The organism is Psychroserpens algicola (genome assembly GCF_014526325.1).
Classification (GTDB): domain Bacteria; phylum Bacteroidota; class Bacteroidia; order Flavobacteriales; family Flavobacteriaceae; genus Psychroserpens; species Psychroserpens algicola.
The window spans coordinates 1,326,125-1,383,795 of sequence record NZ_JACNMJ010000001.1; the positions used below are offsets into that span (position 1 = coordinate 1,326,125).

Below are 57,671 nucleotides of genomic sequence, written 5' to 3' on the forward strand. Positions count from 1 at the left end.
AAGAATTATTAGAAAAAGTATTGCTTGAAGCCGAATTATTAGAGCTTAAAGCCAATCCTAATAAAAATGCAACAGGAACAGTTGTTGAAGCATTCTTAGACAAAGGTCGAGGTTATGTGTCTACAATTTTAGTTCAGGCCGGAACATTACGTGTTGGTGATTATGTACTTGCAGGTAAAAACAGTGGAAAGGTTAAAGCGATGCATGACGAACGTGGAAACGAAGTTGAAGCAGCAGGTCCATCAACACCAGTCTCTATTTTAGGATTAGATGGTGCGCCACAAGCTGGTGATAAATTCAACGTTTTTGAAGATGAGCGTGAAGCGAAGCAAATCGCGGCTAAACGTACACAACTACAACGTGAACAGTCTGTTAGAACACAACGTCATATTACACTAGATGAAATCGGACGTCGAATTGCACTTGGTGACTTCCAGGAATTAAATATCATTCTTAAAGGTGATGTGGATGGTTCTGTGGAAGCTCTAACCGATTCGTTCCAGAAATTATCTACTGAAGAAATACAAGTAAACATCATACATAAAGGTGTTGGAGCGATTACTGAAAGTGATGTGCTTCTCGCTACAGCTTCAGATGCGATTATTATCGGATTTAATGTGCGACCAATGGGTAATGCACGTCAAATTGCTGATAAAGAAGAAATCGATATCAGAATGTACTCTATTATTTACGATGCAATTAATGATCTTAAAGATGCCATGGAAGGGATGTTGTCTCCAGAATTAAAAGAGGAGATTACTGGTACAGCCGAAATTAGAGAGACCTTCAAGATTTCTAAAATCGGAACCATTGCTGGTTGTATGGTAACTAACGGAAAAATATACAGAAACTCAGGCATTCGTTTAATTAGAGATGGTGTTGTTATCCATACAGGAGAATTAACATCTCTAAAGCGATTTAAGGATGATGTTAAGGAAGTCGCTAAAGGTTACGATTGTGGTATGCAACTTAAAAACTACAATGACATACAAGTCGATGATGTTTTAGAAGCATTCCAGGAAGTAGAAGTGAAAAAGAAACTGAAATAGTATTATATATACTTCATAAAAAAAGCGACTCATTGAGTCGCTTTTTTTTTTATAATAATCTTGAAGTTTTAATTATCCTTTTTAGGTTCAAAAACCATGGCTTTTGAAAATTTCTTCTTAATTTTTAAAAGTGCGATATCAGCTTCTAATCGCGTACTAAAATTGCCGACCCAAACTTTATAATTAGGGGTTTCATAAACCACATCAGTTGGCCATTGTGAAAATGTGTTTTTAAATTCACGTTCTAATGCCATAGCTTCAGAACGCGATCCAAAATCTAATTGAATTTTATATAAATCTAAAGTTTTTACATCTTTCTTGTATTCCAGAAGTTTTGAAATGTCACTATCCTGATCAATTGTAACAACACCTTCTTGCGCAAATGTTTGATTTGCAAATGCTAAGAACAGAAGGGTGAGTGCTAGTATTTTTAGAGTTTTAGCTTTCATAATATTTGAAATTTTGTACAAAGAAAACGATTTTTTTTGACTGTTGTTTCCTGAGTTAAAATTATTAACTAAATTAGGCCTTAAATTATTATTTAGAATCCTTATAAATTATCAATTAACAGTTCTGTAACATTTCTAAAATGGTCTATAAGTATTATTTTTGCATGAGATTTTATAAATGCTTTTTTCAATAGTAATAATGAAAAAACCATACCAAAGTTTAGAAGATAATTCAACTAACAATATGATACAGGTGATTTACCGACAACTAGCCTCAAAAATTCCTTATTTAGGATTGGTTATTTTACTTACGTTTTCTACTTCACTTACTGCTCAAGAAGGAGATCCTGTCAAAGGAAAAACTTTATTCAACACTAACTGTGCTGCATGTCACAACTTAGACAGACCAATGACTGGTCCTGCACTTCGTTATGTTCAAGCTAGACTTGAGGAAGAGCAAGGTTTAGGAAGAGACTGGTTAGATAAGTGGATTAGAAACAGTGCTGGAATGGTGAAATCTGGTGATGCTTATGCAGTTCAGATTTTTAATGAGTATAACGGGACTGCAATGACTGCGTTTCCGCAATTGTCAGATCAAGATATATCTGATATTTTAGCCTATACGGCAACAGATCCACCGAAAAAAGAAGAAGTAGTAAAAGAAGATGGCGGAGGCGATGATCAAGGTGGTGTGTCAAACAAACTTATTCTTGGTGCACTTGCAATTTTATTTGCGTTATTAGCGGTTGCTTTAGTTTTAGTGAGACAAACACTTAATCGTTTTGCTCAGGAAAAAGGAATAGAAGTTGCGGCAAAAGACAAGAGTCTTCCAATATGGAAAGCCTTTGTTCAAAATCAATTTTTAGTATTGGTAACTGTTATATTCTTTTTATTAGCCAGTGCTTACTTTGTGTATGGCTATTTATCTCAAATTGGAGTAGATCAAGGGTATCAGCCAGTTCAACCAATTCATTTTTCACATAAAATACATGCAGGTGATAATGGTATCGACTGTAAATATTGTCACTCATCTGCAAGAGTGAGTAAGCATTCAGGAATTCCTTCACTTAATATTTGTATGAACTGTCATAAGTCAGTTTATGAATATAACGGCGAAACTACAGATAAGTACAATAAGGCATTTTACGATGCAGAAATCCAAAAATTATATGCTGCAACGGGATGGGATGGACAAAATTACACAGGAGAGCCTAAGCCAGTGAAATGGGTGAGAATACATAATCTTCCAGACTTTGCTTACTTTAATCACTCGCAGCACGTTGAAGTTGCAGGAGTGCAATGTCAAACTTGTCATGGCCCAGTTGAAGAAATGGAAGTTATGTATCAACATGCGCCTTTAACTATGGGATGGTGTATTAACTGTCACAGAGAAACAAATGTAAAAGTTGAAGACAATGCGTATTACACAAAAATACACGAAGAATTGTCTAAAAAATATGGTGTAGATAAACTTACAGCTGCTCAAATGGGTGGATTAGAATGTGGTAAGTGTCACTATTAATAAAATTTAATAAGAAGTAATTCAATTATATAATATGTCATCAAACAAGAAATACTGGAAAAGTGTTGAAGAGCTAAACGAAAATAGCTCTATTGTTGAGACGCTAAAAGAAAATGAATTCGTAAACGAAATACCTACGGATGAATTTTTAGGAGATAAAGACACTTTAGGTGCTTCTTCTACTACGCGTCGTGACTTTTTGAAGTATGTTGGTTTCAGTACTGCTGCTGCATCATTAGCAGCTTGTGAAGGACCAGTGATTAAATCAATTCCTTACGTTGTACAGCCAGAGTCAATTGTGCCTGGTGTAGCTAATTATTATGCGACAACGATTGCTGATGGATTTGATTTTGCAAGTGTTTTAGTTAAAACACGTGAAGGTCGTCCTATCAAAATTGAGAACAACAACTTAGCAAAAACACATAATAGTGCCAATGCAAGAGTTAACGCTTCTGTATTAGGTTTATATGACAGTTTGAGAGTAAAAGGTCCAATGAAAGGCGAAGCTGCTATTTCATGGGATACTTTTGACGCTGAAACCAATCAGAAATTAACTGACCTGAAAAATGCTGGTAAAGAGATTGTGTTATTAACACAAACTTATGCGAGCCCTTCAACATCTAAGTTAATTGCTGAATTCAAAGAAAAATACGGAAATGTGCGTCACGTCATATATGATGCAATTTCAGAATCTGCAGCTTTAGATGCTTTTGAAGCTAAGTATGGTACTCGAGGAATGGCTAGCTATGATTTTTCTAAAGCTACGACTATTGTTTCTGTAGGTGCAGATTTCTTAGGAGATTGGCAAGGAGGTGGATTTGATTCTGGGTATGCTCAAGGACGTGTTCCAAAAAATGGAAAAATGTCACGCCACATCCAGTTTGAATCAAATATGTCATTATCTGGTGCTAACGCAGATAAGCGTGTACCATTAACGCCAAGCCAACAAAAACAAGTTTTAGCTAAACTTTATAGTTTAGTGGTAGGTGGATCTGCTGCAACAGATTTACCAGAACATATAAATACAGCAGTACAAAATGCTGCTTCAGAATTAAAAAGAGCCGGAAGTAATGGTGTTTTAGTAACTGGTATTCAGGATGTCAATGCTCAAACTGTAGCATTAGCTATCAACGAATCACTAACAAGTAAGGCATTTGATACAACGTCTCCTATATTAACGAGACAAGGTAACAACGAAGCTGTCGCAACGCTGGTAGCTGACATGAAGGCTGGACGTGTTGGAGGTATCATCATGAGTGGTGTTAACCCAATGTATACCTTACCTAATGCTGCCGATTTTGCTGAAGGTTTAGGAAAAACAGAATTGTCTATTGCTTTCTCAATGAAAGCAGATGAAACTTCTACTGTAGCACAATATATTGCAGCTGCTCCTCACTACTTAGAATCTTGGGGTGATGTAGAGTTTAAAAAAGGACATTACAGTTTAATGCAACCAACTATTCGTCCGTTGTTTGATACACGTCAATTCCAACAAGCATTATTATTATGGACTGGAAGTGATGCAAATTATCGTGACTATATTAAAGATACATGGGGAACTAGCATCTTAACTGGTTCATCATTCAACAAAGCATTACAAGATGGTGTTTATGTAGGACGTATTGCTACTGAAACAATTGATACTACTTCAAGTTCTGAAGGTTCTACAATTGATGATTTACTAGGAGCTAGTACAAGTACTGCAACAGCAGTATCTGGAGGAAGCGCTGCAAGAGCATTAGCATCTTCAGCTAAGTCTAATGGTATGGAATTGTCATTATATACTAAAGTAGGCATGGGAGATGGTCAGCAGGCTAACAATCCATGGTTACAAGAATTTCCAGATCCTATTACAAGAACATCTTGGGATAACTATTTAACAATTTCTGCAGCAGATGCAGCATCATTAAATTTAGTTAATGAGCATGTTGCTACTGGAGCATTAAACGGAAGTTATGCTGATTTAACTGTAAATGGTAATACACTTAAAAATGTGCCTGTTATCATTCAACCAGGACAAGCTAAAGGTTCTATTGGTTTATCTTTTGGTTATGGTAGAACAGCAGGTTTAAAGTCAGACATGATGACTGGTGTCAATGCATATGCGTTATATCAGGATTTTAATACAACACAAAATGTATCTATAAGTAAAGCATCAGGAATGCATGAGTTTGCATGTGTTCAGTTGCAAAATACGTTAATGGGTCGTGGTGATATTATTAAGGAAACTACTCTTGAGGTTTTCAATACGAAGAATAAAGAGTATTGGAATCCTATTCCAAAGGTGTCATTAAACCATGAAGAAACACCAGTAACGTCTCCTGATGTAGATTTATGGGATGAGTTTGATCGTTCAATTGGACATCACTTTAACTTATCTATAGATTTAAATGCCTGTACAGGTTGTGGTGCATGTGTTATTGCATGTCATGCTGAAAACAACGTACCAGTTGTTGGAAAAGAAGAAATTAGACGTAGCCGTGATATGCACTGGTTACGAATAGATAGGTATTATTCTTCAGAAGATACATTTGCTGAAGATGATACGAAAAAAGAAGAGTTTTCTGGACTTTCTGGAGATAAAGGATCTTTAGGTGGATTTGCGGAGTTAGAAAACCCAGCTGATAACCCTCAGGTTGCTTTCCAGCCAGTAATGTGTCAGCATTGTAACCATGCTCCTTGTGAAACTGTATGCCCAGTGGCAGCTACATCACATGGACGCCAAGGTCAAAACCATATGGCTTATAACCGTTGTGTAGGCACACGTTATTGCGCAAATAACTGTCCGTATAAAGTACGTCGTTTTAACTGGTTCTTATACGCACAAAATGATGAGTTTGATTATCATATGAATGATGATTTAGGTCGCATGGTATTAAATCCAGATGTAACTGTACGTTCTCGTGGTGTGATGGAAAAATGTTCTATGTGTATTCAAATGACACAAAAAACAATTCTTGATGCAAAACGTGATGGAAGAGAAGTTAAAGATGGTGAGTTCCAAACAGCATGTTCTGCAGCTTGTAGCAGTGGCGCGATGGTATTTGGAGATATCAATGACAAAGACAGTAAAGTTGCAAAACTTAAAGAAGATGATCGTATGTATCACTTATTAGAAAGTGTTGGTACTAAACCTAATGTTCAGTATCATACGAAAGTGAGAAATACAACAGAAGCATAAAAATTAATTAAGAAACAATTATAATAGATTATGGCGTCTCATTACGAAGCACCTATTAGAAGACCCTTAGTTACAGGAGAAAAATCATATCACGATGTATCGGTAGATGTGGCAGCACCTGTTGAAGGAAAAGCAAACAAAGCTTGGTGGATAGTTTTTGGAATTTCACTGGTAGCCTTTCTTTGGGGAATTGGGTGTATTATCTATACGATTTCTACAGGTATCGGAACTTGGGGTTTAAACAAAACCGTTGGTTGGGCTTGGGATATTACTAACTTCGTTTGGTGGGTTGGTATCGGTCACGCAGGAACATTAATTTCTGCAGTACTTTTACTTTTCCGTCAAAAATGGAGAATGGCAATTAACCGTTCTGCGGAAGCGATGACAATCTTCTCGGTTGTTCAGGCTGGTTTATTCCCAATCATACACATGGGTCGTCCTTGGTTAGGATATTGGGTATTACCAATACCAAATCAGTTTGGTTCATTATGGGTTAACTTTAATTCACCTCTACTTTGGGATGTATTTGCGATTTCTACATATTTATCGGTATCATTAGTATTCTGGTGGACTGGTTTATTACCTGATTTTGCAATGATTCGTGATAGAGCAGTGAAGCCTTTCCAAAAGAAAATATACTCTTTATTGAGCTTTGGTTGGTCTGGTCGTGCAAAAGATTGGCAACGTTTTGAAGAAGTGTCATTGGTTCTTGCAGGTTTAGCAACACCACTTGTACTTTCGGTACATACTATTGTATCCTTTGATTTTGCTACCTCTGTAATTCCAGGTTGGCATACGACGATTTTCCCACCATACTTCGTTGCTGGTGCGATTTTCTCAGGATTTGCCATGGTAAATACGCTTCTTATAATTATGAGAAAAGTATGTAGCCTAGAAGATTATATTACTGTACAACACATCGAATTAATGAACATTGTCATTATGATTACAGGTTCTATCGTTGGTGTGGCTTATATCACAGAGTTATTTATTGCTTGGTACTCAGGAGTTGAATACGAACAATATGCATTCTTAAACAGGGCGACAGGTCCTTATGCATGGGCATATTGGATGATGATGTCTTGTAATGTATTTTCACCGCAGTTCATGTGGTTTAAGAAACTAAGAACAAGTATCATGTTCTCATTCTTTATATCTATTGTAGTAAATGTAGGAATGTGGTTTGAACGTTTCGTAATTATCGTAACATCATTACACAGAGATTATTTACCATCATCTTGGACGATGTTCCAACCAACGTTTGTTGATATTGGAATTTTCATCGGAACTATTGGATTCTTCTTTGTATTATTCTTATTGTATGCAAGAACATTCCCTGTAATTGCTCAAGCAGAAGTTAAGACGATTTTAAAATCTTCAGGAGAACGTTATAAGAAAATTAGAGAACGTGGTGATAGTTTAGTAGGAACTGGAGCTGATGAAAGAACTTCTAATTTAAAAATTGAAGAGAAGACAACTTCAAAACAACCAACTCAGGATAAATCGGAAAAATTAGAAAATCTGCTTAAAGGTGTTGGTACTTTTGATGCCAATTTACAAACAGCTGATGACTTAAAAGTTATCAACGGTATTGGTCCAAAAATGGAAGAAGTCCTTAACAGTATAGGTATATTTACTTACGCTCAGGTAAGTAAAATGACAAAGAGAGAATACGACTTGTTAGATGATATCACAGGTTCTTTCCCTGGAAGAGCAGAGCGTGATGATTGGTCTGGACAAGCTAAAAAATTAATAAACTAAAATAGTACATGGAAGCTTCAAAAGTAATTCACGCTATTTATACAGATGATGACGTTTTAATGGCAGCCGTTAAAAAGGTAAAGTCTGCACATCATCATATCGAAGAAATATATACGCCTTTTCCAGTTCACGGACTAGATAAAGCTATGGGATTAGCTCCAACAAGAATAGCCATTGCATCATTTATGTATGGTTGTGTTGGTTTAACAGTTGCGATTGTAATGATGAATTTCATCATGATTCAAGATTGGCCTCAAAATATTGGTGGAAAACCAAGTTTTAGCTATATCGAAAATATGCCAGCTTTTGTACCAATTATGTTTGAGTTAACTGTGTTTTTTGCTGCACACTTAATGGTAATTACATTTTATTTAAGAAGTAGAATGTGGCCATTTAAGAAAGCTGAAAACCCTGATCCAAGAACAACAGATGATCATTTTTTAATGGAAATCGCTGTTCATGGAAATGAAACTGAACTTTCAGATTTACTTAAAGAAACTGGAGCAGTAGAAATTAATTTAATTGATAAAGCGCATTAATTTATACAGATGAAAAGTGTTTTTAAAATAGTAGTAGTATTAATGGTATTTGCAACTGTTGTTGCCTGTAAAAAGGACACAAGACCCAATTACCAGTTTATGCCAAATATGTATGAACCTGTAGGCTATGAGGCTTACCAAGAAGCCGATGTATTTAATGGTGATATGGAAGCACAATTACCAGCAGAAGGATCTATCCCTAGAGGAGGACATATGCCTTTTGAGATTGAAAATACAACTGAAGGGTATGATTTCGCTAAAGCAACATTAACGAGCCCTTTAGATTCTACACAAATAGATAGTCAGAGAGCTGGTCAATTATATGATATTTATTGTGGTATTTGCCATGGTAAAAAAGGAGATGGTAAAGGGAAACTGGTTACAAGAGAAAAAATACTAGGTGTTCCTAGTTATGATGATGCTGGAAGAGCCATTACAGCAGGTAGTATTTATCATACCATATACTACGGAAAAAATGCCATGGGTTCTTATGCGAATCAGTTGAATGAAGAAGAGCGCTGGCAAGTTGTTGATTATGTTCTGAACTTAAAAGCAGACTTAGAAAAATAAGATAGATAAAGATTATATATAGATATGTATACATTTTCAAGTAAATTAAAATCAGTTGCAATTGGCCTAATGATATTAGGAACAATAGGTGTTGCTTATGGTTTTATGACATCTCACAAAGATTTTTCAGAAGTAGAGACGATGTTAGCTAGCGAATCTCATCATGGAGATGGTCATGGCGAAGCCGCAAGTCATCATGAAACAAGTCAGGATGATGCTCATGCAGCTGAAGATACTCATGCAGTAACTGGAGGTCATGACGGACATGCAGAAGTTGATGAACACACAAAACATGTTAATCACGTTATGCACGCGATGCACAAAAGACCTTGGGCTGCTTTATATGTTGCAGCATTTTTCTTCTTTATGATTGCACTTGGTGTATTGGCATTTTATGCTGTTCAATATGCTGCTCAAGCAGGTTGGTCTCCTTTATTACTTAGAGTAATGGAAGGTATCACAGCTTACATGTTACCTGGAGCTCTAATTGTTCTTGGAATTGCTATAGCATCAGGCGTTATTGGACATTATGGGTTATTTGTTTGGATGGATCCAGACGTCGTTGCCCACGATAAACTAATCCAAGGTAAAGCTGGATGGTTAAACATCACATGGTTTGGAGTAAGAGGATTAATCTTTATCGCAGGATGGTATTTATACAGACACTTCTCACGTAAGTTTTCTATCGCTCAAGATAATGCAGATGACAATAAAAACTTCAAAAAGAATTTCCGTATCTCTGCAGCATTTTTAGTATTCTTTTTATATACTGAATCTATGATGTCTTGGGATTGGATAATGAGTGTTGATCCTCACTGGTTCTCTACATTATTTGGATGGTATGTACTAGCCGGAATGATGGTATGTGGTATCACAGTAATTGCAATGATTACTATATACCTTAAATCTAAAGACCTTTTACCAAAAGTAAACGATAGTCATATTCACGATTTAGCTAAATTTATGTTCGGATTTAGTATTTTCTGGACGTACCTATGGTTCTCTCAATTTATGTTGATCTGGTATTCTAATATTCCAGAAGAGGTTACTTACTTTGTCACGAGATTCCAAGATTATCAGTTGCCGTTTTTAGGGATGGTTGCTATGAACTTTGTATTCCCACTATTAGTATTAATGAATAGTGATTACAAACGTATTCCTTGGTTTGTTATCATGGCAGGTATCGTTATTCTTTGTGGTCACTATATCGACATATTTAATATGATTATGCCAGCTACTGTTGGAGATCAGTGGTATATAGGTATTCCTGAAATCAGTTCAATATTGCTATTTGCTGGGTTGTTTATATTTATTGTATTTACAGCATTAACAAAAGCGCCTTTAGAACCTAAACGTAACCCTTTCATAAAAGAAAGTGAACATTTCCATTATTAATAAATTATATAAAGAACAGAAACGACAATGACTGCTTTTTTAACACTTATAATAGTACTTTTCATAGCTGTTGCTATCTGGCAAATGGTTAAGATTTTTGATTTGGCTCAAGTAGGCACTTCAAATGACCAAGTAGCTACTGATAAAGACAATAAAATTAATGGCTATTTAATGATGGGGTTTTTAGTCTTCATTTATGCCATTACTATTGCTAGTTTTTGGTACTTAGGAGATTTACCATTAATGTCTAATTCAGCTTCTGCACACGGACCAGGTTTAGATAATCTTATGATTATCTCTATGGTTCTTATCTTCATAGTACAAACGTTTACTCAATTTTTATTACACTATTTTGCTTATAAATATAAAGGTGAAAAAGGACGTAAAGCTTTATTCTATGCTGATAACAATACACTTGAAGCTATCTGGACATTCATTCCTGTAGTTGTACTGGCAGGTTTAATTATCTACGGATTGTTTACTTGGACAAGTATCATGAACATTGATGAAAGCGAAGACCCATTAGTTGTTGAGTTATATGCGCAACAGTTTAACTGGAAAGCTCGATATGCTGGAGAAGACAATACCTTAGGTATGGCCAATGTAAGATTAATTGATATTGATCGTGCTAATATTTTAGGTCTTGATGAATCTGACCCTTACGCACAAGACGATATCATTACAACGGAATTGCATTTACCAGTTGGAAGACCAGTATTATTTAAAATGAGATCTCAGGATGTTCTGCACTCTGCATATATGCCACACTTTAGAGCACAAATGAATTGTGTTCCTGGTATGATTACTCAGTTTGGATTTACACCAACTGTAACGACAGCAGATATGCGTCAAAATCCTGATATCGAAGAAAAAGTAGCAAATATTAATGCTATTAGATTAGAAAATAAAGACCAAATAGAAGCAAAAGGTCAAGAGTTAACTTACGAGTTTGATTACCTGTTGTTATGTAATAAGATTTGTGGAAAATCACATTACAACATGCAAATGAAAATTATTGTAGAAACTCAAGAGGAATATGATGCTTGGATTAAAGAGCAAACCACATTCAAAAATTCTTTACCAACTAAATAAAAGATTTAAAAAAAGATAATAGATTATGTCAGCACACGCAGATACTCACGCACACGACGATCACGGGCATCATCATAAAGAGACTTTTGTAACTAAATACATTTTTAGTCAAGATCATAAAATGATTGCTAAGCAGTACCTAATAACTGGTACTATTATGGGAGTCATTGGTGTTTTGATGTCAATTATGTTTCGTATGCAAATTGCATGGCCAGAGCAACCTAATGTCTTATTTGAAGCATTGCTTGGAAAATGGGCTCCAGAAGGTGTTATGGATGCAGATATTTATTTAGCACTTGTGACCATACATGGTACCATTATGGTATTCTTTGTATTAACAGCAGGTTTGAGTGGTACATTTAGTAACCTTTTAATTCCATTGCAAATTGGAGCTCGAGATATGGCTTCAGGATTCTTAAACATGGTGTCTTACTGGTTATTTTTCTTGTCTAGTGTCGTTATGATTATTTCCCTATTTGTTGAAGCTGGACCAGCAGCAGCAGGTTGGACAATATACCCACCACTAAGTGCCTTACCTATGGCACAAGGAGGTTCAGGAGCAGGTATGACGTTATGGTTAGTCTCAATGGCTATATTTATTGCATCTTCTTTATTAGGATCACTTAACTATATCGTAACGGTTATTAACTTACGTACTAAAGGGATGTCTATGACAAGATTACCATTAACAATTTGGGCATTCTTTGTTACAGCTATTATTGGTGTAGTTTCATTCCCGGTATTATTATCAGCTGCATTATTATTAATTATGGATAGAAGTTTCGGAACGTCATTCTTCTTATCTGATATATTTATTCAAGGTGAAGTATTACACTATCAAGGTGGATCACCAGTATTATTTGAACACCTGTTTTGGTTCTTAGGACACCCTGAAGTATATATCGTATTATTACCAGCATTAGGAATCACTTCCGAAATTATAGCAACCAACTCACGTAAACCTATTTTTGGTTATCGCGCCATGGTGATGTCAATTCTTGCAATTGCATTCTTATCAACTATTGTTTGGGGTCACCATATGTTTATTTCAGGAATGAATCCATTCTTAGGGTCTGTATTTACATTTACAACTTTATTGATTGCTATCCCTTCTGCAGTAAAAGCGTTTAACTATATCACCACACTGTGGAAAGGTAACCTCCAGATGAATCCAGCAATGCTATTCTCAATCGGATTAGTTTCTACATTTATCACTGGTGGTTTAACAGGAATTATCTTAGGAGACAGTGCTTTAGATATTAATGTTCATGATACTTATTTCGTTGTTGCGCATTTCCACTTGGTAATGGGGATTTCTGCACTTTACGGAATGTTCGCAGGGATTTACCATTGGTTTCCAAAAATGTTCGGACGTATGTTAAATAAAAACTTAGGGTACTTACACTTCTGGGTCACTGCAATTTGTGCTTATGGCGTATTTTTCCCAATGCACTTTATCGGTATGGCAGGTTTACCAAGACGTTATTATACGAATTCTAATTTCCCATTATTTGACGATACAGCTAATGCCAATGTTGTTATTACTGTTTTCGCTATTGTTGGTGGTATTTTCCAATTGGTATTTTTATGGAACTTCTTCTCTTCGATGTTCTTCGGAAAGAAAACTGTTCAAAACCCTTGGCGTTCAAATACATTAGAATGGACGGCTCCAGTTAAGCATATTCATGGAAACTGGGAAGGTGAGATTCCTCATGTACACCGTTGGGCATACGATTACAGTAAGCCAGGACATGATGATGATTATGTACCTCAAAACATACCTCTCAAAGATGGAGAGGAAGAATTACAACATTAAATTCTTAACAATAATATTGAAAAGCCTTTCGTAACTATCGAAAGGCTTTTTGTTTATATTTGTGTTATATGAACGAGAATTTAGATCCTACAAACGATAATTTTTCACCAGAAGAACTGGACGTAGAAAAAAAGTTGAGACCCCTATCCTTTGACGATTTCACAGGTCAGGATCAAGTGTTAGAAAATCTACAAATATTTGTTCAAGCTGCTAATGGTCGAAGTGAAGCTTTAGACCATACCCTTTTTCATGGTCCTCCAGGATTAGGTAAAACGACATTAGCTCATATTTTAGCGAGTGAACTGAACGTTGGTATCAAAGTGACCTCAGGTCCGGTTTTAGATAAACCAGGTGATTTAGCAGGTTTACTCACCAATCTTGATGAGCGTGATGTTTTATTTATTGATGAAATCCATCGTTTAAGTCCGATCGTAGAAGAATATTTATACTCTGCTATGGAAGACTATAAAATAGATATCATGATTGAGTCTGGACCCAACGCCAGAACCGTTCAAATCAATTTAAACCCATTTACCTTAGTTGGTGCTACAACCCGTTCGGGATTATTAACCTCGCCTATGCGAGCTCGTTTCGGAATTCAAAGCCGACTTCAATATTATAACACCGAATTATTAACCACAATCGTACAACGAAGTGCTTCAATTTTAGATGTGCCTATTTCTATGGAAGCTGCTGTTGAAATCGCAGGTCGTAGTCGTGGAACACCAAGAATAGCTAATGCCTTATTGCGTCGTGTTCGCGATTTTGCGCAAATAAAAGGTAATGGTAGCATTGATATCAAGATTGCTAAGTTTGCTTTAGAAGCACTCAATGTAGATGCGCATGGTCTTGATGAGATGGATAACAAAATACTGGAAACCATTATCGAAAAGTTTAAAGGCGGTCCTGTAGGAATTACAACTTTAGCCACTGCTGTAAGTGAAAGCGCCGAAACTATTGAAGAGGTTTATGAGCCTTTTTTAATACAGCAAGGCTTTATCATGAGAACACCTCGTGGACGAGAAGTGACCGAGCTAGCCTATAAGCATTTAGGAAAAATTAAAGGTCCGATACAAGGCGGTTTGTTTTAAATCAACCGTCATTCTGAACTTGTTTCAGAATCTCATCACAACATATAATGCAATAATTTAGATGCGCACAAACAATGACAATATACCAACAGTTCCTTTAAACCGATTTATAAAACACTCACTAGAGATCCTTAAAAACCCTTTACCTTTTCATCATAAAAATTTTACAGAACAAGGTGATGTTTTTAAACTAAAAATTGGATGGAATACGAGTGTGTTTTTTTGTAGAGATGCAGCTTTTGCTGAATATGTACTTCAGAAAAATCAAAAAAACTATGTAAAATCCAAAATTCAAACCGAAGATTTGGTTAAATATGTTGGTAAAGGTTTATTAACTTCAGAAGGCGACCATTGGAAAAAACAACGAAAACTCATTCAGCCAGCATTTCATAAAAAACAACTTCAGAACTTATTAGAATCTATCCAAAGTGCTATTCTTTCAGAATATAATCGCATCGAGGAAAATACTGTTATTGATATATTTCCTATTCTAAATGATTTGGCGTTTCAAACCGTTGTAAAATCATTATTCAGTAGTGCTGCTAATCAAAATGATATAAATAGGCTTCAATATATTACCGAAGCGGCTCAAAAAATGATGGTTAAAGAACTGCGCCAACCCTATTTAGGCTGGTGGTTTAAAGCAAGTGGTAAGATTGAAAAGCATATTGCTTTAACACGGGAAGCACGTGATATTTTAAAGCGTATAGTTAATGAAAGACGACTGTCAAAGGCTAGAGAAAATGATTTATTAGATATGCTCTTAGATGCACGATATGATGATGGTAACCCGATGGATGAAGAGCAACTTATTGATGAGATTCTCATTTTATTTACGGCTGGACATGAAACTACGTCAAACTCTCTGACGTTTACTTGTCAACTTTTAGCATTGCATCCCCAATGGCAGGAGCAGATTTTTAAAGAATTTTCAGATGTAAAAAAGGAAACAACCGATTTAATGGCTGTTGTAATGGCTTCTAAAGTTTGTCAGCAGGTCATTGAAGAATCAATGCGTTTATATCCACCAGCATATTTTATTGACCGTGTGAATATTTCAGATGATAATTTTAATGGGATGCATTTTGATGCCGGATCAAACTTGTTGTTTTCGGTATATGAAATACACCGACACCCAGAGTTATGGAAGCAACCTAACACTTTTTTACCTGAGCGTTTTGCCGAAGGAGGCCGGAAATTTTCATCTCAGTATTTTCCTTTTGGAGCAGGTCCGAGAAAATGTATTGGAAATAACTTCGCTATGTTTGAGATGATTATTGCTGTAACAGAGTTAGTGTCTAAATTTAAAATCTATCCAGATTTTGAAGTGATCGATATCACTCCCTTAATTACATTAAAACCTAAAAATGCGTTTCTGAAGTTTGTAAAGCGATAACACTTATAAATCGCTGAACTTCAAAAACTAACACTTCATCTGAATAATTATTATCTAAACTAAAAAAAAGAGTATTTGGTCTATTTTTTTTATTGTGATATAAAATTTTGCCTACTTTTCAACCACCAATTAACCAATCATTATGAAAACCTTCCATTATTCAGCATACGTTGTCGGATTTATGACTTTATTCATGTCATGTGCTTCAGACGATGATAATTATGTGCCACTTCCATCCCAAAATATTTTAGAAAATAGAATTATAGAGCTTTATGGATCTAAAGACGCTTTAATTCAACCATTAGCAACTGATTTTAATTTGATACCTAATGATGCAAATAATCCAATTACAGCAGCTAAAGTTGAACTAGGTAAGTTTCTGTTTCACGAAACAGGCTTAGCAACCAATCCGAGTATGGACGAAGGTATGCATACTTATTCGTGTGCAAGTTGTCATCATGCCCAGGCTGGTTTTCAGAGTGGAATCTTACAAGGAATTGGAGAAGGAGGAATGGGTTTTGGTATTAATGGAGAAGGACGATTTAAAAACGGAATGTATTTAGAAACCGATTTAGACGTACAACCAATAAGAACACCAAGTGCTCTCAATGTGGCTTATCAAGATGTCATGCTTTGGAATGGTCAATTTGGTGGTACAGGAACCAATCAAGGAACCGAAGCTAATTGGACTGTTGGTACACCTAAAGAAGTCAACAATTTAGGTTTTGAAGGCGTAGAAATTCAAGCAATAGCTGGATTGGATGTGCATAGGTTGGTGATTGATGAGGCATTTATTTTGAGCTCAGATTATAAAGATATGTTTGATGAAGCGTTTCCAGATGTGGATGTTTCAGAGCGTTATACAAAAGTAAATGCAGGACTAGCTATCGCAGCTTATGAGCGTACCTTATTACCAAATCAAGCGCCTTTTCAGCAATGGTTAAATGGAAATACATCAGCTTTAAACGAACAAGAAACAGAAGGCGCCTTATTATTTTTTGACGAAGCAAAATGTTATTCTTGCCATTCAGGACCAGCTTTAAACGGCATGGATTTTTATGCTTTAGGTCTGAATGATTTGGCTGGTGAAAATGTGCTTACACCTATTGATGATGCCACACGACGTGGACGTGGAGGGTTTACAGGAAATTCAGAAGATGATTTTAAATTTAAAACACCTCAGTTATACAATTTAAAAGATGTTGCATTTTTCGGACATGGTGGTAGCCTCCACTCTATAGAAGAGGTGGTTCGTTATAAAAATAATGCGGTTGCTGAAAATCAAGATGTACCAGCAACTCAATTATCACCATTATTTGAGCCCTTAAACCTTTCAGATGACGAGATTGATGCTATTACTGCCTTTTTAGAGAACGCTTTATACGATAGTAATTTGCAACGTTATGTTCCTGATGCTCTACCAACAGGGTATTGCTTCCCTAATGCAGATACGATGTCATCTCAAGATATGGGATGTGACTAATGAATTCTATTTTAGATGTGTAGAAAACGCTTTATTCTACTTCAGATGTTTTAAATTTGAGGGTGAATAAAACGCAAAAATCTCAATTTATTAAATCTGAAGCCAAACGCCTCGGGTTTCTGTCTTGTGGTATTAGTAAAGCTCAGTTTTTAGAAGAGGAAGCACCTCGCCTCGAAAAATGGCTGAAGAATAATGCTCATGGTGAGATGCGTTATATGGAAAATCATTTTGATAAACGCCTTGATCCCACAAAACTTGTAGAAGGTTCTAAAAGTGTCGTGTCATTATTACTAAATTATTATCCTTCGGAAATTCAAAACCCTGAATCCTATAAGCTTTCTAAATATGCTTATGGAACCGACTATCACTTTGTCATTAAAGATAAATTGAAATCCTTATTACAGGTTATCCAGGATGAAATTGGAGATGTGCATGGTCGTGCCTTTGTGGATTCGGCTCCCGTTTTGGATAAAGCATGGGCTGCAAAATCAGGATTGGGTTGGATTGGTAAACACAGCAATCTACTGACGCAGCAAATAGGATCGTTCTATTTTATTGCCGAATTAATTATTGATCTCGAATTGGAATACGACCACGCTACGACTGACCACTGCGGAACCTGTACGGCTTGTATAGATGCTTGTCCTACACAAGCTATTACAGAACCTTATGTCGTTGATGGTAGCAAATGCATCTCGTATTTTACTATAGAACTCAAAGAAAATATTCCTTCAGAGTTTAAAGGTCAGTTTGATGACTGGATGTTTGGTTGTGATGTGTGTCAGGATGTTTGTCCGTGGAATCGTTTTTCAAAAGCGCATAGCGAGCCTTTATTTAATCCACATCCCGATTTATTATCGATGACCAAGAAAGACTGGGATGAAATTACAGAAGATACTTTTAGAAAGGTGTTTAAAAAATCGGCAGTAAAACGCACAAAATTTGAAGGTTTACAACGTAATATTACTTTTTTAAAACACTAATTTGATTAGTAATACTATCGGCCATTATAAAGGCATTATATGCATTAATTATTTTTCCAGATTTTGATAATTCATAAAAAGGAGTGTCTATTTCCTTTTCATTTTCTGATAGAATTTTAATTCGATAGGGAAACTCAACACCTGAATCCATAATAATATGTTTGACTTGTGAAGCCGTTAAATCGGGATAATAGGCAAAAAGTAATGCTGCTACTTTTGATGCTACAGCCGAAGCCAAAGATGTACCACTATCGAAACTATAATTATTTCTAGGATAAGTGGTATATACGCTATCTCCAGGAGAGAAAATATCAACATTAATTTTACCGTAATTACTAAATGTTGATAGTTTTGAATTTAAGTGGTGAGAACTAGCACCAACATACAAGAAATTATCACAAAACTCATTGGTTTCATGATAACTGTCATTAGGATAAATATGTGAATTTATATCAATATTCACAGCGTCATTTCCTGATGCTGATACGATTAAAACGTTGTGTTTTTCTGCATATAAAAAGGCGTCTTTAAGCCATTCCGAATGTAAGGAGAATGCTTTTCCAAAACTCATGTTAATTACTTTCGCTCCTTGATTAACAGCATATTTAATTCCTAGGGCTATATCTTTATCATGAGTGCTGCCACCATTCGGTAAAATAGAGACGGGAAGGATTTTAATTAAGTTTTTATCTGAGCTTGATTCACTTGAATTGGTTATCATTCCGACAACTCTTGTTCCGTGAGTAAATGTGTCTAGATGGTCGTATGTTTTATTATTTCCGTAGATAGTATCGTTAAGGTTATTAGGATCATCACCAACTATAGTTCTAGGAAAATAGGATAGGTTTAATTTTTTATGATAGGTGTCCTTTTGGTCTTGGTTATACCTGGTCATATTTTTATCAGAATCGTTGTATTGAATGATAAGTTTTATTTCTTCGACATATTTCGATAATCCATTACCAACCGTATCTATAGAATTTAGGATATCTAATGAGTAATTATATTCTGGGAAATAAGATTTTAATGCGTCACGAGCTTCTAAATAGAAATTGAAAATTTTATTAGATTGTTCTAATGAAGCCTTCGAAGAGATTAGGCTCGTTCTTAATTTTTCCTTAGCTCTTTTATATTCAGGATTATTGAAAATGGTATCACTTACAACTCCGTTTAAAACTTGTGTTTCAAAGGTTCTAATGATTCTAACATATTCAAAATTTTCGATAATTACAGTTTCACCTTTTGTATTTCCTAAGAAGTTCCAACCATGAACATCATCGATATAACCATTAGCATCGTCATCGATATGATTATCTGGAATTTCATTTGGGTTAGTCCAGATTTGTGTTTTGAAGGCCTCATGATGAATGTCAACTTTAGTATCAAGTACGGCAACAATAACTGTTTCTCCTGTTGTATTTTTTAAGATAGTATTATAGGCTTTTTCTAAACTTATTCCAGGAATCGTATCTGCAATAATATCTTTTAAATGCCAATCTTTGATTGTAGTAATTTTCGAATGTATTGAAATACTATCTTGATAGGGATTTTCGATTTTTAATAATGGCAAATTTTCATTTGAGTTACAGCTCAAGAAAAAAAAGAATATAATAAGGCTAGATAGCTGTCGCATGATTATGATACAATAAGTTATTATAAACAAAAAGGTCCTTTACAAGACCTTTTTGTTTATTTCTATCATTGATAGATTAATTATTGTCGTTACTTATTGCACATGTTGCACTTGGAGGAATGCATGCTCTTGTAGATAAGGTTATTGTTCTATGGTCATCATCTGCATTACCACCAATAACGTTTGATAAATTGTTTAATTTAGAAATTTTGAATTTTTCGATTAATAGTTTTTTGTTGGCATTTTTCATAATAGTATTGATTTTGTTAAAATTGATTTGATTCAAATAAATAACAATATGAGTTGTAATACAAGTAAAACAAGGGCCTTTCAGTCGGAATTCATGAATCTAGAGACAATTTACTTGTTTAATTGTCTTAAAAAGAAGGATGGCTTAAGTCCGGTTGATTTATGAAAAGCCTTTGAGAAGGATTCTGCAGAATTAAAGCCGACCTCATTTCCTATAGCTTTAATGGTATAATTTCTAAAGACATTTTCGTGCTGTAATTTATGAACAGCATAGTCAATTCGTAAATCATTCAAATAATTTGAGAAATTTTTGTTTTTATAATGATTTACAATTTTCGAAAGGTATTTTGAATTGGTTTCAAAATCTTTTGCTAATGAGTTTAAGGTTAAATTAGAATTTATGAAGTCATTATTTTTTTCAAAGGTTTCTAATTTCAAAAGTATATCGTCAATAACATCTGAGTTGATATTCAAATTAATAGTATCATCAGATTTGATTTGTATTGGAGTATTCTCAATGTCTTTGTTTTTATTGAATAATGACTCAAACTTTCTTTTATTTTTTTTATTCTCGTTAAAGTAATAGATAACAACAATGACTAGTATAATAAGAACTATAGCTGCAGTTGAAAGGTATTTTTTTGATATCTGATTTTTATCATTTATCGTATTGATAATCCTTTCTTTCTCTACAAGTAATTTTGGTGTATCATATTCCTTGAACATGGTTTTAGATAACCGTTTATAGTTTTTTGTCAATACACTGTCAATACCTAGTAATCGATTTACATAAACAAGTTCATTAGTTTCATCTTTATTCTTTTTATGATAATTAATTAGCAATTCATAACCTTTTCTAGTATTTGGATGGACATCATTAATTTTAATGAACATACTATCCATCTTTTTTAGATTGTTAATAGCGGCTTCTTCATTATTTAAATATGAATAATTTGCACCTAAATAATAGTAACAAAACTGAAGGTTATGATAGTCTTCAATGGTGTTTAAATAAGGAATCGCTTTGTTGATATTATGTATACTGCTGATGTATTCTTTTTTCTGTAAATCAATAGCACCTTCATTAAGGAGGTAGTAAGAAAATAAATCTTTATTAGCAACTGTGTCTATTTTCTTAATTAATAAGTTGTTGTAATGGGATGAAGAATCTGTTTTTTTTAAATTGATATAAGCGTCTACTATCGATGGAAGTATATTCAACGCATAAACAGCATCTTCCTCTTGAACATAATAATTGTAAGCTTTTTTAAATAATTTTACAGAAGCCTCATATTCACCTATTCGGTTTTTAATAATTCCAATATTATAATCAGCTTGAAGGTCTAACTCGTAATCAAAATCTTGATTGCTATTTAATTTTTTGACTTTTAAGAAATCTTCTAGAGCTTTATCATAACTATTCATATTATAATAGGCGATTCCTCTTAAGTAATAAGCGTTAATAAAATTACTTCTATAAGCGGGTTTATTTGAAATGCTGATAATGCTATCTGCAAATTTTATTTTATGTTCTTCTAATTTTGAATAGAAAATAGCAAAGCTGTAAGATCTGATGAGTTGTAAAGTGTCATTTTCTTTTTTTGCTTTTTTAGTGAAAGCATTGATATATTTAAAAAGCAATTGCGGATTATCTTGATGTTTTGAAATATTGTCAACAATAGCTTCATAATCTAATTTTGAAAAAGGCGTATTTGTAGAACCCGATGATGATTTTTGAGCATAAAGTTCCATGCTTAATACCATACATATGATAATTGGAACTATAAACCTACGCATTGCTCTTTGCTATTTTAGTTTTTAAAATCTTACTCAAAAAATCATAAACAACCATTTCGTGTTGTCTTTGTTTTGATCTGAAAGCTCTGTTAACAGACATATGAATGACACTAGATAATAAATTTGTTAGTGACAATTGGAGCGTATCATTATCTTGATGATCTAAAATTTTACGGATAACACGATCTGCTTTACGATGTCTTTCTTTGATTAGGACATCCAAAGATACTAATTCAGTATTTAAATGTGTAGTATAGAAAAAGGCATTAATGCTTTTAATTAAATCTCTATACTTTGTAGCAAGTTGTTTGCTTGTAATCTTATTTGCATTGAACTCGTTTCTAAAAGCAATTTTTATTGAGTCTACAAACGTTAATTTTTGTGAATCATCAAAATGAAAGGCATCTAATAATGTATAAACAGACTTTAATACAAATATGAGGCGCTCTTCATCAGTTTTGATATTACCTATGGCTTTTACTATCATATTACTATCGTGATAGAAAAACGTTTCAATGTCTTCAATCGTATGATTTCCATAACGATCAAGCTCTCTGATATAGGTATCTGTATTCATACACCATATTAATTTATCATTAATTAATGGATTGAAAACTTTAAAAACTTCAGAAATAACAGTCCCAATATGAGTTGTTGAAGTCACGTGTAACCTAAGCCGAATATGAAATTCAGGATCATTATAACGAATAAAAAACCACTTATCGATGAGTTTAGATTCTAAAAGCTTAGTTGTAATCTGATAAATCGTATCAGCTAAAATAATATCAGCAGTATTAACTCCAGAATATATTTTATAGTATAACCATTCACTACCAATAATGAATGATTGCTGAGGTTTTAATTCATTCATTAGTGGTCTGTTTTAATGTTGATTCATTATAAAAAGAAATTACGAATTCATTACACAATGGTTCTTCATTTTGTTTAACTATGCCATTACCAGTAAATAAAAATTCTTGTAATACAAATGTTTTTTTCTTCTTAATAGTTTGTAATAGCATCTCAACAGCCCTTAGATTTTCTAAGTCAATCAATAAGGTATTATCTCCTTCAACCAATTCAACATATTTGGGAAGATTCATATTTTGTTGCCATTGGTTAATGTCTTGATGTTTGATGCCTGCTATATCATTAGTGAAGCGAGAAATATCCTCGGTTTTTATTAACCATCGTGCTTTTGATAAAATGATATTCTTATATTCTACACGAGGCAAGAACGCATACTTTTGAAAAATAGGATTCCAGGAAAAATAAATACTAGCCCTTTGGTTTTGTGATTGTAGATCACATAAGAAATGATATATAGGTAAAGCGTCTACGGAAAAATTATGAGCATTGGTTAATCGTGGAATAACATATTTATTATGTGTTTTAGATCGTAAATAAATTCCATCGGGTTGTACTGAAACCATAAGGTCGTTGATGGATATTTGTTGTTTTTGAGGTAAAGTAGAATTGCCTAAATAAGGTATTTCATACTTTCTAAATGGTAATCTTTGTAATATATTACCCGTTCGATCTTGAGGTAAATGTACAATTTCAGCAATAATAGAGCCTGTTTCTATGCGTTCTTCAACACTAATGATTTTGTCAATACAAGCTGCTATTTCAGGACTACCATTGCTAAAGCGGGCGAGTAAACTAGCAGCACTAGAGCCACTTATAGCATTGATGACAATTTTGGTATCGCTGTTATCATTTATTAGTTCAATAATTGAAGACATAGTAGACGGCAAGTCATCCCATTGTTCTGGTAAATGTTTTAAGTCTTCATCTGTAAGTTGAATCGACTTTGATCCAATTGAAATGGACTTATTTATTCGTTGTAAGAGTAAATCGTCAAATTTAGACCATTCTATATTTTGGAACTGAGGCTTTTGTTTCGGCAGAAAAAGGTCATCAATGAGCGTATTCGAATCTCCTCTTTCGGTATTATAACCTAGGCCAGACTCTACATCTAAAGCAAGCGTTAATGGAACTTCATTATTTTCATAACGTTTTAAAAATGCTGATTTAAAACGGCTTAAATTTTGATTGTTATGAGATCGGGATATTTTATTTAAAACACCCATTGCCTCTTTGAGTTCTTTTTTTAATTTGAATTCTAAGGTGTTTGTTTTAGCATTAGAAAATAAATCGGTTTGAAACAAGTATTTTGAGTCAAAACTGAGGTTGAAACCTTCTATGTCTTGAGTTAAATTGTGATATAACTGAACAGAATAATCTGTATTGGTGTCAATTGTATTCAAAGAAGAATTGAGATGATATAGTTTTTTTAGTACATGGTTTATACCAGCCATGGGTTTCAATATTTCGATGGTATGTTCCAATGCGCCTTTACCAGTAACTGGAGTGTCTAAGTTTGAGACTAGAATTTGTAATTCTATAAGTTGATGTATAAAACCGCTAGCTTCCTCAATAGTAATATCCTTACTAACTAAACTTTTACTTAATTCTATAATGCTTTTTCCAGAAACAGCATGTTTCAAAACAGCTTCTATAGCTTCAGAATGAGTAATACCTTCAAGACTATATTCTCTGTGCTTACCATCAGTTTTATATTCAACATACCTGTACTGAGATCCAATTTTATACAACGAATTATTGGGGTAAAAAATAAGTTGTTGCTTAATCTTTGGGTCGTTAGAAAGCAATTTTGAGAGTGCCGATAAAAACGTCATGTCAAATCGTGTTACACGACTGAAATGATCAATTGTATTCATTTCAATGTCAGTTTCATGAGAGAACTCACCAACACTACAGGCAGCGAAAAGTCCGAAAGGTGTACATCTGGCAGTTAATCTCGAGGTATACTTTAAGAATGAATCTTGTAAGCGTCTTGTTTTAAAAGCATCATCCAAGTCATCATTATACCACTTTTCTAACTGATTATGAAGTTCAGGAGAAGCCAGATATAATGCTTCATTTACAATTGGTATTTCAAAAACAGCTTTAAAATCAGCATTAGTAATAGGGTCATTTTGGTGTAATTTCTTATAAAACTGATAGCTAAGTAAAGGAGTTCTTAAGATGTAATTATTGAAAATTTGATATGGATTTTTCTGTTTTTTCACGAAAAGGGCTTGAGTTAGTTCAAAAATAGCTGTTTTTATTAAGAATCACTCAGATTAAATTTAAAATACAGATAGTCAGTAAGTTATGATTTTATTTTGGAATAGACATTCATAAATCCCTTGTCGAAATTCAAGAATACAGACTTATTTGGTTTGCTTTCCAACTAAAATCGGTGCTACATTCACAACAGCGAAACAGGAGATTTATAACCTCATTTTATGTTTTACTAAAAGTTGTACAACACTTAGCGTAAACCGAAAAGCTATAATAGAGTAGGTAAAATTTTTTAAACATTTTATTATGAAAACTAATTTCAGTTCAAAATTATTTGATAAGAAAATTGACCTTGAATCTTGTAACTCAGTTATGGGAGGAAGAATGGCATCTGGATGTCAAACAATCACTTTTTCAGGTCCTACAGGAGCTACTAACGCAACCGATAGTACAACTACGGATTATGATGATAATGGAAACATTACCACAATTAAGCATTGTGAATACTAAGAGATGCTAACTCAAAAATGTAAACTATTGCCCAATAGTTTACATTTTTTACCACTTTTTAAATCAATTAATTATGAAAACTAAAATCAATTCAAAATTATTTCAAAAAGAAATAAGCTTGAAAGCACTCAGTGCAGTATTTGGAAGTAGAGGCGGATCTCATAGCACTTTTGTAACTGTTACCAATAACGGTGGAGGTACTCAAGACGAATCTACTAGTGTATATAATGACAATGGAGAATTAATTAGTGTAAAGCATACTGCGCTATAATCTAATTGTTATGTAGGGGAAGCTGAAAACCTTTTTAGAGTAGGTGTAAACATAAAATATAAGAATGATGAAAAGTATCAATTCAAAATTATTCGAAAAGAAAATTAACCTAGAGGCATCAAATGTTGTTTTTGGTGGAAGACGATCGTCTACAGCATCTTCAGAAACAACTCATACAGGGCCAAATGGTAATCAAGACGAGCAAACTACTCATTACGATGAGGATTGTAATATCACTATGATAGAGATTTGCTGGAATTAAGAAATAACCTCATTTGAAGATTATTTTAACGGGGGAAATCGAAAACCCATAACAGAGTAGATACAACTTTAATTATAATAGTATGAAAACGAATTTTAATTCAAAATTATTTGAAAAGAAAATTGATCTTGAGTCTTCTAACTCAATTCTAGGAGGAGCAAGAGGTACCGGATGTACAATTACGAATTACTCTTACGAGAACGGTAGCCAATCAGATCAAACAACTAATCATTACAACGAGGAAGGTCATTTGACAAAAATCGAACATTGCTACGAGTAATGAGATTGTTTTTAAGAAACTATAAACTGTCGCGGTTTATAGTTTCTTTAATCTAGCGTGTAAGATAGCACAGAAAATAACATAACATTATTGCTTCATTTTTCGAAGCAATCAAAAAACTTAAAATTATGGGATATTATAAAGGAATCGTAATCACAGGAGGTATGTTTTTAATACTTATTAGTATGGCTTGTAACTCAAATAAGAAAGACATAACGATACAAAATTGGTTGAAGGACTATGATAGATATCAGGATTATATCTCAAATGAATTAGGTGATTGCAACTTGACACGTGATGTCTTTAATCAACTTAAGCTTGAAGAATTTAAGGAAAAACTTTATGGTGATCTAGCATACTGTTCAAAAGATGATAAAGTTTTATTAAAAAAATACCTTCTTAAAAACGTATCCTCAGGACTGCATCCAAGTAGAGTTGATAGCATAGCGTATGCATCTGTTTATAACGATATTAAAAACGACTTAAATATCGAACATCATAAGTTCTGGAAAGAACAAGACACATCATATTTTTCAGAGGTTGAAGCGCGGGTGTTTTTAGATCAACAATTGTACAGACAAGGGCAATCCGACACTACAAACTATTCTAGAGAAAAGAGGATTTCTGTTTTCAAAGAAAACACAAAATATTTATTAGAATATTGCAAGCAAAATGGGTTTCCTTTTAAACCAGGTCCTAGGAATTTCGATTCATTTAGAGTAGGTATAAATCCAACTGTAATTGCTATTCATGCAGAGCATAAGGATAAAGTGGAATTGTTGAATTATGCTGTAGAGGCCGCTAAACAAGGAAAGATTAGTTGGCATGACCCCATATCCATCTGTATAACATTTCATACAAATTCTATAAAACGAAACGCAGTTAAACCTATACATTTCCTTCACTTTAATGAAGACCATACTTTAGATGTTTCAAAGTCGTATTTACAACTTTACAGTATTGCCAAGTTATACAGTCAAGATATGACAGTACCTATTAAGATACAGCCTTCGAAGTTTAATCAAGACGCATCAGACATCGTGTCTCAACAGCTTGAAGACATCAAAAACATACTCGTTAATGAGTTTTCATATAAGGCCAACGAGATTCAAATATCTAAGGTTCCAAATGAAAACGAAAAAGAACGAGAAGGACTTACAGATTACAAATTTACTTTAACAGAAATACTTAAAAATCAATAAGAGCTATGATTTTAATATTATCCTTAACAAATGATTATTCTACCGGAGAGGTCATCAAATGGTTAAATTTCTTAAATAAACCTTTCGTTCGAATAAATGAAGATGACGAAATCACTCTCGAATATCTAGATCATCAAGATTTAAGATTTGATTTTAAAGGTGAAAAAATCAATTTATCCGATATAACCGCTATCTGGTACAGAAGAGGTAACTTTAATATAAATGCATTACCATTTAAATTAAAAGATAAAAAACCACTATTGCAAGCTTATGTAGGATCTGAAATAACTGAGCTTACTCACTATATCCATAATTTATTTAAGACCAAGAAAAATCTAAATAATTATAACACCCATCATGTTAATAAATTGGAGGTATTACGTTTTTGTAAAGACAATGACATTAACCATACGCCATTTATTGTAACACAGTCTAAATCAGATCTTCAGAGTTTTTATGAAAAAGAAAAGAATATAATTTCAAAGGCTATTAAAAGCCCTTTTATTGTGCTTACAAAGGAGCTGCATTATGGCAGTTACACATACAAGGTGAAGAGTGAAGATATTGATAATCTTCCTGAAAATTTTACACCAACGTTCTTTCAAAAGCAAATAGATAAGAAATACGAAATAAGAACCTTTTACATTGATGGTGATTTTTATAGTATGGCAATATTTTCACAAGGTAATGACCAAACAAAGTTAGACTTTAGACACTACGATGAAAAGCATCCCAATAGAACCTTGCCTTTTAAACTTCCTAAAGAATATGAGGCGAAATTAGATAAAATGCTAAGACATTTCGATGTTAATTGTGCATCTATGGATACCATAATTTCACCCGATAATGAATACAGTATGATTGACATCAATCCTATTGGTCAGTTTGGGATGACGTCTATGCCATGTAATTATAATTTAGAAAAAACAATAGCAGAATATTTAACAGATGAAAGATAAAATCAACATGGAAGATAAAATCAAAAACGAATTTTTAAAGGGAAATTGCCCAGCACATCTACTTTCTCTCAAAAATTTTAACGCAACAAAAAAAACTGTTGATAATAGTAGCATTAAAAAAGCACGACAATCTAAAGCATTAAAGACGAATTACTTTATAATCGAAAGATTTTTTAAATCACCACTATGAAACGATATTATTTAAGAAATAGATTGTGTTTCCCAATTAAGGGAATGAACAGAAGTATTATATATGACCTTAACCGTCAGGACTATTACTTTATTCCGCTTAGTTTATACGATAAACTATCTAAAAATGAAGTCATCACTTTCGACGATGATGCATCATATAAAGAGTGGGAAGCATTGCTCCTAGAAAAAGAAATTATTTTCTCGGTTGACAATGATAAGGAAGATCAATATTTTCCTCCAATTTCAGAAGCGTATGACATGCCGTGCCTTTTAAGTACTTTAATTATACATGATAATTTTGATATTGAAAAACTCGGGTTTATTGAATCTGCATACGTTTTAAACGTTTCGATTATTGTCAATGACTATGAAAGTGTAAAAAAGCAAGAATTTGTTGATTTAATGAGTAAATTGTCAACATTCGAGATCGACTCCATATATCTTTATGTTACCGATAACAAAAAGTCATTTAATAGAGAAGATTTTAGACCTTTAGATGGCATTAATCAATTATTTAATATTTATATTTTTGAGCATCTATTTGAAAAAGATGATTCATTTGATATTCTGAATTTTGTTTTCAGAGATACTTCTTTCGGAGAATTTTCTCAACGAATGACAAAAGAAAAACTTCAGGTTAATTATCCTCATTTTTTAGAAGCATTGAACAGCAATAATTATTTCAATGAAAAAGTATATGTGGATGACATAGGAAATATTAGAAATGGAATCAATAGTGCTAAATCATTTGGTAATATAAATGCAATGAAAAATGATAAGGAATTGATCGATTTGATTCAATCAGATTCGTTTAAAACCTTATGGAATGTCAAAAAAGATGATACCCTTATATGTAAAGACTGTGAGTTTAGATACATGTGTGTAGATTCTCGTAATGTTGAACAAAATGCTGAAGGTGAGTGGTTTCACAAAACAGAATGTAATTACAACCCTTATTTATCCAAATGGACACATGAAGAAGATTTTAAAAGTCTTGAAGAATGTGGTATTATACTCAATAGTGAAGGACAGTTTAAGATTAACGAAAAACAGCTAGAAACAGTATTCAATTCTGTTTGGGATTAACAGGTTAACCAAAACAAACTAATGAAATTAAAGAAATTCCCTAATTATAAACAGCACGATAGTAAAGATTGTGGACCAACATGTCTTAAAATAATAATTAAGCATTACGGAAAAACAAGCTCTCTTGAGCATATTCGCAAAATATCTGAAACCACAAGAATAGGAAGTAGTTTATCTACTTTGAGTAATGCTGCTGAAGAATTAGGATTTCGATCATTAGGTGTAAAAATTGGAATCAAAGACCTAGAAGAGTGTCCTCTGCCAGCCATTTTGCATTGGAATCAAAACCACTACGTTGTATTATTTAAAATTAAAAATGGCGTATACCATATCTCAGATCCTGCCCATGGTATTATTAAATATGGCAAAACAGAATTTCTTAAGCATTGGATGGGTAATAATTCTGATGACTCTACCGAAGATGGGATTGTTTTATTACTCGAACCTACTCCTAAATTTTACGATTCTGAATTTGAAAAAGATAGTTCTAGCCTAGGATTCACATTTCTTTCGCGATATCTTTTTAAATATAAACGCTTTCTTTGGCAATTGGTTTTTGGATTAATTGCTGCAAGTATTTTGCAGTTAATCTTTCCGTTTCTTACACAGAGTATCGTCGATGTGGGAATTAAAAACCAAGACTTACACTTTATATATTTAATACTATTTGCTCAATTAGCCTTGTTCTTAGGTAGAACTGCAATTGAAATAATTAGAAGCTGGATTTTACTACATCTCAGTACTCGAATCAATATATCATTAGTAGCCGATTTTTTTGTAAAACTCATGAATTTACCAATTGGGTTTTTCGATTCCAGAATGACAGGAGATATCATGCAACGTATAAATGATCATAAAAGAATAGAACGCATTTTAACTACATCGTCCTTAAATGTGCTATTCTCAATGGTGAATTTAATCATATTTAGTGCCGTTTTAGCCTACTATAACCTTATGATTTTTGCAATTTTCTTATTGGGTAGTCTGCTCTATTTTTTCTGGATAGTCATATTCCTAAAAAAGCGAAAAGATTTAGATTACAAACAATTCTCACAAGTTAGTCAAGAGCAAAGTAAAGTCATCGAGCTTATTAATGGTATGCAAGAAATTAAGCTTCACAATGCTGAAAGACAGAAGCGATGGGGTTGGGAGTTTTTACAGGCAAGATTGTTTAAAATATCTATTGATGGTCTGGCATTAGAGCAATACCAAAGTGTTGGGTCAGGGTTTATTAATGAGTTAAAGAATATTTTAATTACTGTTCTATCTGCTAAGTTAGTTATTGATGGGAATATCACTTTGGGGATGATGCTGGCAATTAGTTACATTGTTGGTCAATTAAACTCGCCAATATCGCAACTTATAAACTTTATTAGAGAAGTACAAGATGCCAGAATATCTCTTGACAGATTAACAGAAATACATAACAAGCCTAATGAAGAGGATCCTGAGCAACAAAAGATTACTGAAATTCCAACCGATGCAGATATTGAGCTTAAAAATGTGTCTTACAGGTATATAGGTTCAGAACAATTAGTACTCAAAGACTTAAGTTTAAAAATACCTGCAAATAAAATTACAGCCATTGTTGGAACAAGTGGAAGTGGGAAAACAACACTCATGAAGCTGCTCTTAAAATTCTATGAGCCAAACGAAGGTCAAATCAATATTGGGAACTTTAACTTAAATAATATTTCTCAAAGAAGCTGGAGAGAAGAGTGTGGAGTTGTAATGCAAGAAGGATATATATTTAGTGATACTATTGCTAATAATATTGCTGTTGGTGATAATTACATCGATAAAGAAAGACTTGCACATGCCGTAAATGTTGCTAACATTAGTGAATACATAGAATCATTACCATTATCTTATAATACCAAAATTGGAATGGAAGGGGTTGGTTTAAGTACAGGTCAAAAACAACGATTGTTAATTGCTAGAGCAGTCTATAAAAATCCTAATGTGTTGTTCTTTGATGAAGCTACAAGTGCTCTTGACGCCAATAACGAAAAAATTATCATGGAAAAACTTGATCGCTTTTTTGAAAATAAGACAGTCCTAGTCGTAGCTCACCGTCTAAGTACTGTTAAAAATGCAGATCAAATTGTTGTACTCGAAAAAGGAAAAATTGTTGAAGTCGGTAATCATAAAGAATTGGTTAAGAAAAAAGGCAATTATTACAACTTAGTTAAAAATCAATTAGAACTCGGAAATTAAGATGTCAGAAAAATTACAAGACATAGAATTAAGAAGCGAAGAAGTACAAGAGATACTAACCAAGGTGCCACATTGGATGATACGCTGGGGAAATCTGTTATTTCTTGGATTGCTCATGCTAATAATATTTCTTTCATGGTTTATAAAATATCCAGATATTATTCAATCTGAAACTTATGTAACTACGATAATTCCACCTCAAAAGGAATTTGCTAATACAACAGGGAAGTTCGAAGTAATTTTAGTAAAAGATGATGAGCAGGTTAGTGTCAATCAACCACTGGCTGTTATCGAGAATTCAGCAAGTTACAAGGATGTTTTTAAATTAAAACAAATCATAGATACTCTAAAAATTAATAATAAAGACTTCATATTTCCTCTAGATAGTTTGCCAATTTTATTTCTTGGTGATTTAGAAGTTCAATATGCTTTATTTGAAAACAGTTACATACAATATAAATTAAACAAAGAACTTAAACCATTTGCTAATGAAACTATTGCAAATAGGTATTCAATTTCCGAATTAAATAGACGCCTTAAGAGTTTAAAATCTCAGGAAAGTATTGGGAGAAAAGAATTAGAGTTTAAGCATAATGATCTCATGCGTAACAAATCATTATATGAAAAGGGTGTGATCTCAGCTCAAGCTTATGAAAATATTCAATTAGAATATGCGCAGGCTGAACGTAACTATAAAAACTTTGAAGCCTCAATATCTCAAGTTAGAGAAGGAATTAGTAATGCCAATAAAGTGTCTAAAGGCGCAGAAATCAATAAAGTTACAGAGGAAATGTTGATGCTAAAAAATGTGATTCAATCCTTTAATAAACTGAAAAAAGCATTGCGAGATTGGGAATTACAATATGTGCTAAAATCGAATATAGAAGGCAAAGTGTCTTTTTTAAATTATTATGATGAAAACCAAACGGTTCAATTGGGCGATTTAGTATTCTCTATAATCCCTAAGGAAAACTCTTCATATATAGCAAAACTCAAAACACCTTCTCAGAATTTTGGTAAGGTCAAACTAGGTCAAAAAGTAAATGTTAAACTAGAAAATTATCCAGATACTGAATTTGGATTACTTAGCGGAACAGTAAGTCACATTTCGGTTTTACCTGATGATGAAGGCAATTATATGGTTGATGTTTTACTTCCAGAAAAATTAATCACATCTTATAACAAGGAAATAGACTTTAAACAGGAAATGCGTGGTTCGGCAGAAATTATTACTGAAGACCTCAGACTTATAGAGCGCTTTTTTTATCAGTTTAAAGAAGTCTTAAAGCGTTAATGTAGCCCTGTAGATATTAAATCAGAGTTTTTGTTGAATCTCTTTTAACTAATGATGTTTCTAATTCAATGATTTTTGGATGAACCTCTTTTTGCTGTTTTAGAGCTTTCAATTCTTTATATAATTGCTTAAATGCCATTTTGCCCATTTGATAACCTGGTTGGTCTATAGTAGATAGAGTTGGTGTTATTGCTGAAGACATAAACCAGTTACTAAAACCCACAATAGAAATGTCTTCTGGGATCTTAATACCTCGTTTGTTAAATTCAGTTATAGCTCCAATAGCAACCATATCTGTATTGATGAAAATTCCGTCTACATCACTATGATCTTTTAATAATTGAGCGGCATTATTTTTACCTTCTTCAAAACTCTTATCGCTACAATCACAAATGTAAACAAGAGAAGAATCATAAGGCAAATCATTATCTAGTAATGCTTTTTTATATCCTAAAAACCGATCTATCGAATTTTGAGGTAATAGAGGACCTCTAAAATGAGCGATTCTTTTACAGCCTGTATCAATTAAATGTTGAGTTGCCATGTAAGCAGCTTTCCTATCATCAATAATAACTTTAGAGCAATTAACGATTTTGGCGATCTTATCAAACATCACTATTGGTTTGTCCTGATCCATTACATCGGTTATATGTTTAAAGTCAGAAGTTTCGTTTGCTAATGATATGAGGATACCATCAACATGCTTACTCATGAGTAAATCAATTTGCTTTTTTTCAAGTTCATAAGACTCATTAGACTGAAGTATAATAACGAAATATCCTTTTTTTTCAGCTTGTGCTATTATCCCTTTAATGACAGTAGAAAAGAAATGATGAACTACTTCAGGAATAATTAAACCTATAGTTTTAGATTCCTTGGTTCTTAAATTAACAGCAAATGAATTTGGTCTGTAATTTAATTGAGCTGCTGTTTCTCTAACTAATTTTCTTGTTTTCTTACTGACATCAGGATAATCTTTTAATGCTTTGGAAACTGTTGTAACAGAAATATTTAAAGTTTCTGCTATTTCTTTAAGAGTTACTGGTTTCATAAAAAATCATCAATTTAAAACATAAAGTTAGCCTATAAAAAGCATTATTACAAGAAAATCGAAAACGTTTTCGCGAAATCGAAAACGTTTTCGATTTGTTAAATTCATTTTTTATTGAACTATAAATATATATTCGGCAATAATTAACCTAAATAATTGTCAAATTATTAAAAAACAAACTAAAATGATCACAACAAAAAAATGTTACAGCTTATTGCTTATGCTAGTAATGTCTGTGTCGAGTGTTATAGCACAGTCGAGTATTTCTGGAAAGGTATCTGACACATCTGGTATGCCTTTAGGAGGAGTAAATGTAATTCTTGAAGGAACTACTCAAGGAGCAGTTTCAGATTTTGATGGAAATTATACCATTAGCAATGTTGAGAATGGTTCTTACACGTTAAATGCTACATATTTAGGGTATTCAAAATTTACTCAAAATGTAACTATTGACGGAGAAAGTATCACAATTAATTTTACGATGAGTGAAGATGCAGAATCACTAGATCAAATTATTGTGACAGGAGTTACTAATCCGAAATCTAGAATAGAATCTAGTGTTTCCGTAACAACAATGCGACCAAAAATTATTCAGCAATCTGCACCGAGAACTACAGCTGAAATTTTTAGAACTATACCTGGTATTCGATCTGAATCTTCGGGTGGTGAAGGTAATTCAAATATAGCTGTGCGTGGTGTTCCAGTATCTTCAGGAGGATCAAAATATGTACAACTACAAGAAGACGGTTTACCTGTTTTGTTATTTGGAGATATCGCATTTGCAACGTCTGATATTTTTACACGATATGATTCAAATATTGGTAGAATAGAAGCAATTAGAGGTGGTTCGGCTTCGACATTATCCTCAAATTCTCCTGGTGCAATTATTAACTTGATTAGTAAAACTGGTAAAACTGAGGGTGGTTCAATTGGAACATCTTTTGGATTGGATTATGGCAATTTCAGAACAGATTTTGACTATGGAGCTCCAATTGCTGATGGTCTATATTTTCACATGGGAGGTTTTTACAGAGTAGGAGAAGGTATTAGAGATGCAGGATATACCGCTAATAATGGTGGTCAATTCAAATTCAATATAACCAAAGAATTTGACAAAGGTTATATAAGATTATATACCAAATATTTGAATGATAGAGCAATAGCATACTTGCCTAATCCTATTAAAGTAACTGGGACTAACGATGATCCAAATTTTTCTGATATACCAAATTTTGATGCTAACAACCAAACGCTGCATACACCTTACTTATCTCAAAATGTTGGTCTTGGTGAGAGTGGCGAATTACGTCGATCTAATGTGAGTGATGGAATGAATCCTATATCGACATCTGTTGGTATGGAAGCATCTTTTGATCTAGGAGATGGATTTAAAATTAAAAATAACGGAAGGTTCTCATTTAATAAAGGTGGGTTTAATTCACCTTTTCCAGCAAGTGTATCTACAGTATCCGATTTCCTAGCTGGCGATTTTGCTGTCGATAATGGTTATGATTCTTTAGCTTATGCTAATGGTGATGGTGCTGTAAATGGAAGTTCTTTAATAGCTCCAGTTGTACTTTTTGATACACAGTTAAATAATTTTAACAACTTTATGAATGATATTCGTTTAACCAAATCCTTTGATAAATTAGACCTAACTCTTGGGTATTTTAAAGGAATACAAAACTTGTCTATGTCATGGTTATGGAATTCATATCTATTAGAAGCTTCGGGTGATGATGCAAGACTTATTGATGCCTTAGACTCTAATGGTGACCCACTATCAGTAAATGGTTTAGTAGGTTATGGTGCTGCTTTTTTTGGAAACTGTTGCCAACGTAGTTACGATACAAGATATAATACCTCTGCTCCATACTTGGCATTAGCTTTTGAAGCTTCTGAAAATTTAAATTTAGATGCAAGTATTCGTTTTGATAAAGGACAAGTAGATGGTTCATTTGCTGGACCTTCAACATCTGTAAATGATATTAACAATGACGGTGTAATTTCTCAGCCAGAACAAACGGTTCAATCTATAGATTTGTCAAATCCAACAACCGTTAATTACGATTATGATTATGTGTCTTTTTCTTTAGGTGCTAACTATAAATTAAAAGATAACGAAGCTGTATTTGCACGATATAGTAGAGGTGGTGCAGCAAAAGCTGATCGTATTTTATTTGCTGGTTTAGAGTATACAAATAGCGATAGAATTAATGCGTTAGATTTTATCAATCAAGCAGAAATTGGATATAAAAGAGGTTTCGAAAGAGGAGCAGTATATGCAACCTTGTTTTTTGCTAAAACTATTGAAGAAGGAGGTTTTGAAGCTACCTCTAATAGTATCATAGAGAATGACTACAAGTCTTTGGGAATCGAAATAGAAGGTTCGTATAGATTTAGTGATAATTTCAATGTACGTGGTGGATTAACATTTACCGATGCGGAAATTGATTCTGGAGACAATAAAGGTAATACACCTAGAAGACAACCTGATTTTATTTACAACCTTATACCAACGTTTGACTTTGGAAGTAAAAATCAAAACTCATTTGGCTTAAGTTTTATCGGTCAAACTAAAGCTTATGCTCAAGATTCAAATGAATTGGTACTACCAGGCTTTGTGATAGTTAATAGCTTTGTTAATATTGGAATTACTGAAAAATTAAATGCAAGTTTATCTGCAAACAATGTCTTTGATACATTAGGAATTACAGAATCTGAAGAAGGAAGTATTGTTGAAGGTCAAACAAATTATTTAAGAGTAAGACCTGTACCAGGCCGTTCAATCTCTTTAGGTCTTAATTATAGTTTCTAAATTTTTATTTATAAGTGTTAATAAAAATTATTTGAGTTTTTTAAATTGATTTGAATAAAAAGGGTCAATGTTTTGAAGCATTGGCTCTTTTTTCACAAAGTAATCATTACATTTAATCAAATAGGTGTTCATTTAAAAATAAGATGATATGTTCAAAAAACCAAAATTAAGTTTCTGGCAAATTTGGAATATGAATGTTGGGTTCTTTGGCATTCAATTTAGCTTTGGCTTACAACAAACCGCTGTAAACCCTATTTTTTCTTTTTTAGGTGCTCATCACGAAGACCTACCATTACTCAATTTAGCTGGTCCGGTTACAGGGTTATTAATTCAACCAATAATTGGAGCGATTTCAGATAAAACATGGTCACCTCGATTTGGTAGAAGAAAACCATTTTTCTTAATAGGAGCAATAATCGCAAGTATGTGTTTATTTATGTTCCCATTCAGTTCAGAACTTTGGTTTGCTGTTGGGTTATTATGGATTCTTGATGCAGCTAATAATACGGCAATGGAACCATATAGGGCATTTGTAGGTGATAAATTGCCAGATGAACAATTAACTTATGGGTTTCAAATGCAGAGTTTATTTGTTGGAGCTGGAATTACATTAGCTAATTTTTCATTGTTTCTTTTCCAAGACTGGTTTAGTGTTCCAGTAGTTGAAGGAGCATCTTTGTGCAGTTCAGGTACAGAAGTCGTTACAGCCATTCCAAAGTGGGTATATTACTCATTCTTTTTAGGTGCAATTGCATCTATAGGGACTATTTTATGGTCTGTTTTGAAAACGCCTGAGATTCCACCCTCAGAAGAAGAACTTAAATATATAAAAGAGCGAAATAAAAACTCATCTTTTATTCATCGGGTTATCGAACCTTTTATTGAAATCTATCAAGCAATTGGCGAAATGCCAAAACTAATGAAAAAACTAGCGATAGTTTATTTGTTTCAATGGTATGCTTTATTTATTTATTGGCAATTTATAACACCAATGTTAAGGTCGAGCATGTTTGGTATCAGTAATGAAGATACATCAAAGTTTGATGCTATCATGGCTTCGTGTAAGGCAGGTGAAGTTGTTAGTGCAGCTGATACTTCTTTTGCTCAAAACATACAGTCATTATCTGAACAAGCGCTAGCGCAAACAGGACTAATGAACGGAACTTATAATTTCGTAACCATGATTGTTGCACTGTTATTAGTGCCAGTAGCTTTAAGATTTAGTAATAAATTGGTTTATGTAGGTAGTTTGTTTTTAACTGGTATAGCAATGTTAAGTATGCCATTTATAAGCAATCAATATGCATTGTTATTGCCAATGGTTTTATTAGGGATTGGTTGGGCTGCCATGATGGGAATACCATATGCAATGGTTTCTAAGGTAATTCCTGAAGAACGTCGAGGTGTTTATATGGGGATAGTTAACATGATGATTGTGATTCCTATGGGAATTCAAACTATTACATTTGGACCAATCGTCAAAAATTTGTTAAATAATGATGCAGTAAATGCCATTCTACTGGCAGGACTGTTTTTTATTATCGCTGGAATATTAGCTTTTCGATTAAAAGGAAAACCAAGTGATAATTTAGAATTTGATAAATAATTATCGGAAAATAAGTAATAAAATTTAAAAAAAGTAACATTATCTATGATGAATCAGATTCCTGATGCCTACGATAAAAAATTTATAAATGGTATTCGACATCCATATCTATATTTATGGGATTCATGGTCTTATGTTGATAATAATACATTCCATTTATACTGTTTAGCGCTATCACGATTTAAACCAGATGGAAGTAAAATTGAGCCTGATGAGCGAAACAACTTTCCTTTTCATATACGACATTTCACCTCAGTTGATGCTGGTGTCAGTTGGACAGATAGAGGCTGTTTTTTTAAACCAAAAGATAACTCTAAATCTAATTTTAATACAATTTGGAGTGGTAGTGTGAAACCATTAACCAATGGAAAAAAACTTGTTGCATATACAGGTTTAGAACATAGAGATCAAGATCATCAATACCTGCAAAACATAGCAATTGCTATTTCAGAAGATGGTTACTCTGTCAAAGACTTTGATGAAAATATTTTGTCCGATCCTCTTAGGGACTGGAAAGAAATTACTGAAAAAGGATATTTCCTTGATGCTTCAGAACGCTTAGGTAGCAATATGGGTGAAATTAATGGACCTATTATGTCATGGCGTGATCCATTTATTTTTTATGATAAGAAAAAGGAATTAAATTTATTTTGGGCAGCAAAAGTTGGTCCTCGATTTGGGGCAATGGCACGAGCAACATTGAAAAAAAATGGAGACTTTTTCAAAATTGACACATTGCATCCACCAGTTACAGTACCAGATGCTGATGAATTTACTCAACTTGAAGTTCCTAAAGTATTATTTGATGAAGTACACAAGACATACTATCTAATTATTGCCAGTTGCAATAGATTGTATGAAAGTCAACCAGATTCAGAAATTAGTAAAGAAGTTAGAGTGTATGCTTCTGAGAACATTGATGGACCTTGGGAATCTTTAGGAGATAAAATTTTAGGTTCAGAACATTTGTTTGGAATTACAGTGTTGCAAACAGATTTCGAAAACAATAGGTTGTTGTGCATGGCGCCTTATACTGAGGCTGCTGATGCTGATTTAATGTTAACTTTTGCTCCGGTTTTTTATATTTATTTAAACCCTTTAAAAGTAGAATTCTTAAATCAAACTAAAATTAACTCTCAAAACATATAAATTTTTGAGGTATGAAAACATTAAAAATCACATGTTTTGGAGAAATATTATGGGATATCTTCCCCAAACATCGAAAAATTGGTGGAGCGCCATTAAATGTAGCTTTGAGATTAACATCATTTGATAATGATGTGCATATCATCAGTAGAGTTGGAAATGATAGTTTAGGAAGATCTCTATTAGCATTTATAGAAGAAAAAGAGGTAGATATTCAAAACGTACAAGTAGATTCAAACTTTGATACGGGTCAAGTCAATGTAATACTTGATAATAAAGGTTCTGCAACTTATGACATTGTTTTTCCAATAGCTTGGGATCATATTAAAATTACAGAAGCTAATAAAGCTCTAGTCGCTTCTTCTGACGTTTTTATTTTTGGAAGTTTAATAGGCAGGAACTTAGTTTCAAAACATACTTTAATAAGCTTATTAGATATCGCTAAGTATAAAGTTTTTGATGTTAATTTAAGAGCGCCACATTATAGTAAACAGCTGTTAATAGCATTGATGAATCAAGCAGATTTTATAAAGTTCAATGATGAAGAGCTATTTGAAATTAGTAAATATTTAGGCTCAAAATATAATTCAATTGAACAGAATTTAAATTATATTTCAAAGCATACCAATACAAAACATATATGTGTAACTAAAGGTAAATATGGAGCTGTATTACTTTATAACGAAGCCCTTTACTATAATAGTGGTTATTTAGTTCATGTAAAAGATACAGTAGGCGCTGGTGATTCATTTTTAGCGACACTGATAAATTTCTTGTTAAAAAATGAAAATCCACAAAAGGCTATTGATATTGCATGTGCTGTTGGAGCATTAGTGGCGCAAAATGAAGGGGCTAATCCTGATATTTCTGCTAAAGATATTGAATCCTTTATGTACCCATATTAGAAGTGTAATTTATTTATGTAGAATTTACAACCAAGAATGATATCTTGGTTTTTTTTCTATAGCGCTTTCTCATAAAACACTTACATTTGTATTTCGATTTGTCACGACTGTGATTCCAAATTGATTAATTCACATCAAAAAGTATATGAGCAAGCAAAGTAAACGCAGAGAAGCCTTAGTTTATCACGCAAAACCAACACCAGGAAAAATCCAGGTGGTGCCCACCAAAAAATATGCTACTCAAAGAGATTTATCTTTAGCCTATTCACCAGGAGTTGCCGAACCTTGTCTCGAAATAGAAAAGGATAAGAACAATGCCTATAAATATACGGCCAAAGGAAATCTGGTTGCCGTAATTTCAAACGGAACTGCAGTATTAGGTTTGGGAAATATTGGCCCTGAAGCCTCAAAACCCGTTATGGAAGGGAAGGGCTTACTCTTTAAAATCTTTGCCGATATAGATGTATTCGATATTGAAGTCGATACTGAAAATATTGATGAATTTGTTGAAACGGTTAAAAAAATAGCACCAACGTTTGGTGGTATCAATCTTGAAGATATTAAAGCACCTGAAGCTTTCGAAATTGAACGTCGATTAAAGGAAGAACTGGACATTCCAGTCATGCATGACGATCAACATGGTACTGCAATTATATCTGCTGCAGCTTTATTAAATGCCTTAGAACTTGCAGAAAAGAACATTGAAGATGTTAATATCGTTATAAGTGGTGCTGGAGCAGCTGCCATTTCATGCTCACGATTATATCAGGCTTGTGGAGCTAAACGTGAAAATATGGTCATGTTAGATAGTAAAGGTGTTATTAGAGATGACCGTGATAATTTGACAACCGAAAAAGCCGAGTTTGCCACACATCGAAAAATAGATACCTTAGATGAAGCCATGAAAGATGTCGATGTCTTTATAGGTCTGTCAATGGCCGATATAGTTGCACCTGAGATGCTAAAGGTCATGGCTAAAAATCCAATCGTATTTGCAATGGCAAATCCCGACCCTGAAATAAAATACCAACTAGCTATCGATACACGTGATGATATTATCATGGCAACAGGTCGAAGTGATCATCCTAATCAAGTCAATAATGTACTCGGGTTTCCATTTATTTTTAGAGGTGCATTAGATGTTAGAGCGACCAAAATTAATGAAGCCATGAAAATGGCTGCTGTTAAAGCATTAGCAAAACTAGCCAAAGAACCTGTGCCAGAGCAAGTAAATATTGCTTACGGAGAAACACGACTTACTTTTGGTAGAGATTATATCATTCCAAAACCGTTCGATCCAAGATTAATTGCCGAAGTACCTCCTGCCGTAGCAAAAGCTGCAATGGAAAGTGGTGTAGCTCAAGAACCTATTGAGGATTGGGATAAATATAGAGACGAATTATTAGAGCGTCTGGGCTCAGATAATAAAATTGTAAGACTCTTACTAAATCGAGCAAAACTTAATCCTAAACGTGTCGTTTTTGCTGAAGCCGATCACTTAGATGTGTTAAAAGCAGCACAGATTGTTTATGATGAAGGTATTGCTATTCCAATTCTTTTAGGACGAAGAGATAAGATTTTAAATCTTATGGAAGAGATTGAGTTTGAGGCAGATTTAGAAATTATTGATCCTAAATCTGATGAAGAAGAGGCACGTAAAAACAAATATGCAAAAGTGTACTGGCAACAGCGTAAGCGTAAAGGAGTCACTTTATATTCTGCTGAAAAAGTACTACGCGAGCGTAATTATTATGCAGCTATGATGGTAAACGAAGGTGATGCTGATGCCTTGATTTCTGGGTATTCTAGAAGTTATCCTTCTGTTGTTAAGCCTATGCTAGAACTAATAGGATTGGCTCCTGGTTCAACTCGCGTTGCCACAACTAATGTGATGATGACGCAACGCGGACCAATGTTTTTAAGTGATACATCGATCAATATAAATCCTTCTGCTAGCGATTTAACACGAATTGCTCAAATGACTGCAGGTGTTGTGAAAATGTTTGGAATGGAACCTGTAATGGCTATGATTTCTTATTCTAACTTCGGGTCTTCTAAAAATCAAACGGCTATAAAAGTAAGAGAGGCTGTAGAGTATCTTCATAAAAGACATCCTAATCTGGTTGTTGATGGTGAATTACAAACCGATTTTGCACTTAATAAGGAAATGCTTCAAGACATATTTCCGTTTTCTAAATTAGCAGGACGAAAAGTGAATACACTCATTTTTCCGAATTTAGAATCGGCAAATATTACTTATAAATTACTGAAAGAACTAAATAAAGCAGACTCTATTGGTCCTATAATGATGGGAATGCGAAAACCTGTACATATCCTTCAGCTTGACGCCAGCGTTGATGAAATTGTGAACATGACTGCTATTGCTGTTATCGATGCGCAGCAAAAAGAGAAAAGAGCGGCCTTATAGCTTACTGTTTTAGCTTAGCATTCACCTTTGAAATGTAAATAATTTTATTACATTTGAGTTTTTAACTGAAGCGAGTAAATGATTACACACATTCAAGGTAAATTGGTAGAAAAGAATCCTACAGATGTCGTTATAGATTGCAATGGTGTTGGTTATCTTTTAAATATATCATTACATACGTTTTCTCAAATTCCCGATCAGGAAGCTCTTAAGCTGTATTCACATCTCATTGTACGCGAAGATTCTCATACTTTGTATGGGTTTACATCTATTGCCGAACGTGAAATTTTTAAACTTTTGATCTCAGTTAGTGGAATAGGAGCAAATACAGCACGAACTATGTTATCTTCATTATCTCCGCAACAGGTTAAGGAAGGTATAGCGCATGGCGATGTCGCTTTAATTCAATCTATAAAAGGGATTGGTGCCAAAACAGCTGCTAGAGTCATATTAGATTTAAAAGACAAAGTGCTAAAAGTTTACGATATTGACGAAGTTTCTGTTAATAAAAACAATACCAACAAAGATGAAGCGTTATCAGCTTTAGAAGTTTTAGGTTTTGCTAAGAAGCAGTCTGAACGTGTAGTGGATAAAATTGCATCTCAACAACCCGATGCAAGTGTAGAAACTATTATAAAAGAAGCTCTAAAAAATTTATAAAATTTGATCACAACTAACTCTACTATATTAAAATTATATCAGCGTCTTTTTTGTATCCTTATTTTGGTATTGATGAGCGCTTATGGTTATTCTCAAACCAACCCAACTACAGAGCAAGACTCTACAAAAACAGGGTTTTCTCTTGGAAGATTAAATATTCCTAATCCGCAAAGTATCGTTTCAAAGTATACTTACGATCCAATTACAGACCGATATATTTATACTGAGAAAGTAGGGAGTTTTAATATCAATTACCCAATTATTTTAACGCCTGCCGAATATCAGAAACTTGTCTTAGAAGAACAGCAACGCTTGTATTACAAACAAAAAATTGATGCAGCTGCTGGGCAAAAAGAAGGAACTGAAGATGAACAAAAAAATCTGCTTCCAGAATTTTATATCAACTCAGGCTTTTTTGAAACTATATTTGGAGGAAATACGATTGAGGTTATTCCTCAGGGTTCGGTTGAAATGGATTTAGGTATACTATTTACAAAACAAGATAACCCAACATTTTCACCTAGAAACCGAAGTAATTTTACCTTCGATTTTGATCAGCGTATTAGTTTAAGTTTATTAGGAAAAGTTGGAACGCGTCTACAGGTAACTGCAAATTATGATACCGAATCTACATTTGACTTTCAGAATTTAGTAAAATTAGAATACACACCTACCGAAGATGATATCGTTAGAAAAATAGAAGTGGGTAACGTGAGTATGCCACTTAATAGTTCTTTAATTACAGGTGCTCAAAGTCTATTTGGTGTGAAAACCGAATTGCAATTTGGGAAAACACGTGTCACTGCCATTTTTTCTGAACAACAGTCTCAATCGCAGTCCGTAGTTGCTCAAGGTGGTGGAACTGTTGAAGAATTTGAGTTTTTTGCTAGAGATTACGATGAAAACAGACACTATTTTTTAGCACAATATTTTAGAGATAATTATGACGATGCAATGCTTCGTTATCCGTTTATAAATAATAATATTCAAATCACCAGAATTGAAGTTTGGGTGACCAATAGAAGTAACCAGACTGAAAATGTTAGAAATATTGTTGCACTTCAAGATTTAGGTGAATTTCAAACCATAGGTTTAAATGGCGGTGTGCCTCCTGCTGGATTTTTAAGTCCTGGTGCTTCACAATTTCCTGATAATGATAACAATGCTTTTGATCCTACTGATATAGGTAATGGAGGCTCTTTTTTATCACCTGCAGTAAGAGATATTACCACTGCAGAACAAGGAATATTAACTCCTGCAAATGAAGGTTTTGATTTTGGAAAATTAGAAAACGCAAGAAAATTAGAGCAGGGAAGAGATTACGAATTGCAACAGCAATTAGGTTATATTTCATTAAATCAAAGACTTTTAAATGACGAAATTTTAGCAGTAGCTTTTCAGTATACTGTTGGAGGCGAAGTCTATCAGGTTGGTGAATTTGCCAATGATGGTGTAAATTCTACTGCGACAAATACTGATGATGATGGTGATGGCATTCCTAATGTTGCCGATGTGGATGTTAATGGTGATGGTGTTGCAGATAATGGTACTGATACCGATGGCGATGGTATCAATGATATTTCCGATTCTGATCCCGATGGTGATGGTACTATTGATAATGGTCCAGATGTTAACGCAGATGGAATCAACGATGGTTATGTTGTCTTTGAAGGTTCTACACAAAGTTTAGTGCTTAAAATGTTAAAGAGCCCTATTACTGATGTCAATCAGCCAATTTGGGATTTAATGATGAAAAACATTTATGATACTGGCGCATTTCAGTTAGATCAGGAAGATTTCAGACTTAATATCTTCTATACCGAAGCGTCGCCTTTAAATTATATTGCACCTGTCGAGGGAACAACATTTCCAATCTTTGAAAATAACACGCCTTTTGATAATACCGACGATGGCGAAATACTGGATACACCATTAATTCGACTATTTCATTTAGATCGATTAAACTTCAATAACGATCCGCAAGCTGGTGGTGACGGATTTTTTGATTTTGTTCCCGGACTTACAGTACTCACTCAAAATGGTAAAATTATATTTACCAAAGCTGAGCCGTTTGGTCGCTACCTCTTCGATATTTTAGATGATGATGGCAACCCAAATAACAATGATGCCGATTATGAAGCTGAAACCTATACCAACTTAAACCAGGAGAAGTACGTTTACGATATCCTCTATAAACAAACTAAAACTGCAGCTTTAGATGAAGCTGAAAAAAATAAGTTCCAAATTAAAGGACGTTATAAGTCTTCTGGTGGAGACGGTATTCCTTTAGGAGCCTTTAATGTGCCTAGAGGATCTGTTATTGTAACTGCTGGTGGACGAACCTTAGTTGAAGGTCAGGATTATACAGTGAATTATCAAATCGGACGTGTATATATTATTGATGAAGCATTAAAATCATCTAATATTCCTATTAATGTTTCTGTAGAAAATAATGCAGTATTCGGACAACAAACAAGGCGATTTACAGGTGTGAATGTTGAGCATCAATTTAATGAAAACTTCGTTTTGGGTGCTACCTTATTGAATTTAAATGAGCGTCCAATTACTCAAAAAGCGAATTATAATACCGAACCTATAAATAATACCATATTTGGGTTCAATGGAAATTATTCTACTGAAGTTCCGTTCTTTACCAGATTAGTTAATAAGTTACCTAATATTGATACCGATGCACCTTCAAATCTTTCGGTAAGAGGTGAGTTTGCTTATTTAGCACCTGGAGCACCTAAAGGCACAGACTTTAATAATGAAGCTACTGCTTATGTAGATGATTTTGAAGGAACACAAGGCGCAATCGATTTACTTTCACCGCAAGCCTGGTTTTTGTCGAGTAGACCTCGAACCGTAAATGGTGTTGATGAAGACGACCCTGTGAATACACCTGGAATTCAAAACGGTTACGACCGTGCCTTCTTAAACTGGTATACTATTGATCCAATTTTTTACAGTAATCAGCGTCCGGGAGAAATTAGTGACGATGATGTTTCAGATTTATATACAAGACGTGTCTTTATTGATGAGGTGTTTCCAGAAATTGATATTGCTCAAGGTCAAAGCACAGTAATTAACACTCTGGATTTAGTGTATTATCCAACCGAAAGAGGACCTTATAATTTTGATCCTGCTGCTGCCAATGATAATTTAGATCCAGCGACGAGTTGGGCAGGAATTACACGACAAATTACATCAACAGATTTTGAACAAGCTAATGTTGAATATATAGAGTTCTGGCTTCAAGATCCATTTTTAAATGCTCCTCCTGCCAGTGGTTTATCAGGAAAATTGTTTGTCAATCTTGGTAATATCTCTGAAGATGTACTTAAAGATGGTAAAAAACAATACGAAAACGGATTGCCAGAGGATGGTGATATTTCAACATTATTACCGCAAACAGCTTATCAAACAGTTGTACCTAGAAATCAGTCGCTAATTTATACATTCTCTACTACAGGAGGCGATCGTACGAATCAAGATGTTGGTTATGATGGTTTTGACGATAATGAAGAATTAACATTGATACCTAATGGTTCTGATTTTGGACCAGATCCATCAAAAGATAATTACCTGTATTATTTAAATACATCGGGTAATATTTTTGAACGTTATAAACAATATAATGGTCAGGAAGGAAACTCTCCAGATATTTTTACAGATACCAATCGTGGTTCTACTCCTCAGCCAGATGTTGAGGATATCAACCGAGATAATACAATGAATACTATTGATAGCTACTTTCAATATGAAATAGAAATCAATCAAGCGACATTAAATGAAAACAACCCTCAAATTAATGATATTAAACAAAGGGATGTAACCTTGCCTAATGGGCAAACCGCTTCAGTACGATGGTATCAGTTTAGAGTTCCTATTGGTGAAGGACCAAATAGAACTGCTATTGGTGGAATTTCTGATATCAGATCAGTTCGGTTTGCACGTTTATACTTAGAAGATTTCACAGAAACTACCGTTTTGCGTTTTGCAACCTTAGATTTGGTTCGTAGTGATTGGAGACGTTACCGATTAACTTTAGATGATGAACCAAATAATGATAATGATAACACCGAGTTTAGTGTTGGAGTTGTTGGTCTTCAGGAAAATGACGGAAACTATGTGTTACCTCCAGGTGTTGTTTTAGAGCAATTAAATAATAACAATAATATTATAAGACAAAACGAGCAGTCTTTACAGGTTGAAGTATGTGATCTGGAGCCTCAGGATTCTAGAGGTGTCTTTAAAAATATAAATGTAGACATGCGTCAGTACAACAAACTACGTATGTTTATCCATGCTGAAGATGGTGAAACAGGCTCACTTAATGATGGTGATTTAGTTGGTTTTATTAGAATGGGTAATGACTTTACTCAAAACTACTATCAAATTGAAGTGCCTTTACAAGTGTCCTCCGGAATGGCTTCTGCAGAAAGTATCTGGCCAGAAGTGAATGAAATTAATATTGAATTAGATGCGCTTGAGCAAATGAAATCTCTCGGTATTGCTAACGGAACTCTAGCCAATGTTGATCCTACATTTTATGATCTTATAGATGGTGATTTACAGGAAACTACTGAATTTGCACCTTACACCATTGGTCAGCAACGATTAGCAATTATTGGTAATCCTAATTTTGGAGATGTTAGAGTTTTAATGGTTGGTGTTAAAAACTCAGGTCAAAGTGGAATGGATGCTTGTGGAGAAATTTGGTTTAACGAATTGCGATTAGCCGATTTAGACAATGAAGGTGGATGGGCTGCAGTAGCATCAATGGATGCAAACTTCGCCGATTTTGCCAATGTTAGTGCTACAGGAAGAAAAAGTACCATAGGTTTTGGGTCGGTCGAACAACGACCTAATGAGCGTAGTCGAGAAGATGTTGAGCAATATGATGTGGTGACGAATTTAAACCTGGGACAATTATTACCAAAAAAATGGGGAATTCAGCTGCCTTTCAACTACGCTGTTGGAGAACAAATCATCACTCCTGAATATGATGAGTTTTATAGAGATATAAAATTACAAACGCAATTAGATAACTCTACTAATCGGGATTCAATTTTAAATGTGAATGAAAACTATACCAAACGAAAAAGTATCAACTTCATTGGTGTTAGAAAAAATAGAACAACCGATAAGAAACCGCGTTTTTATGATGTTGAAAATTTAACATTCAACTATTCTTATAATAAAGAAGAACATAGAGATTTTGAAATCGAAAACTCGTTAAGTCAAAATGTTAGAGCAGGAGTGAATTATAATTATAGTTTTGAACCACTCAATATAGAGCCTTTCAAGAAAAACGATTCTCTGTTTACAGGAAAATACTGGAAGATTTTAAAAGATTTTAACTTTAACCCGATACCGACTAGTTTTTCGGCAACGTCTGATATTATACGTCAGTTTAACAAACAAAAATTCAGAGAGGTTGATTTAACAGGTGATAATATTGGTTTAGAAGAATTATTCCGAAGAAATTACAATTTCAATACTCAGTATACACTTAATTTTAACCTGACTAAAGCATTGAGTTTAAACTTCAATGCGGCCAACACAAATATTGTTCGTAATTATTTCGTCAACGATGTTATTAACGGTAGGCAAGATCCCGAACTTGATGTCTGGGATGGCTTCTTTGATTTAGGGGATCCTAATATTCAAAATCAACAACTGCAGTTAAATTATGAAATTCCGTTATATAAGATTCCTACGTTAAGTTTCTTACGAGCGACATATTCTTATACAGGAGATTTCCAATGGCAAAAAGGTTCAGATTTAAATACCAATTTACCGATTGAAAATGAAGATGGGACGTTCACCAGGTATAATTTGGGTAACTCCATTCAAAACGCTAATACGCATAATATCAATTCGACGTTTAATCTTGAAACCTTATACCGATACATTGGTTTAAACAAAAGAAAAGCTGGAGCATCGCGATCGAGATCGGCAACTCCAGGCGGATTGACCAAAGGCGGACAGCCAAATGCGGCAACAAAACCAGGTGAAGCACAAGCTAAAAAAGGCGGAACTTCTAAGGCTTTAAACGGATTGATAGATGTGCTTACAGCCGTAAAAAGAGTTCAAATTAACTATACTGAAAATAATGGAACCTTTTTACCAGGTTACTTAAGAACTCCAGGCTTTATAGGTACATTACGACCTACATTAGGGTATACTTTTGGAAGTCAGGCTGATATTAGAGACTTGGTTGCAAGAAATGGATGGTTAACGGTGTATCCGGATTTTAATCAGCAATACAGCGAAACTACTAACCGTGTGCTCGATCTGTCAGCAGATGTAGAGCTTATAAAAGATTTAAATATAGATTTAACAGGTGGTCGTGTGTATTCAGAAAATATGACGCAAAATTTTAATACCACAGATACTGATGGTGACGGATTTAGTGACACCTACAACGCGCTTATTACTAATGCCTTCGGAAACTTTAATATTTCAACGTCGTTAATCAAAACAGCATTTAGTAAAAGTGACGAGACACAGTCTGCTCCTTTTGAAGACTTTAGAGCCAACCGATTGATAGTTGCTCGACGATTAGCGAGAAACTTTTATGGTAATGACAACTTTGCTGTTGATGGAGAAGGCTACCCGTTAGGTTTTGGTAAAAATAATCAAGCCGTATTATTACCAGCCTTTTTAGCAGCCTACAAAGGTTCTAGTGCAGATAAAATTAGCTTGTCTGCTTTTAGAGATATTCCAATCCCTAACTGGCAGTTAAAATATACAGGTTTCATGAAAATGAAGTGGTTTAAAAAGAACTTTAAGCGTTTTTCTATCACTCATGGCTACCGTTCTAGTTATACAATTAATCAGTTTAGAACTAATTTAGATTTAAATACAGATTTAATACAGCAAGGTGTTGCTTACGAAAGTCAAAACCCAGATGTGTTAGATCAATCGGGGAACTTTAAAAACCGAACTGTATTTAGTAATATCAACTTAGAGGAACAGTTTAGTCCTTTATTTAGATTAGATTTTGAAATGAAGAATTCAGTTAAGATTTTGGCTGAAATGAAAAAAGACCGAATCTTATCACTAAGTTTTGATAACAATTTACTCACTGAAATTCAAGGAAAAGAATACATTTTAGGTCTAGGATACCGTATCAAAGATTTACGTATTCGTTCTAAATTAGCTGGCCCAAAGCAAGTGATTAAAAGTGATTTAAACATGAAAGCTGATGTTTCAGTGAGAAACAATAAAACGATTATTAGATACTTAGACATTGATAATAATCAAATCACTCAAGGTCAAACCATTTGGGGATTAAAATATACAGCCGATTATGCGTTTACGAAAAACCTAACAGCAATTTTCTATTTTGATTATACATTTTCAGAATATGAAATATCAACTGCTTTTCCGCAAACCACTGTAAGAACAGGATTTACATTACGATACAATTTTGGAAATTAACTTAGTAATTAAAGCCTAAAAAAATTACATTTGTAGCATACTATAATTTTTTAATTTAAAAGATGAATATACCATCAGATTTAAAGTACACCAAAGACCACGAGTGGGTTAAAATTGAAGGTGATGTTGCCACAGTAGGCATTACAGATTTCGCACAAGGCGAACTTGGAGATATCGTTTATGTTGAAGTTGAAACAGTAGATGAAACTTTAGACATTGAAGAGGTTTTTGGAACAGTTGAGGCTGTTAAAACCGTTTCAGATTTGTTTTTACCTTTATCTGGAGAGATTGTAGAATTTAATGAAAATCTTGAAGATGAGCCAGAAAAAGTAAATACAGACCCTTATGGTGAAGGCTGGATGATTAAAATAAAATTTTCTGATGCCTCAGAGGTTGACAACTTATTATCAGCCGATGATTACAAAGCTCTTCTTGGTGCTTAAAACACTGGCATTACCTATTGTTATAATATACGCTATAATATTAACAATGGTAAGCTTAGTAAGACTAAAGGATATCCCTAGTTTTGGATTTTCCTTTGATGATAAAATTTACCACGCAATAGCGTATTTTGTGTTTGCCTTACTTGTATTTAATTATTGTTATTCTAAAAACTACAAAAGAGGTCTTCTCATTTCGGCAGTCATTCCTATTGGATATGGCATAATTGTTGAGGTTTTACAATTTACAATGACCACACACCGAACATTTGATGTGTATGATGCTATCGCAAATTCACTGGGAGCAATACTCGCAGTATTAGTATTGAGATATTTAATGAAAACTAAAGTTAAAATGAATTAATAGCTTGCTTTTTTAACAAATAATTGGTTAATTTAGCATTCCGAAAAACCTTTTAAGCACATGGAACCTAAAAAAAGTATAAAAGCAGACGTGAGTAGAAATAGTTCACTCTATTTTGCTGTAGGTCTTGTGTTGATGTTGGCTTTAACGTACATGACTATAAATTATAAGTCTTACGAAAAAGATAATATCGACATTGGGCAATTAGATTTAGATGATTTGGAAGAGGAAGATATTCCAATCACGAATCAAGAAATTATTCCACCTCCACCACCTCCACCACCTCCAGTAGTGCCTGAGGAAATTGAAATCGTGGAAGATGAGAAGGAAATCGAAGAAACCGTTATTGAATCAACTGAAACCGATCAAGAAGAAGAGATTGTAGAGGTTGAAGAAATCGAAGTTGAAGAGGTTGAGGAAGATATCGATGTTCCATTTAATGTCATTGAAAATGTGCCGATTTTTCCAGGTTGTGAAAATGAAAAAGGAAATGAAGCAAAAAAACAATGTATGTCTGATAAAATCAGCAAGTTTGTTAACAGAAAGTTTAATACTGATTTAGCAGGTGATTTAGGACTTTCAGGAAGACAACGTATCAACGTGATTTTTAAAATTGACAAAACTGGAAATATTGTAGGTATTAGAGCAAGAGCACCACACCCAGGTCTTGAAAAAGAGGCTAAACGTGTTATTGGATTATTGCCTAAAATGAAGCCAGGTAAGCAAAGAGGTAAGCCTGTAAATGTACCTTACTCTTTACCAATCTTATTCCAGGTACAAGACTAGATTTAGACAAGCATATCATAAAAATTCAAAATCCCATCTAAGTAATTAGATGGGATTTTTACTTTGGTATGCTTATTGTGATTTTATCATAATATTAACATTATAAATTAAGTATTATGAAAGATTTTAAAAAATCGCATGATATTGCTGGTCAGAGCAACGTTATGCAAAAATCACACAAGCACGATGCAAATTTACAAAAAAACTCATCGCTGTATTTTCAAGTCGGACTTATTCTATGTCTACTCGCAACTTATGCGATATTTGAGATGAGGTTTGAAACAACTGTTTTTGATGACGACATCGTTTATGTCGATCCCGATGAAACCGTTTTCTTCACTCCTAATTATGTCGTTGAACCTGATGCGCCTAAAAAAGTTGAGGTGACAAAAAAGAAGCAGGTTATTATAGACAAAGATCCTAAAATTGTAGATGATGATACTGCGATGGATGACACTACACCTGAGTTTATCACAGAGCCAGTATCTAAAGCAGAACCAGTAGATCTAGGAGATTTTACAGAACCTAAAAAGCCAGATGAGTTTATTGATAAGCCTTTGGACTTAAGCAAAGTTGAAATTGTACCTGTATATCCAGGATGTGAAAAAAAGAAAACAAACGCAGATCGTATCAAATGCTTAAATGAAAAAATCACAAAGTTGGTACAGAGAAAATTTGATACCGACTTAGCTTCAGAATTAGGGTTGTATGGAAGACAGCGTATTACTGTTCAGTTTAAAATTGATCAGAACGGGCAAGTCACGGATATCAAAACCAGAGCGCCACATCCAAGCTTAGGAAAAGAAGCCGAGCGTGTCACCAATAAAATACCAAAAATGACACCTGGTTTACAACGTGACAAACCAGTATCTGTAATTTATAATTTACCAATTGTATTTAATGTGAATCAATAACACTACATTTTAATTCGAATTCATGAGACGGTCTACAATACCTATTGTAGACCGTCTCTTTTTTTATCAGTTCATTTTGAAAAAAAAAAGTATCTTTCGGCAACTAATGTTGCAACTGCTGTATGAAGAATTATTTCTTATTGGTGTTTTTATGCTCTTTGTCCTTTGTCATGGCTCAAGAGACTTCAAATTTTGAAAAGTCACCTATCTTTCCTGAGTGCGAATCTCAACCGATAGAAGCCTTAAAAGCCTGTTTCAATTCTAAGTTAAACGCACACATTTTCAATACCTTTAAAGTACCTCAAATTGTAAATGACGACAGTTATAATGGTGAGGTCAAAGTATTGTTTGAAGTTGACAAAGATGGAGAGATTTCAGTGCTATATGTCGATGCTGTTTATGATGAACTCAAAGAAGAAACCAAGCGTGTTTTTGAAGATTTACCAAAAATTACTCCAGGAACTTATAATGGTAAACCGACATTTTTTCAATACTCATTAGGGATTAAAATTCCTTTGGTGAATCCTGCTGAAATTCAGATTAAAGAAGACGATACGACTATTGTAGATATTAAAACTACAACCGATTTAAATGACGATGTAAGTAACGAATATGATGCAGTCAAGGATAGCATTGTACCTTATCAAAAATTGGAGTATAGCAGTCAGTTAAATATTCCATTTACACATAACTATTACGCCAGATTTGACCAGCAAATGAATGGCTTAGGAACCAATAGTCATACAGCAGCAAAACCTTATATGTATGATGAAGTTTCGGCATATTACGATTTTAAAGCAGAAAAAGAAGCCTTAATCAAAGGCAGTGATGCCTGGTGGAGTAGAAAATTATGGAACGAGCATTTGGTTGAAGTGCAAGGTAAAGACTACTGGTTTACAGCAGACCCTGTATTCGATTTGCAAGTAGGTACAGACACCGAAGCCGATTTCAGTACAACATACAATAATACGAGAGGAATATTTATTCAGGGAGGCTTGGGTAAAAAATTCAATTTTTCGGCGTCTGTATATGAAAGTCAGGGGCGTTTTGCACAATATTTTAATGAATATGCCTTTCGTATTCGGGCTGAAGGCGGTGAACCTATAGTTCCAGGAAGAGGTTTGGCTAAGACATTTAAAGACAATGGATTTGATTATCCTGTTGCCGAAGGTTATCTGTCATATACACCTGCTAAGTTTATCAATATTCAGTTTGGACATGGTAAAAACTTTATAGGTGATGGATATCGATCACTCTTACAAAGTGATGCAACTAGTCCGTATCCATTTTTAAAACTGAACACAAAATTCTGGAAAATAAAATATACCAATACCTGGATGTGGCTACGTGATGTGAGGCGTGATGTTACCGAAGATGGAGCCTTCCTCACCAAATATATGGCCAACCATTACTTGAGCTGGAATGTGTCTAAACGATTAAATATTGGTTTATTCGAATCGGTACTTTGGACCAACGATAACGACAGAGGTTTTGATGTTAATTACTTAAATCCTGTCATTTTTTACAGAGCGATTGAGTTTTCTACAGGACAAGATGCTGGTAATGCCATTTTAGGAGCTTCAGCAAAATACAAATGGAATAATAAGGTCAATCTTTACGGACAATTTATTCTCGATGAATTTTCTTTAAACGACATTACAGGTGGTGAAAAAAGCTGGAAGAATAAATATGGATATCAGCTGGGTGTCAAATATTTTGATGCATTCAAAGTCGACAATCTCTTACTTCAATTAGAATACAATCGTGTTCGTCCTTATACCTATTCGCATAATACCATTGTACTCAATTATGCGCATAACAATCAACCTATGGCACATCTTTGGGGAGCCAACTTTAGCGAGGCTATTGTGATTGGACGCTACACCTATAAACGTTGGTTTGCCGATGCTAAATTTATCTTCGGAAAGCGTGGCTTCGATTTTAATGATGGCGATGATCTTGCCAACTACGGAAGTAATATTTACCGAAGTGAAGTGGATCGAAATGCCAATACAGGTATTACTGTCGGACAAGGAAATTCGACCAATGTATTTCAAGCCGACTTAGCAGGTGGTTATATTATTAATCCTGTCACTAATTTGCGATTGTTTAGTAATGTGACCTTTAGAAATTATAATCCGCAGGCTAATACAGCCGCAGCATTAGATGCCAATACGGTATGGTTTACGCTTGGTGTAAGGACCGATATATTTAACTGGTATAATGATTTTTAAGATGTGATTAAAATCTAAGTAGTTGGCGATAATTTAAATGAAATGAAGAACCTCTCAATCTATATTATTTTTGTAATCCCTTTTTTGACAATTGGACAAAATAATCCATTTGAAACATTAGAATATGACAAGGTTATTGCTTACGAATATCAAGGAGAAGGAGGATTGTTAATTGAAAGGTGTTTGAGAGAAGAAAAAGAAAAAATAAATAAGACATTACATCTCAGTGAAAAGCAAATTGAAAAATTAGAAAAGATTTTGACATCGGAAATAGCCTATGGAAATACGACTATGTCTTGTTTTGACCCTCATTTTTCAGTTATTTACTATCAGAATGAAAAAATAATTGGAACAATAGATATCTGTTTGGATTGTAACTATTTAATTTCATCGGAAAAAATCCCAGCAACCGAATTGAAAATGATAAAAATTTCTGATGACTACTTCTATCCAGCCAAAGGCTTTAGCAAAAATACTCGGAAAGAAATTTACAAATTTGTAAAAGAACTTGGATTTAATAAATACTTGAGACCCTTAACATCATATCTGGATAAATAAAAGACTAAATTAATAATCTATAACAGTTGATTTTAAGAATACCATACGGACATATATCATAACCAAACTATAATCCTTTTTACAAAACAAGAAAAAATACAACTTCAACTCATTTACTATCGTTAAATGGTAAATAGCTCAATTCAGATTTAATTAAGTTTAGAATTGCCCAAAAGTATTTTTCAGAGTATCTTTGCAGACGCAATAAAATCACTGGTATTGAGTACTGTAAATTCAAGGGTTAAACCCGCTTCTATTATTTCCGATTTCAAGGAAATTACAAAAATCAGACTTTCTGTAAGTGTCGTGTTTTCAGCACTTGCCGGATATTTGCTTGGAGCCATAGAAGTAGATTTGTACACCTTGGTGTTATTAGCATTTGGTGGTTATTTTATGGTTGGTGCTTCTAATGCCTTTAACCAAATTATAGAAAAAGATTTGGATGCCTTAATGGATCGTACCAAAAACCGTCCTGTTCCTGCAGGTCGAATGAGTGTGCGTTCAGCATTTATCATAGCCACTATTTTTACCATTTTAGGAATTACTGTATTGTACATTATAAATGAACGTACAGCCATGTACGGAGCGATTTCCATTTTTTTGTACACCTGCGTTTACACACCTTTAAAAACAAAAACACCTTTAGCCGTTTTTGTAGGAGCGATTCCTGGAGCCATTCCGTTTATGTTAGGTTGGGTTGCTGCACGAAATGATTTTGGCATCGAGCCAGGGACTTTATTTGCTTTACAATTTTTCTGGCAATTTCCACATTTTTGGGCGATTGGCTGGTTTTTGTACGATGACTATGAAAAAGGCGGTTTCTACATGCTGCCTACGCGAAAGCGCGATAAAGGCACAGCAGTGCAAACCATCATGTATACCATTTGGACCGTACTTATATCCATAGTACCAGTATTTGGAGTGACAGGCGATTTAAAATTAT

General features: G+C 33.9%; 43 protein-coding genes (2 of these 43 running past the window's edge). 36 read left to right on the forward strand and 7 right to left on the reverse strand.

Going from position 1 to position 57,671, the window contains the following annotated elements:
* Nucleotides 1-1,049, forward strand: the 3' end of a protein-coding gene (gene infB / locus H7350_RS05555; RefSeq protein ID WP_204344862.1) for a translation initiation factor IF-2. It extends 1,672 nt beyond the left edge of the window; 1,049 of the gene's 2,721 nt are visible here — the last part of the coding sequence; its start codon lies beyond the left edge, outside the window; it ends in the stop codon at nt 1,047-1,049.
* Between the two features lie 68 nt (nt 1,050-1,117).
* On the opposite strand, the gene H7350_RS05560 is transcribed toward infB, so the two are convergent.
* On the reverse strand, nt 1,118-1,498 hold the full coding sequence (locus tag H7350_RS05560; RefSeq protein WP_204344863.1) for an SPOR domain-containing protein: 381 nt from the start codon (nt 1,496-1,498) through the stop codon (nt 1,118-1,120).
* 244 nt (nt 1,499-1,742) lie between these two features.
* Between H7350_RS05560 and H7350_RS05565 the strand changes: the two genes are divergently transcribed.
* The 12 genes from H7350_RS05565 to queG all read left to right on the forward strand — a co-directional run bounded on the left by H7350_RS05565 (nt 1,743) and on the right by queG (nt 18,327).
* Nucleotides 1,743-3,020 carry a c-type cytochrome gene (locus tag H7350_RS05565; protein ID WP_204344965.1) on the forward strand — a complete coding sequence of 426 codons (1,278 nt, stop codon included), beginning with the start codon at nt 1,743-1,745 and terminating at the stop codon, nt 3,018-3,020.
* A 34-nt stretch (nt 3,021-3,054) separates the two neighbouring features.
* Nucleotides 3,055-6,201: a TAT-variant-translocated molybdopterin oxidoreductase gene (locus tag H7350_RS05570; RefSeq protein ID WP_204344864.1), complete on the forward strand. Its 3,147-nt coding sequence runs from the start codon at nt 3,055-3,057 to the stop codon at nt 6,199-6,201.
* A 30-nt stretch (nt 6,202-6,231) separates the two neighbouring features.
* A complete protein-coding gene (gene nrfD, locus H7350_RS05575) occupies nt 6,232-7,962 on the forward strand; it encodes an NrfD/PsrC family molybdoenzyme membrane anchor subunit (RefSeq protein WP_204344865.1) in 1,731 nt (576 codons plus the stop codon).
* A gap of 8 nt (nt 7,963-7,970) precedes the next feature.
* Nucleotides 7,971-8,501 carry a DUF3341 domain-containing protein gene (locus H7350_RS05580; RefSeq protein WP_204344866.1) on the forward strand — a complete coding sequence of 177 codons (531 nt, stop codon included), beginning with the start codon at nt 7,971-7,973 and terminating at the stop codon, nt 8,499-8,501.
* A gap of 9 nt (nt 8,502-8,510) precedes the next feature.
* Nucleotides 8,511-9,071, forward strand: coding sequence for a c-type cytochrome (locus H7350_RS05585; RefSeq protein ID WP_235989266.1), 561 nt, complete (start codon nt 8,511-8,513; stop codon nt 9,069-9,071).
* A gap of 24 nt (nt 9,072-9,095) precedes the next feature.
* A complete protein-coding gene (locus tag H7350_RS05590; protein WP_204344867.1) occupies nt 9,096-10,466 on the forward strand; it encodes a quinol:cytochrome C oxidoreductase in 1,371 nt (456 codons plus the stop codon).
* Nucleotides 10,467-10,493: 27 nt separating this feature from the next.
* The gene (locus H7350_RS05595; protein ID WP_204344868.1) at nt 10,494-11,558 is read left to right on the forward strand and encodes a cytochrome c oxidase subunit II; all 1,065 of its coding nucleotides are present in this window, start codon (nt 10,494-10,496) and stop codon (nt 11,556-11,558) included.
* Nucleotides 11,559-11,583: 25 nt separating this feature from the next.
* On the forward strand, nt 11,584-13,374 hold the full coding sequence (locus tag H7350_RS05600) for a cytochrome c oxidase subunit I (protein WP_204344869.1): 1,791 nt from the start codon (nt 11,584-11,586) through the stop codon (nt 13,372-13,374).
* Nucleotides 13,375-13,442: 68 nt separating this feature from the next.
* Nucleotides 13,443-14,465 carry a Holliday junction branch migration DNA helicase RuvB gene (gene ruvB / locus H7350_RS05605; protein WP_204344870.1) on the forward strand — a complete coding sequence of 341 codons (1,023 nt, stop codon included), beginning with the start codon at nt 13,443-13,445 and terminating at the stop codon, nt 14,463-14,465.
* 61 nt (nt 14,466-14,526) lie between these two features.
* A complete protein-coding gene (locus tag H7350_RS05610; RefSeq protein WP_204344871.1) occupies nt 14,527-15,861 on the forward strand; it encodes a cytochrome P450 in 1,335 nt (444 codons plus the stop codon).
* Nucleotides 15,862-16,003: 142 nt separating this feature from the next.
* A complete protein-coding gene (locus H7350_RS05615; RefSeq protein ID WP_204344872.1) occupies nt 16,004-17,344 on the forward strand; it encodes a cytochrome-c peroxidase in 1,341 nt (446 codons plus the stop codon).
* A gap of 62 nt (nt 17,345-17,406) precedes the next feature.
* On the forward strand, nt 17,407-18,327 hold the full coding sequence (gene queG / locus H7350_RS05620) for a tRNA epoxyqueuosine(34) reductase QueG (protein WP_420825359.1): 921 nt from the start codon (nt 17,407-17,409) through the stop codon (nt 18,325-18,327).
* On the opposite strand, the gene H7350_RS05625 is transcribed toward queG, so the two are convergent.
* The 5 genes from H7350_RS05625 to H7350_RS05645 form a co-directional block, all read right to left on the reverse strand.
* Complete coding sequence (locus H7350_RS05625) at nt 18,308-19,897, reverse strand: S8 family serine peptidase (RefSeq protein WP_204344874.1); 1,590 nt, start codon at nt 19,895-19,897, stop codon at nt 18,308-18,310. The two genes, queG and H7350_RS05625, sit on opposite strands and share 20 nt — an antisense overlap.
* A 139-nt stretch (nt 19,898-20,036) precedes the next feature.
* A complete protein-coding gene (locus H7350_RS05630) occupies nt 20,037-20,210 on the reverse strand; it encodes a hypothetical protein (RefSeq protein ID WP_204344875.1) in 174 nt (57 codons plus the stop codon).
* Nucleotides 20,211-20,320: 110 nt separating this feature from the next.
* Nucleotides 20,321-22,006 carry a helix-turn-helix domain-containing protein gene (locus H7350_RS05635; protein WP_204344876.1) on the reverse strand — a complete coding sequence of 562 codons (1,686 nt, stop codon included), beginning with the start codon at nt 22,004-22,006 and terminating at the stop codon, nt 20,321-20,323.
* Nucleotides 21,999-22,877, reverse strand: a complete 879-nt coding sequence (locus H7350_RS05640) for a thiopeptide-type bacteriocin biosynthesis protein (protein ID WP_204344877.1) — start codon at nt 22,875-22,877, stop codon at nt 21,999-22,001. Before H7350_RS05640 ends, H7350_RS05635 begins: the two co-directional genes overlap by 8 nt.
* Nucleotides 22,870-25,101, reverse strand: coding sequence for a lantibiotic dehydratase (locus H7350_RS05645; protein WP_204344878.1), 2,232 nt, complete (start codon nt 25,099-25,101; stop codon nt 22,870-22,872). The genes H7350_RS05640 and H7350_RS05645 overlap by 8 nt, the downstream gene beginning before the upstream one ends.
* A gap of 301 nt (nt 25,102-25,402) precedes the next feature.
* Here H7350_RS05645 and H7350_RS05650 point away from each other — a divergent pair, with 301 nt between their 5' ends.
* The 9 genes from H7350_RS05650 to H7350_RS05690 all read left to right on the forward strand — a co-directional run bounded on the left by H7350_RS05650 (nt 25,403) and on the right by H7350_RS05690 (nt 33,369).
* Nucleotides 25,403-25,606: a hypothetical protein gene (locus tag H7350_RS05650; RefSeq protein WP_204344879.1), complete on the forward strand. Its 204-nt coding sequence runs from the start codon at nt 25,403-25,405 to the stop codon at nt 25,604-25,606.
* Nucleotides 25,607-25,679: 73 nt separating this feature from the next.
* Entirely contained in the window at nt 25,680-25,877 is a 198-nt protein-coding gene (locus tag H7350_RS05655) for a hypothetical protein (protein WP_204344880.1), read from the forward strand.
* Nucleotides 25,878-25,944: 67 nt separating this feature from the next.
* Nucleotides 25,945-26,139, forward strand: coding sequence for a hypothetical protein (locus tag H7350_RS05660; protein WP_204344881.1), 195 nt, complete (start codon nt 25,945-25,947; stop codon nt 26,137-26,139).
* 408 nt (nt 26,140-26,547) lie between these two features.
* Nucleotides 26,548-27,621, forward strand: coding sequence for a hypothetical protein (locus H7350_RS05665; protein ID WP_204344882.1), 1,074 nt, complete (start codon nt 26,548-26,550; stop codon nt 27,619-27,621).
* 5 nt (nt 27,622-27,626) lie between these two features.
* Nucleotides 27,627-28,580 carry a grasp-with-spasm system ATP-grasp peptide maturase gene (gene gwsG / locus H7350_RS05670; protein WP_204344883.1) on the forward strand — a complete coding sequence of 318 codons (954 nt, stop codon included), beginning with the start codon at nt 27,627-27,629 and terminating at the stop codon, nt 28,578-28,580.
* A complete protein-coding gene (locus H7350_RS05675) occupies nt 28,570-28,770 on the forward strand; it encodes a hypothetical protein (protein WP_204344884.1) in 201 nt (66 codons plus the stop codon). The genes gwsG and H7350_RS05675 overlap by 11 nt, the downstream gene beginning before the upstream one ends.
* A complete protein-coding gene (locus H7350_RS05680) occupies nt 28,767-29,858 on the forward strand; it encodes a hypothetical protein (protein WP_204344885.1) in 1,092 nt (363 codons plus the stop codon). The genes H7350_RS05675 and H7350_RS05680 overlap by 4 nt, the downstream gene beginning before the upstream one ends.
* 21 nt (nt 29,859-29,879) lie before the next feature.
* A complete protein-coding gene (locus H7350_RS05685) occupies nt 29,880-32,075 on the forward strand; it encodes a peptidase domain-containing ABC transporter (protein ID WP_204344886.1) in 2,196 nt (731 codons plus the stop codon).
* A 1-nt stretch (nt 32,076) separates the two neighbouring features.
* On the forward strand, nt 32,077-33,369 hold the full coding sequence (locus tag H7350_RS05690; protein WP_204344887.1) for an HlyD family secretion protein: 1,293 nt from the start codon (nt 32,077-32,079) through the stop codon (nt 33,367-33,369).
* A 16-nt stretch (nt 33,370-33,385) separates the two neighbouring features.
* On the opposite strand, the gene H7350_RS05695 is transcribed toward H7350_RS05690, so the two are convergent.
* Nucleotides 33,386-34,420, reverse strand: a complete 1,035-nt coding sequence (locus tag H7350_RS05695) for a LacI family DNA-binding transcriptional regulator (protein WP_204344888.1) — start codon at nt 34,418-34,420, stop codon at nt 33,386-33,388.
* A gap of 184 nt (nt 34,421-34,604) precedes the next feature.
* On the opposite strand from H7350_RS05695, the gene H7350_RS05700 reads away from it, so the two are divergent.
* The 14 genes from H7350_RS05700 to cyoE form a co-directional block, all read left to right on the forward strand.
* Entirely contained in the window at nt 34,605-37,238 is a 2,634-nt protein-coding gene (locus H7350_RS05700) for a TonB-dependent receptor (RefSeq protein ID WP_204344889.1), read from the forward strand.
* A gap of 148 nt (nt 37,239-37,386) precedes the next feature.
* Nucleotides 37,387-38,844, forward strand: coding sequence for an MFS transporter (locus H7350_RS05705; RefSeq protein ID WP_235989267.1), 1,458 nt, complete (start codon nt 37,387-37,389; stop codon nt 38,842-38,844).
* Nucleotides 38,845-38,889: 45 nt separating this feature from the next.
* Entirely contained in the window at nt 38,890-39,993 is a 1,104-nt protein-coding gene (locus H7350_RS05710) for a glycoside hydrolase family protein (protein WP_204344890.1), read from the forward strand.
* A gap of 11 nt (nt 39,994-40,004) precedes the next feature.
* Entirely contained in the window at nt 40,005-40,895 is an 891-nt protein-coding gene (locus tag H7350_RS05715; RefSeq protein ID WP_204344891.1) for a carbohydrate kinase family protein, read from the forward strand.
* Between the two features lie 145 nt (nt 40,896-41,040).
* On the forward strand, nt 41,041-43,323 hold the full coding sequence (locus H7350_RS05720) for an NADP-dependent malic enzyme (protein ID WP_204344892.1): 2,283 nt from the start codon (nt 41,041-41,043) through the stop codon (nt 43,321-43,323).
* A gap of 78 nt (nt 43,324-43,401) precedes the next feature.
* On the forward strand, nt 43,402-43,983 hold the full coding sequence (gene ruvA, locus H7350_RS05725; protein ID WP_204344893.1) for a Holliday junction branch migration protein RuvA: 582 nt from the start codon (nt 43,402-43,404) through the stop codon (nt 43,981-43,983).
* Nucleotides 43,984-43,986: 3 nt separating this feature from the next.
* On the forward strand, nt 43,987-51,432 hold the full coding sequence (sov, locus tag H7350_RS05730) for a T9SS outer membrane translocon Sov/SprA (protein ID WP_420825360.1): 7,446 nt from the start codon (nt 43,987-43,989) through the stop codon (nt 51,430-51,432).
* A gap of 62 nt (nt 51,433-51,494) precedes the next feature.
* Nucleotides 51,495-51,875, forward strand: a complete 381-nt coding sequence (gene gcvH / locus H7350_RS05735) for a glycine cleavage system protein GcvH (RefSeq protein WP_204344894.1) — start codon at nt 51,495-51,497, stop codon at nt 51,873-51,875.
* Between the two features lie 46 nt (nt 51,876-51,921).
* Entirely contained in the window at nt 51,922-52,236 is a 315-nt protein-coding gene (locus tag H7350_RS05740) for a VanZ family protein (protein WP_204344895.1), read from the forward strand.
* Between the two features lie 60 nt (nt 52,237-52,296).
* Nucleotides 52,297-53,022, forward strand: a complete 726-nt coding sequence (locus H7350_RS05745; protein ID WP_204344896.1) for an energy transducer TonB — start codon at nt 52,297-52,299, stop codon at nt 53,020-53,022.
* 116 nt (nt 53,023-53,138) lie between these two features.
* Nucleotides 53,139-53,936, forward strand: a complete 798-nt coding sequence (locus tag H7350_RS05750) for an energy transducer TonB (RefSeq protein ID WP_204344897.1) — start codon at nt 53,139-53,141, stop codon at nt 53,934-53,936.
* 122 nt (nt 53,937-54,058) lie between these two features.
* A complete protein-coding gene (locus tag H7350_RS05755) occupies nt 54,059-56,170 on the forward strand; it encodes a gliding motility protein RemB (protein WP_204344898.1) in 2,112 nt (703 codons plus the stop codon).
* Nucleotides 56,171-56,212: 42 nt separating this feature from the next.
* On the forward strand, nt 56,213-56,728 hold the full coding sequence (locus H7350_RS05760; RefSeq protein WP_204344899.1) for a hypothetical protein: 516 nt from the start codon (nt 56,213-56,215) through the stop codon (nt 56,726-56,728).
* A 219-nt stretch (nt 56,729-56,947) separates the two neighbouring features.
* Nucleotides 56,948-57,671 carry the 5' portion of a heme o synthase gene (gene cyoE, locus H7350_RS05765; protein ID WP_204344900.1) on the forward strand. Its footprint extends 170 nt past the window's final position, so the window shows 724 of its 894 coding nt (coding positions 1-724); its start codon is at nt 56,948-56,950; its stop codon lies off the right edge, out of view.

Bases quoted from the DNA above. Each gene is read 5' to 3' on its own strand.
- H7350_RS05715 (WP_204344891.1), top strand. From the start codon at position 40,005: ATGAAAACATTAAAAATCACATGTTTTGGAGAAATATTATGGGATATC.
- H7350_RS05720 (WP_204344892.1), top strand. From the start codon at position 41,041: ATGAGCAAGCAAAGTAAACGCAGAGAAGCCTTAGTTTATCACGCAAAA.
- H7350_RS05630 (WP_204344875.1), bottom strand. From the start codon at position 20,210: ATGAAAAATGCCAACAAAAAACTATTAATCGAAAAATTCAAAATTTCT.
- H7350_RS05750 (WP_204344897.1), top strand. From the start codon at position 53,139: ATGAAAGATTTTAAAAAATCGCATGATATTGCTGGTCAGAGCAACGTT.
- ruvA (WP_204344893.1), top strand. From the start codon at position 43,402: ATGATTACACACATTCAAGGTAAATTGGTAGAAAAGAATCCTACAGAT.
- H7350_RS05660 (WP_204344881.1), top strand. From the start codon at position 25,945: ATGAAAAGTATCAATTCAAAATTATTCGAAAAGAAAATTAACCTAGAG.
- nrfD (WP_204344865.1), top strand. From the start codon at position 6,232: ATGGCGTCTCATTACGAAGCACCTATTAGAAGACCCTTAGTTACAGGA.
- H7350_RS05585 (WP_235989266.1), top strand. From the start codon at position 8,511: ATGAAAAGTGTTTTTAAAATAGTAGTAGTATTAATGGTATTTGCAACT.
- H7350_RS05580 (WP_204344866.1), top strand. From the start codon at position 7,971: ATGGAAGCTTCAAAAGTAATTCACGCTATTTATACAGATGATGACGTT.
- H7350_RS05695 (WP_204344888.1), bottom strand. From the start codon at position 34,420: ATGAAACCAGTAACTCTTAAAGAAATAGCAGAAACTTTAAATATTTCT.
- H7350_RS05665 (WP_204344882.1), top strand. From the start codon at position 26,548: ATGGGATATTATAAAGGAATCGTAATCACAGGAGGTATGTTTTTAATA.
- gcvH (WP_204344894.1), top strand. From the start codon at position 51,495: ATGAATATACCATCAGATTTAAAGTACACCAAAGACCACGAGTGGGTT.
- H7350_RS05600 (WP_204344869.1), top strand. From the start codon at position 11,584: ATGTCAGCACACGCAGATACTCACGCACACGACGATCACGGGCATCAT.
- H7350_RS05745 (WP_204344896.1), top strand. From the start codon at position 52,297: ATGGAACCTAAAAAAAGTATAAAAGCAGACGTGAGTAGAAATAGTTCA.
- H7350_RS05615 (WP_204344872.1), top strand. From the start codon at position 16,004: ATGAAAACCTTCCATTATTCAGCATACGTTGTCGGATTTATGACTTTA.
- H7350_RS05650 (WP_204344879.1), top strand. From the start codon at position 25,403: ATGAAAACTAATTTCAGTTCAAAATTATTTGATAAGAAAATTGACCTT.
- ruvB (WP_204344870.1), top strand. From the start codon at position 13,443: ATGAACGAGAATTTAGATCCTACAAACGATAATTTTTCACCAGAAGAA.
- H7350_RS05560 (WP_204344863.1), bottom strand. From the start codon at position 1,498: ATGAAAGCTAAAACTCTAAAAATACTAGCACTCACCCTTCTGTTCTTA.
- H7350_RS05635 (WP_204344876.1), bottom strand. From the start codon at position 22,006: ATGCGTAGGTTTATAGTTCCAATTATCATATGTATGGTATTAAGCATG.
- H7350_RS05710 (WP_204344890.1), top strand. From the start codon at position 38,890: ATGATGAATCAGATTCCTGATGCCTACGATAAAAAATTTATAAATGGT.
- H7350_RS05675 (WP_204344884.1), top strand. From the start codon at position 28,570: ATGAAAGATAAAATCAACATGGAAGATAAAATCAAAAACGAATTTTTA.
- gwsG (WP_204344883.1), top strand. From the start codon at position 27,627: ATGATTTTAATATTATCCTTAACAAATGATTATTCTACCGGAGAGGTC.
- H7350_RS05760 (WP_204344899.1), top strand. From the start codon at position 56,213: ATGAAGAACCTCTCAATCTATATTATTTTTGTAATCCCTTTTTTGACA.
- H7350_RS05680 (WP_204344885.1), top strand. From the start codon at position 28,767: ATGAAACGATATTATTTAAGAAATAGATTGTGTTTCCCAATTAAGGGA.
- H7350_RS05640 (WP_204344877.1), bottom strand. From the start codon at position 22,877: ATGAATGAATTAAAACCTCAGCAATCATTCATTATTGGTAGTGAATGG.
- H7350_RS05685 (WP_204344886.1), top strand. From the start codon at position 29,880: ATGAAATTAAAGAAATTCCCTAATTATAAACAGCACGATAGTAAAGAT.
- H7350_RS05570 (WP_204344864.1), top strand. From the start codon at position 3,055: ATGTCATCAAACAAGAAATACTGGAAAAGTGTTGAAGAGCTAAACGAA.
- H7350_RS05590 (WP_204344867.1), top strand. From the start codon at position 9,096: ATGTATACATTTTCAAGTAAATTAAAATCAGTTGCAATTGGCCTAATG.
- H7350_RS05655 (WP_204344880.1), top strand. From the start codon at position 25,680: ATGAAAACTAAAATCAATTCAAAATTATTTCAAAAAGAAATAAGCTTG.
- H7350_RS05700 (WP_204344889.1), top strand. From the start codon at position 34,605: ATGATCACAACAAAAAAATGTTACAGCTTATTGCTTATGCTAGTAATG.
- H7350_RS05740 (WP_204344895.1), top strand. From the start codon at position 51,922: ATGGTAAGCTTAGTAAGACTAAAGGATATCCCTAGTTTTGGATTTTCC.
- H7350_RS05705 (WP_235989267.1), top strand. From the start codon at position 37,387: ATGTTCAAAAAACCAAAATTAAGTTTCTGGCAAATTTGGAATATGAAT.
- H7350_RS05565 (WP_204344965.1), top strand. From the start codon at position 1,743: ATGATACAGGTGATTTACCGACAACTAGCCTCAAAAATTCCTTATTTA.
- H7350_RS05690 (WP_204344887.1), top strand. From the start codon at position 32,077: ATGTCAGAAAAATTACAAGACATAGAATTAAGAAGCGAAGAAGTACAA.
- H7350_RS05595 (WP_204344868.1), top strand. From the start codon at position 10,494: ATGACTGCTTTTTTAACACTTATAATAGTACTTTTCATAGCTGTTGCT.
- H7350_RS05610 (WP_204344871.1), top strand. From the start codon at position 14,527: ATGCGCACAAACAATGACAATATACCAACAGTTCCTTTAAACCGATTT.
- H7350_RS05755 (WP_204344898.1), top strand. From the start codon at position 54,059: ATGAAGAATTATTTCTTATTGGTGTTTTTATGCTCTTTGTCCTTTGTC.